Source organism: Rhizobium sp. CECT 9324 (assembly GCF_918741265.1).
In the GTDB taxonomy this organism is placed as follows: domain Bacteria; phylum Pseudomonadota; class Alphaproteobacteria; order Rhizobiales; family Rhizobiaceae; genus Allorhizobium.
This window is the reverse complement of the sequence record NZ_CAKKMZ010000002.1, coordinates 426,859-484,529: the sequence shown is the minus strand read 5'-3', so window position 1 is coordinate 484,529 and position 57,671 is coordinate 426,859. Positions and strand designations below refer to the sequence as shown.

The 57,671-nt window shown below is 58.5% G+C and carries 49 protein-coding genes (1 of these 49 running past the window's edge); 24 read left to right on the top strand and 25 right to left on the bottom strand.

Annotated features, from left to right (window positions below; all coding sequences use genetic code 11):
• The 15 genes from LQ231_RS22200 to glnT form a co-directional block, all read left to right on the top strand.
• Window positions 1-451: the final stretch of a peroxidase family protein gene (locus LQ231_RS22200; RefSeq protein ID WP_230174017.1), read on the top strand. 8,969 nt of this gene lie to the left of the window's left edge; the window shows 451 of its 9,420 coding nt (coding positions 8,970-9,420); its start codon lies off the left edge, out of view; it ends in the stop codon at window positions 449-451.
• A gap of 70 nt (window positions 452-521) precedes the next feature.
• On the top strand, window positions 522-2,243 hold the full coding sequence (locus LQ231_RS22195; protein ID WP_230174015.1) for a type I secretion system permease/ATPase: 1,722 nt from the start codon (window positions 522-524) through the stop codon (window positions 2,241-2,243).
• Between the two features lie 25 nt (window positions 2,244-2,268).
• Window positions 2,269-4,698 carry a cadherin-like domain-containing protein gene (locus LQ231_RS22190; protein WP_230174012.1) on the top strand — a complete coding sequence of 810 codons (2,430 nt, stop codon included), beginning with the start codon at window positions 2,269-2,271 and terminating at the stop codon, window positions 4,696-4,698.
• A 39-nt stretch (window positions 4,699-4,737) separates the two neighbouring features.
• Window positions 4,738-6,042 carry an HlyD family type I secretion periplasmic adaptor subunit gene (locus LQ231_RS22185; protein ID WP_230174010.1) on the top strand — a complete coding sequence of 435 codons (1,305 nt, stop codon included), beginning with the start codon at window positions 4,738-4,740 and terminating at the stop codon, window positions 6,040-6,042.
• Between the two features lie 248 nt (window positions 6,043-6,290).
• Window positions 6,291-7,211, top strand: coding sequence for a metalloregulator ArsR/SmtB family transcription factor (locus tag LQ231_RS22180; RefSeq protein ID WP_230174007.1), 921 nt, complete (start codon window positions 6,291-6,293; stop codon window positions 7,209-7,211).
• 113 nt (window positions 7,212-7,324) lie between these two features.
• Window positions 7,325-8,833 carry an alpha-N-arabinofuranosidase gene (locus LQ231_RS22175; protein ID WP_230174005.1) on the top strand — a complete coding sequence of 503 codons (1,509 nt, stop codon included), beginning with the start codon at window positions 7,325-7,327 and terminating at the stop codon, window positions 8,831-8,833.
• Window positions 8,834-8,859: 26 nt separating this feature from the next.
• Window positions 8,860-9,981 carry a sn-glycerol-3-phosphate ABC transporter ATP-binding protein UgpC gene (gene ugpC, locus LQ231_RS22170; RefSeq protein ID WP_230174003.1) on the top strand — a complete coding sequence of 374 codons (1,122 nt, stop codon included), beginning with the start codon at window positions 8,860-8,862 and terminating at the stop codon, window positions 9,979-9,981.
• Window position 9,982: 1 nt separating this feature from the next.
• On the top strand, window positions 9,983-10,864 hold the full coding sequence (locus LQ231_RS22165) for a sugar ABC transporter permease (protein ID WP_230174001.1): 882 nt from the start codon (window positions 9,983-9,985) through the stop codon (window positions 10,862-10,864).
• Entirely contained in the window at window positions 10,861-11,712 is an 852-nt protein-coding gene (locus LQ231_RS22160; RefSeq protein WP_230173999.1) for a carbohydrate ABC transporter permease, read from the top strand. The genes LQ231_RS22165 and LQ231_RS22160 overlap by 4 nt, the downstream gene beginning before the upstream one ends.
• A gap of 83 nt (window positions 11,713-11,795) precedes the next feature.
• On the top strand, window positions 11,796-13,106 hold the full coding sequence (locus LQ231_RS22155) for an extracellular solute-binding protein (RefSeq protein ID WP_230173997.1): 1,311 nt from the start codon (window positions 11,796-11,798) through the stop codon (window positions 13,104-13,106).
• A 293-nt stretch (window positions 13,107-13,399) separates the two neighbouring features.
• Entirely contained in the window at window positions 13,400-14,059 is a 660-nt protein-coding gene (locus LQ231_RS22150; RefSeq protein WP_230173993.1) for an XRE family transcriptional regulator, read from the top strand.
• A gap of 87 nt (window positions 14,060-14,146) precedes the next feature.
• The gene (locus tag LQ231_RS22145) at window positions 14,147-15,052 is read left to right on the top strand and encodes a glutamine amidotransferase family protein (protein ID WP_230173991.1); all 906 of its coding nucleotides are present in this window, start codon (window positions 14,147-14,149) and stop codon (window positions 15,050-15,052) included.
• A gap of 53 nt (window positions 15,053-15,105) precedes the next feature.
• A complete protein-coding gene (locus tag LQ231_RS22140) occupies window positions 15,106-15,792 on the top strand; it encodes a GXGXG domain-containing protein (protein WP_230173989.1) in 687 nt (228 codons plus the stop codon).
• Between the two features lie 14 nt (window positions 15,793-15,806).
• Complete coding sequence (locus LQ231_RS22135; protein WP_230173987.1) at window positions 15,807-17,135, top strand: FMN-binding glutamate synthase family protein; 1,329 nt, start codon at window positions 15,807-15,809, stop codon at window positions 17,133-17,135.
• 86 nt (window positions 17,136-17,221) lie between these two features.
• Window positions 17,222-18,529, top strand: a complete 1,308-nt coding sequence (glnT, locus tag LQ231_RS22130; RefSeq protein ID WP_230173985.1) for a type III glutamate--ammonia ligase — start codon at window positions 17,222-17,224, stop codon at window positions 18,527-18,529.
• Between the two features lie 75 nt (window positions 18,530-18,604).
• Here the strand turns inward: glnT and LQ231_RS22125 are convergent, their stop codons facing one another.
• From LQ231_RS22125 to LQ231_RS22100, 6 genes are all read right to left on the bottom strand, one after another.
• The gene (locus LQ231_RS22125; RefSeq protein WP_230175018.1) at window positions 18,605-19,645 is read right to left on the bottom strand and encodes a dipeptidase; all 1,041 of its coding nucleotides are present in this window, start codon (window positions 19,643-19,645) and stop codon (window positions 18,605-18,607) included.
• A gap of 317 nt (window positions 19,646-19,962) precedes the next feature.
• Window positions 19,963-21,084: a helix-turn-helix domain-containing protein gene (locus LQ231_RS22120; protein WP_230173983.1), complete on the bottom strand. Its 1,122-nt coding sequence runs from the start codon at window positions 21,082-21,084 to the stop codon at window positions 19,963-19,965.
• A gap of 270 nt (window positions 21,085-21,354) precedes the next feature.
• Window positions 21,355-21,852 (bottom strand): DUF1269 domain-containing protein, encoded by a 498-nt coding sequence (locus LQ231_RS22115; RefSeq protein WP_230173981.1) that lies wholly within the window; start codon window positions 21,850-21,852, stop codon window positions 21,355-21,357.
• 239 nt (window positions 21,853-22,091) lie between these two features.
• Window positions 22,092-25,187: an efflux RND transporter permease subunit gene (locus LQ231_RS22110; RefSeq protein WP_230173979.1), complete on the bottom strand. Its 3,096-nt coding sequence runs from the start codon at window positions 25,185-25,187 to the stop codon at window positions 22,092-22,094.
• Window positions 25,184-26,290, bottom strand: a complete 1,107-nt coding sequence (locus LQ231_RS22105; RefSeq protein ID WP_230173977.1) for an efflux RND transporter periplasmic adaptor subunit — start codon at window positions 26,288-26,290, stop codon at window positions 25,184-25,186. The genes LQ231_RS22110 and LQ231_RS22105 overlap by 4 nt, the downstream gene beginning before the upstream one ends.
• A gap of 319 nt (window positions 26,291-26,609) precedes the next feature.
• Complete coding sequence (locus tag LQ231_RS22100; protein ID WP_230173975.1) at window positions 26,610-26,948, bottom strand: hypothetical protein; 339 nt, start codon at window positions 26,946-26,948, stop codon at window positions 26,610-26,612.
• Between LQ231_RS22100 and LQ231_RS22095 the strand changes: the two genes are divergently transcribed.
• The gene (locus LQ231_RS22095) at window positions 26,923-28,059 is read left to right on the top strand and encodes an alpha/beta fold hydrolase (RefSeq protein ID WP_230173974.1); all 1,137 of its coding nucleotides are present in this window, start codon (window positions 26,923-26,925) and stop codon (window positions 28,057-28,059) included. The genes LQ231_RS22100 and LQ231_RS22095 overlap by 26 nt on opposite strands.
• Before the next feature lie 37 nt (window positions 28,060-28,096).
• Here the strand turns inward: LQ231_RS22095 and LQ231_RS22090 are convergent, their stop codons facing one another.
• From LQ231_RS22090 to LQ231_RS22060, 7 genes are read right to left on the bottom strand one after another with little or no spacing between them, the layout of a single operon-like run.
• Window positions 28,097-31,195, bottom strand: a complete 3,099-nt coding sequence (locus tag LQ231_RS22090) for a proton-conducting transporter membrane subunit (protein WP_230173973.1) — start codon at window positions 31,193-31,195, stop codon at window positions 28,097-28,099.
• Window positions 31,189-31,560: a sodium:proton antiporter gene (locus LQ231_RS22085; RefSeq protein WP_230173972.1), complete on the bottom strand. Its 372-nt coding sequence runs from the start codon at window positions 31,558-31,560 to the stop codon at window positions 31,189-31,191. The genes LQ231_RS22090 and LQ231_RS22085 overlap by 7 nt, the downstream gene beginning before the upstream one ends.
• Before the next feature lie 20 nt (window positions 31,561-31,580).
• The gene (mbhE, locus tag LQ231_RS22080; RefSeq protein ID WP_230173971.1) at window positions 31,581-32,276 is read right to left on the bottom strand and encodes a hydrogen gas-evolving membrane-bound hydrogenase subunit E; all 696 of its coding nucleotides are present in this window, start codon (window positions 32,274-32,276) and stop codon (window positions 31,581-31,583) included.
• Window positions 32,273-32,620 (bottom strand): monovalent cation/H(+) antiporter subunit G, encoded by a 348-nt coding sequence (mnhG, locus tag LQ231_RS22075; RefSeq protein ID WP_113140027.1) that lies wholly within the window; start codon window positions 32,618-32,620, stop codon window positions 32,273-32,275. The genes mbhE and mnhG overlap by 4 nt, the downstream gene beginning before the upstream one ends.
• Window positions 32,621-32,623: 3 nt before the next feature.
• Window positions 32,624-32,866, bottom strand: a complete 243-nt coding sequence (locus LQ231_RS22070; RefSeq protein WP_230175016.1) for a hydrogenase subunit MbhD domain-containing protein — start codon at window positions 32,864-32,866, stop codon at window positions 32,624-32,626.
• A gap of 5 nt (window positions 32,867-32,871) precedes the next feature.
• The gene (locus tag LQ231_RS22065) at window positions 32,872-33,132 is read right to left on the bottom strand and encodes a monovalent cation/H+ antiporter complex subunit F (protein ID WP_113140026.1); all 261 of its coding nucleotides are present in this window, start codon (window positions 33,130-33,132) and stop codon (window positions 32,872-32,874) included.
• Window positions 33,125-33,655 carry a Na+/H+ antiporter subunit E gene (locus LQ231_RS22060; RefSeq protein ID WP_230173970.1) on the bottom strand — a complete coding sequence of 177 codons (531 nt, stop codon included), beginning with the start codon at window positions 33,653-33,655 and terminating at the stop codon, window positions 33,125-33,127. Before LQ231_RS22060 ends, LQ231_RS22065 begins: the two co-directional genes overlap by 8 nt.
• Window positions 33,656-34,086: 431 nt before the next feature.
• Between LQ231_RS22060 and LQ231_RS22055 the strand changes: the two genes are divergently transcribed.
• Window positions 34,087-35,811, top strand: coding sequence for a hypothetical protein (locus LQ231_RS22055; protein WP_230173969.1), 1,725 nt, complete (start codon window positions 34,087-34,089; stop codon window positions 35,809-35,811).
• A 177-nt stretch (window positions 35,812-35,988) separates the two neighbouring features.
• Here the strand turns inward: LQ231_RS22055 and LQ231_RS22050 are convergent, their stop codons facing one another.
• The 4 genes from LQ231_RS22050 to LQ231_RS22035 form a co-directional block, all read right to left on the bottom strand.
• Window positions 35,989-37,824: an SLC13 family permease gene (locus tag LQ231_RS22050; protein WP_230173968.1), complete on the bottom strand. Its 1,836-nt coding sequence runs from the start codon at window positions 37,822-37,824 to the stop codon at window positions 35,989-35,991.
• A gap of 216 nt (window positions 37,825-38,040) precedes the next feature.
• A complete protein-coding gene (locus LQ231_RS22045; protein WP_230173967.1) occupies window positions 38,041-39,243 on the bottom strand; it encodes a M20/M25/M40 family metallo-hydrolase in 1,203 nt (400 codons plus the stop codon).
• A 48-nt stretch (window positions 39,244-39,291) separates the two neighbouring features.
• Window positions 39,292-40,833, bottom strand: coding sequence for an AbgT family transporter (locus tag LQ231_RS22040; protein WP_230173966.1), 1,542 nt, complete (start codon window positions 40,831-40,833; stop codon window positions 39,292-39,294).
• Between the two features lie 384 nt (window positions 40,834-41,217).
• Window positions 41,218-41,475 (bottom strand): YMGG-like glycine zipper-containing protein, encoded by a 258-nt coding sequence (locus tag LQ231_RS22035; protein ID WP_113140020.1) that lies wholly within the window; start codon window positions 41,473-41,475, stop codon window positions 41,218-41,220.
• Between the two features lie 551 nt (window positions 41,476-42,026).
• Between LQ231_RS22035 and LQ231_RS22030 the strand changes: the two genes are divergently transcribed.
• On the top strand, window positions 42,027-43,022 hold the full coding sequence (locus LQ231_RS22030) for a substrate-binding domain-containing protein (RefSeq protein WP_230173964.1): 996 nt from the start codon (window positions 42,027-42,029) through the stop codon (window positions 43,020-43,022).
• Between the two features lie 62 nt (window positions 43,023-43,084).
• Here the strand turns inward: LQ231_RS22030 and LQ231_RS22025 are convergent, their stop codons facing one another.
• From LQ231_RS22025 to LQ231_RS22005, 5 genes are read right to left on the bottom strand one after another with little or no spacing between them, the layout of a single operon-like run.
• The gene (locus tag LQ231_RS22025) at window positions 43,085-44,350 is read right to left on the bottom strand and encodes an ABC transporter substrate-binding protein (RefSeq protein ID WP_230173962.1); all 1,266 of its coding nucleotides are present in this window, start codon (window positions 44,348-44,350) and stop codon (window positions 43,085-43,087) included.
• Window positions 44,351-44,374: 24 nt separating this feature from the next.
• Window positions 44,375-45,211 carry a carbohydrate ABC transporter permease gene (locus LQ231_RS22020; protein WP_230173960.1) on the bottom strand — a complete coding sequence of 279 codons (837 nt, stop codon included), beginning with the start codon at window positions 45,209-45,211 and terminating at the stop codon, window positions 44,375-44,377.
• A complete protein-coding gene (locus LQ231_RS22015) occupies window positions 45,208-46,146 on the bottom strand; it encodes a sugar ABC transporter permease (RefSeq protein ID WP_230173958.1) in 939 nt (312 codons plus the stop codon). Before LQ231_RS22015 ends, LQ231_RS22020 begins: the two co-directional genes overlap by 4 nt.
• Window positions 46,139-47,308 (bottom strand): ABC transporter ATP-binding protein, encoded by a 1,170-nt coding sequence (locus tag LQ231_RS22010; RefSeq protein ID WP_230173956.1) that lies wholly within the window; start codon window positions 47,306-47,308, stop codon window positions 46,139-46,141. The genes LQ231_RS22015 and LQ231_RS22010 overlap by 8 nt, the downstream gene beginning before the upstream one ends.
• Complete coding sequence (locus tag LQ231_RS22005; protein ID WP_230173954.1) at window positions 47,305-48,141, bottom strand: metallophosphoesterase; 837 nt, start codon at window positions 48,139-48,141, stop codon at window positions 47,305-47,307. Before LQ231_RS22005 ends, LQ231_RS22010 begins: the two co-directional genes overlap by 4 nt.
• A gap of 380 nt (window positions 48,142-48,521) precedes the next feature.
• Here LQ231_RS22005 and LQ231_RS22000 point away from each other — a divergent pair, with 380 nt between their 5' ends.
• Window positions 48,522-49,772 carry a D-amino acid dehydrogenase gene (locus tag LQ231_RS22000; RefSeq protein WP_230173952.1) on the top strand — a complete coding sequence of 417 codons (1,251 nt, stop codon included), beginning with the start codon at window positions 48,522-48,524 and terminating at the stop codon, window positions 49,770-49,772.
• Window positions 49,773-50,295: 523 nt separating this feature from the next.
• Here the strand turns inward: LQ231_RS22000 and LQ231_RS21995 are convergent.
• The 3 genes from LQ231_RS21995 to LQ231_RS21985 form a co-directional block, all read right to left on the bottom strand.
• Window positions 50,296-50,442, bottom strand: a complete 147-nt coding sequence (locus LQ231_RS21995) for a DUF1127 domain-containing protein (RefSeq protein WP_113140012.1) — start codon at window positions 50,440-50,442, stop codon at window positions 50,296-50,298.
• A gap of 146 nt (window positions 50,443-50,588) precedes the next feature.
• Window positions 50,589-51,575 (bottom strand): 3'-5' exonuclease, encoded by a 987-nt coding sequence (locus LQ231_RS21990; protein ID WP_230173950.1) that lies wholly within the window; start codon window positions 51,573-51,575, stop codon window positions 50,589-50,591.
• 137 nt (window positions 51,576-51,712) lie between these two features.
• Window positions 51,713-52,360 (bottom strand): alpha/beta family hydrolase, encoded by a 648-nt coding sequence (locus LQ231_RS21985; protein ID WP_230173949.1) that lies wholly within the window; start codon window positions 52,358-52,360, stop codon window positions 51,713-51,715.
• A gap of 158 nt (window positions 52,361-52,518) precedes the next feature.
• Here LQ231_RS21985 and LQ231_RS21980 point away from each other — a divergent pair, with 158 nt between their 5' ends.
• From LQ231_RS21980 to LQ231_RS21960, 5 genes are all read left to right on the top strand, one after another.
• A complete protein-coding gene (locus tag LQ231_RS21980) occupies window positions 52,519-52,869 on the top strand; it encodes a hypothetical protein (protein ID WP_356637626.1) in 351 nt (116 codons plus the stop codon).
• 171 nt (window positions 52,870-53,040) lie between these two features.
• A complete protein-coding gene (locus LQ231_RS21975) occupies window positions 53,041-53,691 on the top strand; it encodes a TetR/AcrR family transcriptional regulator (protein WP_230173947.1) in 651 nt (216 codons plus the stop codon).
• 262 nt (window positions 53,692-53,953) lie between these two features.
• Window positions 53,954-54,949: a GlxA family transcriptional regulator gene (locus tag LQ231_RS21970; RefSeq protein WP_230173946.1), complete on the top strand. Its 996-nt coding sequence runs from the start codon at window positions 53,954-53,956 to the stop codon at window positions 54,947-54,949.
• Between the two features lie 212 nt (window positions 54,950-55,161).
• The gene (locus LQ231_RS21965) at window positions 55,162-56,604 is read left to right on the top strand and encodes an ATPase domain-containing protein (protein WP_230173945.1); all 1,443 of its coding nucleotides are present in this window, start codon (window positions 55,162-55,164) and stop codon (window positions 56,602-56,604) included.
• On the top strand, window positions 56,601-57,644 hold the full coding sequence (locus LQ231_RS21960; protein WP_230173944.1) for a sensor histidine kinase: 1,044 nt from the start codon (window positions 56,601-56,603) through the stop codon (window positions 57,642-57,644). The genes LQ231_RS21965 and LQ231_RS21960 overlap by 4 nt, the downstream gene beginning before the upstream one ends.
• Window positions 57,645-57,671: the final 27 nt, after the last annotated feature.

The following is a 57,671-nucleotide window of genomic DNA, read 5'->3' as shown; positions in this document are numbered from 1 at the left end:
TCTGACCGTCGATCTCGGCAATGGCTTCATGGGTCGTGGTTCGGTCAGCGGCGGCTCGACCGGAAGTGATACTTTCTACGGCTTCGAGAACTTCATCGGCGGGTCGGGTCATGACGTGATCACCGCATCCAGTGCCGTCAACATCATGGATGGCGGCCTTGGCGACGACGTGTTCAAGTTCAACTCGGCTGCTGCCGCCAATGGCGACACGATCTACGGCTTCCAGGCCGGCGACCGTATCGACTTTTCAGGCACAGGCACGAACCTGCACCTGACCGCAGGTACGACCATGACTGGCATCGGCGACGTCACCGTCACACACGAGCTGCGCGACGGTGAGGAATTCACCGTCATCCGCGGCAATACCCAGGGCGACGACGGAGCCGATTTCGAGCTGGCATTGCACGGGCGTCACAACCTGACATCCAACGACTTCCTGGGCGTTGCCTGACGAAGTCTTGCATGAGGCGGTGGCCCGGCCAGTGACATGGCCGGGCAGACAAGGGCGAAGGGGCAAGATCATGAGCAAACAAACAAGCTACACCATCCGCGGCATTGGCAGTCTTCTCTGGTTCGTCTTCGGACTTTCGGGGATTATCAACATTCTGGCCCTGACCGGTGCATTCTACATGATGCAGGTCTATGACCGGGCGCTGACAAGCGGCAGCGTGCCGACCCTGCTCTGGCTGTCGGCGATCGCCATCGGCCTCTATCTGTTCCAGGGGCTTTTCGATATCATTCGCTCGCAGATCCTTGTGCGTTTTGCCGCCAATATCGATGCCAAGATTGCGCCGCTGGTGCACAAGGTGGTCATCGAGATGCCGCGTTTCGGCTACGCACCGGCGGAAGCAGCAGAACGCGGCCGGGACGTCGACACCGTCCGCGGCTTTTTGAGCGGCGCCGGTCCGGTCGCGCTGTTCGACCTGCCATGGATCCCGATCTATCTGATTTTCGTCTGGTTGCTTCATCCGGTGCTCGGCATGCTGACACTCGGCGGCGCGCTCTTCCTGTCCTGCCTGACGCTCGCTGCCGAACTGCTGTCTCGCCGCCATGCGCGCGACCTGGCACGCACGGCCGTCCAGCGCAATGTCGTCGCCGACAACCACCTGCGTAACGGCGATGTGCTGTATTCGATGGGCATGACGGAACGAGCGCTCGACCGCTTCGAAGCAGCCAATGTTCGCCATATCGATGCACAGACTGCGACATCCGACATTTCCGGGACCTTTGCCGGCATCTCCAAGGTGCTGCGCATGATGCTGCAATCCGCCATTCTCGGCGTCGGCGCCTATCTGACCATCAAGGGTGACATGTCCGCCGGCTCGATCATTGCCTCGTCGATCATCACAGGAAAGGCATTGGCGCCGGTTGATCAGGCGATCGCCCAGTGGAAGGGTGTGATGGCCGCGCGGCGCAGCTGGAGCCGGATCAAGGACACACTTGGCGTCCTCAATCGTCCCGACACCCGGTTCGATCTTCCGGCACCATCCGAGACACTGACTGTCGAAAACATCACAACCGTCGCGCCGACATCCGGCACAGTGCTCTTGACCGATATCAGCTTCCAGCTGAAAGCTGGTCAAGCGCTCGCGCTGATCGGCCCCAGTGGCGGCGGCAAGACGACCCTGGTGCGTTCGATCCTCGGCATATGGCCCGCGCTTCGCGGCGCAATCCGCGTGGACGGCGCTGACCTCAAGCAGTGGCCAACAGAGTTCTTCACCAGCAATATCGGCTACCTCCCACAGGATGTTTCCCTGATGGACGGAACGATCGCCGACAACATCTCGCGTTTCGACGATGATGCCAATGCTCGCAAGATCTTCCGGGCCGCAAAGACTGCCGGCATACACGACCTGATTGTGCGCATGCCGAGCGGATACCAGACGGATATTGGCGCAGCAGGGCAAGTGCTGTCGGCGGGGCAACGTCAGCGCGTGGCGCTCGCCCGGGCCCTCTATGACGAGCCCTTCCTCGTCGTTCTTGACGAGCCGAATTCCAATCTGGACGCAGAAGGCGAACAAGCGCTCGGCGAAGCGATCCTCAAGGTTCGTGAGCGCGGCGGCATCGTCATCCTGGTCGCGCATAGACCGAGCATCCTGCAATATGTCGACATGGTCGGTGTTGTCCAAGGCGGCAGACTGGTTTCGTTCGGACCCAAGGATGATGTCGTGAAGACACCGGCCAATGTCTCGACCCCACCGCGCTATGCCATGCCCCAACCTATGTCGATCGCAGCCGAGTAGACCTAAAAGCGGAGGAGGACGAGCAATGCTGATGGATCCGTTAGACAGGCATGAAAACCCGCTCGTGCTGGAACGAGAGCAGCCAGGCGCCTCCAAAGCCCCCGCAAGACGGTTTGAAAGTCGCGAGACGGTGGACAAGCCTTTGTTCTCCCATGCGTTCTTTGCGCTCCTCGCGATCGGTGTCGGCACATATCTGGGGCGGATGCAGGAAACCATCAATCCTGCACCGAACACAGAGGAGGACACCGACAAAAGCCAAGTGGCCGCCGACCAGCAAAACGAGAAGCTGGCCATGCTGGCCGCACCGGATGCAGGAGCCCTGGCCGAAGAGCTTGCCGCATTCTGGAAGAAATTCATCGACGACTACAGACAGGCCGACGGCATGACGCCGCGACTGGTGCGACAACACTTTTTGTCCTCAGATCTCCGCCCCATCGATTACACGAGCGACGACGGATATCGTGGCCAGACCAGCCGACCATTTCGCATCGACGACAGGGCGAATAGCTTCAACTTCTCTCCGCAAGACTTTGGCAAGCTCAAATTCGGCTTCCAGATGGCCGCCCAAAACGGGGCATCACCCGCCAGCGCCGGCGTGCCCGCTGGGAGCACACCCGAGGCCCCCGGCGCCAGCAAAGGATTGGACGGGACAGGTTCTGGCAACGGCAACAGTGACGGTGGCGGTGGCGGTGGCGGTGGCGCCGACAAGCTCAATCGGGCGCCGGTTTCAACAGGGCCACTCTATCTCGGGACGGGCCTTGCCAATCTGTCGATCCTGCTCACCTGGGCCGACCTCGCACGGGCGGCAACGGACCCGGATGGTGATCGTCTTGCCCTGTCGAACATCGAGACAGCGTCCGGAACGATCCGCGCCTACGGCACAGACGCCTGGATCTTCACACCGACCCGCGACATGGTTGGCCTGGTGTCCTTCCGCTATTCGATCAGCGACGGGCTGGGTAGCGTCACTGGCAGTGCCTGGTTGACGATCAACCAGCAACCCGAGCGAGAGATCGTCGGCACCGCTGGCGATGATGTCCTGGTCGGCACGCCGTCAAAAGACATCATTCTGGCTGGCGCCGGCGACGACATCGTCTACGGCCGTGAGGCCGACGATACGATCTTCGGCGATGACGGTGACGATCTTCTGCTTGGTGGTGATGGCGCTGACGTGATCCACGGTGGACACGGTAATGACCGCATCTTCGGCGGCAGCGGCAACGATGTCATCTTGGCCGGATCGGGCAACGACATCGTCTTTGGCGAGGATGGCCAGGATTCTGTACAGGGCGGCACGGGAGATGACATCTTGTCGGGTGGCGAGGGCAACGATCGCCTCTTCGGCGATGACGACAATGATGTGCTGTCGGGAGATGCCGGCGACGATGTTCTCGATGGAGGCACCGGCCATGACACGCTCGCCGGTGGCTCGGGCCATGACGCACTTCTCGGCGCGGACGGCGACGACGTCTTCGTTGCCGGGACCGCACCGGTGCTCTCGCATGACATGGCGTCCGCGATCAACGGCAGTGACAGCGCAACATCTGCCGAAAGCGATGGCGATGACACGATCTATGGCGGGGCCGGGATCGACACCTATGATGCGTCTGCTGCCCGCGACAGCGTCACCATCAACCTTACACAACACGAGGCGACCGGCCCCGAGATTGGCATGGACCGTGTCTTCGAAGTGGAAAACGCCACCGCCGGATCCGGCGCTGACGTTCTGGTTGGCGATCGGTCCGCCAACGTTCTGGTCGGCCGTGCCGGTGACGATGACATCACCGGCGGCGGCGGCAACGACCAATTGTCTGGCGGAACAGGCGACGATCTGTTCAGGGCCGCGGGTATTGGGTCCGAGACCAATTCAGGGCATGACGGTGACGACCAGATTGACGGCGGGGACGGTTGCGACACTTATGATGCGTCTCAGGCATCCAGTTCGGTCGACATCGATCTTGGTGCCGGTGTCGCAGAAGGCGACGATATCGGAACCGATGTTCTGGTCAACGTCGAAAATGCCACAGGCGGGAGTGGCAACGACCGTTTGAGCGCAAGCAATGCCGTCAACATTTTGATCGGCAATGATGGCGATGATGTCTTCGTCTTCAGCGCCGCTTCGCATCTTTCGAACTCCGGTAGCGGTCGCGATGAGATCCATGACTTCGAGATCGGCGACAAGATTGATTTCTCCAAGCTTGGCCGAGAGCTGGAACGGCTGCATTTCGCCGACGGCGATACGCTGGTGACGGAACTCGACGACAAGGACCATAAAACCCTGATCAAGCTGTTTCGCGAAATGACCGAGGATGGCGAGGACGTCCAGGTCGTCCAGCTCATCACCGATCTCGATGACGACGATCACTACGAACTCATCGTAATCAGCCACAACCCACTGAACAGCTCAGATTTCATCCTGACCGCATCCGGCCTTCCAGACGGGCAAGTCGCTTGACGGTCACGCGCATCAACCAGAATTGAGGGGGACTATTCCATGAGCAAGTCGGACAAGAACAAACCCGAACAGATCGATGTACGCGGAAACGGGATCAGGGGCCGCCTCGTCTCAGCGACCATGCTGTCTGCTTTTCTTGTTTTCGGCATCGGCGGATGGGCGGCGCAGGCCAAGCTTGCGGGCGCAGTGATCTCTCAAGGTGAAATCGTCATCGCAGGAGAAATCAAGCAGGTTCAGCATATCGACGGCGGCACAGTCGTCGAGATCCCGGTCAAGTCGGGCGATTTCGTGAAGCGCGGCGATGTGGTCCTCAGGCTCGACGAGACCCAAGCAAAGATCGAACTCGGCATTCTCGAGACACAGATCCAGCAGCTGGGCGCCATGCGGGCGCGCCTCGTCGCAGAGCGCGACGGGTACGATACATTTGACTTCAAAGGCAAGGCACTGCCGGCTGACGTCGAGCGTGAGGAACGCAAGATGCTGCTTGAAAACCGCAAGATGCGCGAAAACCAGCGAGGACAGTTGCGCATGCAGTCAGCCCAGCTGAAAAATCAGATCAGCGGCTTGAACGAGCAACGCAAGGCCAGCGAGGCCGAACAGGAATTGTTGACGGACGAAATCGAAATTCAGAACAGTCTGATCGAAAAGGGCCTGACGAAGACATCTGAACTGCGCGACCTCAGACGGCAGATGGTCAGGGTAAAGGGTACCATCGGCGATATCGAAGCGAAGATTGCCGAAGCACTGGCTGAAACCAGTGAGTTGGAAATCAAGCTGATATCAATCGACCAGAACACCCGCTCGGAAGTCCAGAAGGAAATCCTGACAGTCGACGCCCGGCTTGCCGAGCTTGAGCAGCGGGCGATTGCCGTTGCCCATCGTCTGGAGCGATCCACCGTTCGCGCACCCGAGACCGGTTTTATCTATGATCTTCAAGCTCACACGATTGGTGGCGTGGTCGCGCCTGGGCAAGCCATCATGTCCCTGGTGCCGGAACAGGGCGAGTTGCGAGTAGACGTCAAAGTTGCGCCAACCGACATCGATCGGGTCACCACCGAACAGCAGGCCCGCATGCGTTTCATTGCCTTCAATCAACAGACAACGCCGGAAATCCGCGGAGAGGTCGAATTTGTTGCCGCCGGCACATCGGTCGACAAGGCAACAGGTCTTCCGTTCTACAAGACGACTGTTTCGTTCGCTCGCAGCGGCCTCGGCAAACTTGCCGGCAAGCTTCAGCCCGGCATGCCGGTCGAAGTCTATATTGAGACGGACGAGAGAACGGTGGTATCCTACCTGACAAAGCCAATGCAGGACCAGATCATGCGCGCTTTCCGCGAGGAATAAAACAACGCCGAGCCACAACGTCTGCCGCACATTTACAGGATCGGCCAATATGCTGGCTGATCCTGTAAAGACAAGCATCCGAGACCGTTGAAGGCCGTTCTGATCGGTCGGGCACCGCTTAATCCTGAAATTTGACAATCTCCGGCGGTCCGCGCCGGTCGCATCATTGGCATCCTATCCCACCCCGTCTCGCAACTTGATTAAATCAATTTTCTTGATACAAATCGGAAATCCAGGTGGGAGGCCCGATGAGTAGCCGTTTTTTGATGATCACGCCGGAAGACGGCAAGGACGTACTGAAGTGCCTGGCGGCACCTGCCAGACTGGCCATCCTGGAACTCCTGCATGCCCGCGGAGCGCTGAACGTCAACGACATTGCCGACATCCTGAACCTGCCCCAGTCTACGACATCGACCCATGTCAACCAGATGGAAGAAGCCGGGCTCCTCCGCACGGAAGTCCAGAAGGCGCGCAAGGGAAGTCAGAAGATCTGCCATGCGGTGCATGACGAGATCATCCTGACCTTTGCCGGGCCTGTGAAGACGGCGGACGAAGCGATCGAAGTTGCGATGCCTGTCGGCCTGTACAGCGGCTACGACGTATTTGCGCCCTGCGGCATGTGCTCGCATGAGGGCATTATCGGTTACCTCGACAGTCCGGACACATTCCTGGCGCCCGACCGGATGAAGGCCGGCTTGCTGTGGTTCACGCGGGGATATGTCGACTATCAGTTCCCCAATAATGCGAGAATCAAGGGAGCGGAGGTCAAGGAACTCGAACTGTTGCTTGAACTATCCTCTGAGGTGCCTGGCACGTCCGATAACTGGCCCTCCGACATTACGCTGTCGATCAACGGCAAAGCGATTGCGACCTGGACCTCCCCCGGCGACTTCGGCGATCATCGAGGCAAATACACTCCGGATTGGTGGAAGCTGCGCGGCAGCCAGTACGGAGTGCTGAAGAGCTTTCGCGTGACACCGGCCGGCACCTTCATCGATGGCATGCGCGTCTCCGATACCTGTCTCGGCGACCTCGGCCTGCTCGATCATCGCTCGATCAGACTTCGCATCGAAATCCCCGAGAAAGCCGAACATCCCGGCGGAATCAATATCTTCGGACGTGGCTTCGGCAACTATGACCAGGACATCTTCCTGCGCCTGAAGACCTGATCTTTGGCAAAAAGGCGTTTGGCGCACGGCTGGGTTGACGCCGATACGATCCCGTGTATCTTATCAGACATAATGATATGTATCTGATTTACGGATACACACGGGAGGAAAGAATGCGAGCAGTTGGAACCGTTCACAGCGGTTATGTCATCAGTGCAATCGACGCACGTCTTTATGGTTCGTTCGTCGAGCATCTCGGCCGTGCCGTCTATACCGGCATCTATGAGCCTGATCATCCAACTGCGGATGCCAACGGCATGCGTCAGGACGTCATCGATCTGGTGCGTGAGCTTGATGTGCCGATCGTTCGCTATCCGGGTGGAAATTTTGTTTCGGCCTATAATTGGGAGGACGGAATTGGGCCGCAGGAGAAGCGTCCGGTTCGCCTCGATCTTGCGTGGCACAGCTCTGAGTCCAACCAGGTCGGCATCCATGAGTTTGCCGACTGGGCGGAGGCTGCCGGCACCGACATGATGCTGGCTGTCAACCTTGGTTCCCGCGGCCTCGATCAGGCCCGCGCCTTTCTGGAGTATGTCAACCATCCAGGCGGCAGCTACTGGTCTGATCTACGTCGACAGAACGGTCGCGAAGAGCCTTGGGGCGTCAAGATGTGGTGCCTCGGCAACGAAATGGATGGCCCCTGGCAGATCGGACAGAAGACGGCTGACGAATACGGACGGCTGGCGTTCGAGACGGCCAAGGCCATGCGCGCCTTCGACAAGTCGATCGAGCTTGTCGTCTGCGGCTCGTCTTCGCCAAAAATGCCGACCTATCCGGAGTGGGAAGCAACGGTTCTCGATTACACCTATGACAGCGTCGACTACATCAGTCTGCATATGTATTTCGACAACCATCAGGGCGACACGGCGAACTACCTCGCCCAGAACGCCCGCCTGGACGACTACATCGCCACCATCGCCGGCGTGATCACCTATACCAAAGCCAAGAAGCGTTCGAAGAAGGATGTCTATATCAGCTTCGACGAGTGGAACGTCTGGTACCACTCGCGCGAAGACGACCGAAAGGTACTGGAGGGCAATGACGGCTGGCCGCATGCACCGGCCCTGCTGGAAGACATCTACAATTTCGAGGATGTGCTGCAGGTCGGCTGCATCCTCAACACATTTATCCGTCGGGCCGACGTGGTGAAAGTCGGTTGCCTTGCGCAGCTCGTCAATGTGATTGCGCCCATCATGACCGTTCCCGGTGGCCCTGCTTGGCGCCAGACAACCTATTACCCCTATATGTTCGCATCGCACTACGGCCGCGGCACGTCCTTGCAGCTGGCACTCGATTGCCCGGGCTATGCAACGGAATTCGCCGACACGGTCTCCTATCTCGACATCTCCGCCGTTGAGACCGAAAGCGATGGAGCGCTGACATTCTTCATCGTCAACCGCCACCTGACAGAGTTGATCGACCTCGATCTTGCGCTCGCAGGATTCGGTGAGCGACGGGTGGTCATGGACAAGGTGATTGTGGGCCACGGACTTCGTGACACCAATGGCCCCGAGAAGCAACCGGTCGAACCGAAGGATGGCTCCGGCGTCACCGTTGCGAACGACCGTGTCACGGCTTCCATCGCGCCGCTCAGCTACCGGATGATCCGGCTGGGCAGATAAGAAGCTTGCGACAGGGAGGAGGAACCATGTCCGCATCGATCGAGATCAACAATGTCACCAAGCGCTACGGCGCCCTGACCGTTCTGGACGCGATATCACTGACAATCGAGCCCGGTGAATTTGTCGTGTTTCTCGGGCCATCGGGCTGCGGGAAATCGACGCTTCTGCGCATGATCGCCGGCCTTGAAGATGTCACCGAGGGCACGATCTCGGCAGGGGGGACGCGGGTGGATACACTGCCGCCCGGCCAGCGGGGGGTGGCCATGGTGTTTCAATCCTATGCGCTCTATCCGCATATGACGGTGGCCCAAAACATGTCCTTCGGCCTTGAAAATATCAAGCTGCCTAGGGCCGAAATTGAACGCCGTGTTTCCCTTGCTGCGGAAACACTGGAGATCGGGCATCTCTTGGATCGCAAGCCGCAGAAACTCTCCGGTGGCCAACGCCAGCGCGTCGCCATCGGCCGGGCGATCGTCAAGGAGCCAAAGGCTTTCCTGTTCGACGAGCCGCTCTCCAACTTGGACGCGGCACTACGTGGGCGAACGCGCCTTGAGCTCGCCCAGTTGCACGCACGCCTTGGCTCCACGATGGTATTCGTTACCCATGACCAGGTCGAGGCGATGACGCTAGCTGACCGCATCGTCATTATGCATGACCGAAAGATCGAGCAGATTGGCACGCCGATGGAGGTTTATCAAAGACCTGCAACCCGTTTTGTCGCTGGCTTCATCGGCTCACCGACGATGAACTTCATTCCCGTGGCAAATGTCAGATACGACAATGGCGGCCTGTCGATCACGACCGCAGGCCTGGGAACATTGCAGACGAGCATCCAGGCCAATACGAGCTTTGCGGCCGATGGCGCCAGCCTTGGCATTCGCGCCGAAGACATCACCGTCCTGCCGGCCGGCGAGAGCGGCATCCCGATAACGGCCGAAGTCATTGAACGGCTCGGCGATCGTACCCTGATCTATGGCGTGCTCAACGACGGGACAAAATTGACCACCGAGGCAGACGGACGGAGCACGGCGCGCATCGGCGACGTTTTGCAGATCCGGCTGGATCAGTCCGCGCTTCACCTCTTCGACGCAAAGGGCATGGCCCATCGCTCGGATGCCGCTTCGCCCCCCCGCCCGGAGGGTGACTGACATGGCCGAAAGCTATCGCCGCAGCCAATGGGGCCATGGGCTTTTCATCCTGCCCTATCTGTCGATCTTCGCCGTGCTTCTGGTCTTCCCGCTGATCTGGGGCATGTGGCTCAGCCTGCACAAGGTCGATCTGTTCGGTCCCGGCCGTTTTGTCGGGCTTGCAAACTACGGCCGCGTCTTGGCCGATCCCGTCTTCCTGCAGGCGCTGCGCAATACACTGGTCTTTGTTCTGTTCAGTGTGCCGTCACTGGTCGCACTCGGACTGTTCCTGGCACTTGCGCTCAACCGCACCTCGCGCTCCACGTCGTTCCTGCGCGGGCTATTCTTCTCGTCGTCGGTTCTCTCGGTCACGATCGTGACCCTGATCTGGCGCTTCGTCTTCATTCCCGGCGACGGTCTGATGTCCGTGATCTTTGCACAGTTGGGGATGGAGCCGCTCAATTTCCTCTCGACCAGCGGCTGGTCACTGTTTGCCGTCGGCGTCGCAACCGTCTGGTGGTGCCTCGGTCTGCCAATGATGCTGTTCTTGGCAGCACTGCAGCAAATTCCCGTCGATCTCTACGAAGCATCGGCACTCGATAATGCCAGTCCCTGGCGCGTCTTCACGCGCATTACTCTGCCATCGATCGCCCGCACAATCATGCTGGTCACAATCATCCAAATCGTCATGCAGTTCCAGCTTTTCGGCCAAGCTCAGCTGATGACCAACGGCGGCCCGAACGGATCCTCTCGGCCGCTTGTCATGTATATTTACGAGGTCGGCTTCGTCCGTTGGGACCTTGGAAAGGGTGCCGCAGCATCGCAGTTCCTGTTTCTGATCATCCTCGTCGCCGCCATGGCACAGTATGTGGTCTCAACCCGCAAGACGGAGGCAGGCGAATGAGTGGTGACAATAAGACCTACCGACCCGATGCGCTGACCACCAACCGCATCATGCTCTGGCTTGCCGCAACCCTGTCGGTGGTGATGATGGCACCGGTCGCCTGGCTCATCGGCCTCTCGATCAAGAACAACCAGGAATTGATGCTGGGTACTGAATCCGTCTTCAGGATGCCTTACACCATCGGCAACTATCTCAACATCCTGCATACATCGCAGGTCTTTGGCTGGCTGTTGAACAGCTTCGTGGTTGCCTGCGGCCAGACGCTCGGCGTGCTTGTCCTGTCATCGCTCGCGGGCTACGCCTTCGCCAGGCTACAGTTTCCGTTCCGGCGCACGCTGTTCATCATCGTGCTCTTCGGGCTGGCCGTGCCCGAGCAGGCAGTCATTATCGCACGCCACCAGATGTTCAACTGGTTCGGCCTGCACAATTCCTATCTAGGGCTTATCCTGCCCGGCTTGTCATCGGCCTTCGGCGTCTTTCTGATGACGCAGTTCTTCCGGGCTATTCCCAAAGAAATTGACGAGGCCGCATTGTTGGACAATGCCTCGCAATTCCGAATCTTCTGGAAGGTCATGCTGCCGCTGACATTGCCTGCCCAGGCAACCCTTGGAATCTTCACCTTCCTGCACGGATGGAACGACTATTGGTGGCCGCTGATTTCCGCGACCAAGAAGGAAATGTTCACCCTCACCATCGGCATTGCATCCTCTCAGACCAATTTTGCCCAAAGCGAGGGCCTTGGATTCCTGGCCGCGCAAGCGGTGTTTGCAAGCCTTCCTGTCCTTATCGTCTACCTGCTTTTCCAGCGCCACATTGTCACCGCCGTCTCCGGCGGCGCGGTGAAATAATGCCTGATCCGACCGGGAGGAGCCGGTCGGATCAGGTTCAACCAACGGAGCCGTGCGCTCCGACACAAGGGAGAGAACCTATTATGAGACGCATTCTTTTAAGCACAGCTGCCGTGATTGCCCTGAGCTGCGGGGCGCAAGCCCAAGCCCAGACGAAAATTGAACTGCAGCGCTTCTTCGGCGCCTGCGACGCCGACTATGGTACGGTCACCGATGTGTCTGCAGCCGTTGGTGAATGCGGGATCATCACCGCCATGGTCAACAAGTTCGAGGCGGACAATCCGGATATCGACGTCAACATCACGACCGTGGAATGGCCGGGTTATGATCAGTTGAATGCACAGCTCGCATCAGGTGCTGCCCCTGATGTCGTCTCCATGCACTATTCTGCGATTTCCGACTATCAGTCCCGGGGGTTGATCGAACCAATCGACCCGGTTCTCGCAAGCCAGGGCATCACACCGGAAAGCTATACAGACGCCGCCCGCGATGGCGTTACCAAGGAAGGCCAGATGTACGGCCTGCCCTTCGACAACTGGACCATGCTCTTCCATGTTAATCTCAACCTGATGAAGGAAGCGGGCCTGGTGAATGCCGATGGTACGCCGATCCTGCCGAAATCCGCCGAAGAACTGATCGCACAGGGCAAACAGTTCAAGGAGAAGACCGGCAAGCCTTATCTCGTCCAGATCCTGGCCAACGAAACCGCCTCCTATGCGCGCGTGCTCTACACATTTCTGCAGCAGCAGAAGTCGGACTTCTTCGCCGACCCAACCGCGATCAAGCTGAACACACCCGAAGCAAAGGCAACAGTCGAACTGCTCAAGCGCATCAAGGATGAAGGTATCACCACGCTGGGCCTCGACTATGCAGCCGCAGTTTCGTCCTTTGCCAATGGGGACGGCGGCATTGCCATCAACGGTACATGGCTGATCGGTGACTATGTCGCCCAATCTGAAAAGGCCGGCACGGCACTTGCGAACGGTTACACGGTCTATCCGGTTCCGCAGCTCTTCCCGGGTCAAGACAGCACCTATGCAGACGGCCACAGCTGGGTCATGCCGAAGAAAGATCGGACACCCGAGCAAGTCGAGGCAATCGGCAAACTGTTCAAGTTCCTTTCGGACAACGACTTCCAATGGGCGCGTACCGGCCATCTACCGGCCGTCAAGGCCGTGTTTGACATGGCGGAATTCAAGGCCTTGCCACATCGCGCCAACATCGCGCGCATTGCAGAGACAGGCCGCTCGCTGCCGTCTGCCGTGCAGAGGCAGTTCCCCATCCAGGATATCATCGGCGAGGAAGTCGGCGCTGCTGTCAATGGTGACAAATCGGTCGACGAAGCGTTGGCGGGTGCAGAAAGCAGGATCAACGATCTGCTCTCCAATCTATAAGAAGCCGAATCCATATCATCGTGGGAAGCCTTCCCATGGATGGAACATCCTTGTCCGGCTCCACGCACCGAATATGGTGCGTGGAGTTTTTTTGTGCGCCATATGCCGACAACGGACGGCACACACAGAAAGCGATCTGCAAACGGGGAGCGTATGGTTGGCCGTGCCCCATTGGCTTACCGGCACACTATGTCGAGCTGCACCCAACAGAACATTTTCGCATGATGCAAAAATCGGTTAGATCAAGCAAGCGAAGGATCACATCCGCATTCAGCGTGACAGGAAAGACACCGATGGCGAAGCATTCACAGGACCCCGGCAACCCGGCAAAGCCCCGTCTCGCCCAGGATCCACACGCTGTTCGCGAACCACGCGCCAACAATCTGGAAATGGCGATCGGCCACGAGGTGCGCAGCTTTCGCAAGAAGCTCGGCATCACTGTCGCCGACATGGCCGCTGCAACCGGCATCTCAGTAGGCATGCTGTCGAAGATCGAGAATGGCAATATCTCACCATCCCTGACGACGCTCCAGGCGCTTTCAAAGGCCTTGGGCGTGCCGATGACGGCTTTCTTTCGCGGCTTCGAGGAGCCAAAGAGCGCAAGTTTCGTGAAGGCCGGCGAAGGCGTTAATCTGGAGCGGCGCGGCACCCGCGCGGGCCATCACTACAGCCTGCTCGGACATATCGAAAACAACAGTTCTGGTGTGACCGTCGAGCCCTATCTGATCACCCTCAATGCGGAATCCGACGTGTTCCCGACATTCCAGCACCCCGGGATGGAATTCCTCTATATGCTGGAGGGTGAGGTGATGTATCGCCATGGCGATAGTCTCTACCGGATGGAGCCGGGAGACAGCCTGTTTTTCGATGCAGACGCGCCGCACGGCCCCGAGGTTCTGGAAAAACTGCCAGCCTGCTATTTGTCTATCATCGCCTATCCACAACAACGATGATTGCCTGAAAGGAAGATATTATTCCTCTGGATTGATATCACTCACCGCTACTGCTACGTTTTCGCCCAAAGGATATGGGAGAAGACTATGTGCGGCATCGTTGGAATATTTTTGAAAGACAAGGCGCTTGAACCCCAACTCGGGACTCTGCTCTCGGACATGCTGATCACCATGACCGACAGAGGACCGGATTCGGCCGGTATTGCCATCTACGGCCGCGTTGCCGACGGCAAGGCCAAGGTTACGGTTCAGTCTGCAGATCCCGGTGCGGATTTTGCCGGTCTTGACCGCGATCTCATCAAGGCAGGCGTTCCTGCCGCCATTACGGTCAAGAACACCCATGCGGTGATCGAGATCGATGCTTCAGCGCTTGGCAACATTCGCACCGTTCTCGAGGATATCCGCCCCGCTGTTCGCATCATGGGATCAGGTGAAAGCATCGAGATCTTCAAGGAAACCGGCCTTCCGAAGGATGTCGTTGCCCGCTTCGAGGTGCGCGCGATGGGCGGCACGCATGGCATCGGCCACACCCGCATGGCGACCGAAAGCGCCGTCACCACGCTCGGCGCCCATCCCTTCTCGACGGGTGCGGACCAGTGCCTCGTGCATAACGGTTCGCTGTCAAACCACAACAACCTCCGCCGTGAACTGGTGCGTGAAGGTATGACCTTCGAGACACAGAACGACAGTGAAGTCGCCGCCGCCTATCTCACCGCCGAAATGGCCAAGGGCAAGGATCTCGGCCAGGCGCTAACAGGTGCGCTCGACGATCTGGACGGCTTCTTCACCTTCGTTGTCGGCACGAAGTCAGGCTTCGGCGTGCTCCGCGATCCCATCGCCTGCAAACCGGCCGTCATGGCCGAGACCGACCAGTATGTCGCCTTCGGCTCGGAATACCGCGCGCTGGTTAACCTGCCGGCCATCGAGACCGCCCGCGTCTGGGAGCCGGAACCGGCGACCGTCTACTTCTGGGATCACGACAAGGCCGCCTGATCCTTCCGCCGATGTCTCATCGAGCCGCTGTTCCCAATCGAGAAAGTCCACCCATGCCCGTCTTCGATCTGTCCCAAACGCCGTTGCGCGAACTCAACAGTGCCTTGCACAATCTCGGCACCGGCGCCAATGACACCGCTTTCGAAGTCGTCAATCCGCGCGGCAGCCATTCCGTCGCTGTCGGTATCGATGCGCTCGTCACCGTCGTGGTCAAGGGCTCCGTCGGTTACTACTGCGCAGGCATGAATGACGGCGGCACGGTCACTGTCCACGGCTCGGCCGGACCGGGTGTCGCCGAGAACATGATGTCCGGCACCGTTGTCATCGAGGGCGACGCCTCGCAATATGCCGGCGCCACCGGTCGCGGTGGGCTGCTTGTCATCAAGGGCAATGCGGCCTCGCGCTGCGGCATCTCCATGAAGGGCATCGACATCGTCGTCAAAGGCTCGATCGGCCACATGTCGGCCTTCATGGGGCAATCAGGCCACCTCGTCGTCTGCGGCGATGCCGGCGAAGCGCTCGGCGATAGTCTTTATGAGGCAAAACTCTTCGTGCGCGGCACGGTCAAAAGCCTCGGCGCCGACTGTATCGAAAAGCAGATGAAGCCGAAGCATCTCGCAAAGCTCGCCGAACTTCTCGAACAGGCCGGCATCACCGATGTGAAGCCGGAAGAGTTCAAGCGCTACGGCTCGGCCCGCAAGCTCTACAATTTCAATATCGACAACGCTGACGCGTACTGAGGCGAGGAAAAGCCATGAGCTATCACAACCCCTTCACCCCGCCGCGCAAGTCCGCCACCTTTGACGATTACACGCTGGCCGAAATCCGCCGCGCGGCCGCGACCGGCATCTATGACATCAGAGGCGCCGGCACCAAACGCAAGGTGCCGCATTTTGACGACCTGCTCTTCCTCGGTGCCTCGATCTCGCGTTATCCGCTCGAAGGCTATCGCGAGAAATGCGATACCTCGGTGGTCCTCGGCACGCGCTTTGCCAAGAAGCCGATCTACTTGAAGACCCCGATCACCATTGCCGGCATGTCCTTCGGCGCTCTCTCCGGCAATGCCAAGGAAGCGCTCGGCCGTGGCGCAACGATCGCCGGCACCTCCACCACCACCGGCGACGGCGGCATGACCGATGAGGAGCGCGGCCACAGCCAGACCCTCGTCTACCAGTACCTGCCCTCCCGCTACGGCATGAACCCGAAAGACCTGCGCCGCGCTGACGCGATCGAGGTCGTGGTCGGCCAGGGTGCCAAGCCCGGCGGCGGAGGCATGCTGCTCGGCCAGAAGATTTCCGATCGTGTGGCCAATATGCGCAACCTGCCCAAGGGCATCGACCAGCGCTCCGCCTGCCGCCACCCCGACTGGACCGGCCCGGATGATCTGGAGATCAAGATCCTCGAACTGCGCGAGATCACCGACTGGGAAAAACCAATCTATGTGAAGGTCGGCGGCGCCCGCCCCTATTATGACACGGCACTCGCCGTGAAGGCCGGCGCCGATGTCGTGGTGCTCGACGGCATGCAGGGCGGCACGGCCGCCACCCAGGACGTCTTCATCGAGAATGTCGGCATGCCGACGCTCGCCTGTATCAGGCCCGCCGTCCAGGCGCTGCAGGATCTCGGCATGCATCGCAAGGTGCAGCTGATCATCTCCGGCGGCATCCGCTCCGGCGCCGATGTGGCTAAGGCGCTGGCGCTCGGTGCCGATGCCGTTGCCATCGGCACGGCAGCACTGGTGGCAATTGGCGACAACGACCCGAAATGGGAAGAGGAATACAGACAACTCGGCACCACGGCCGGCGCCTATGACGACTGGCATGAGGGCAAGGACCCGGCCGGCATCACCACCCAGGATCCGGAACTCGCCGCGCGTCTCGATCCGGTCGCCGCCGGCCGCCGGCTTGCCAACTATCTCAAGGTCATGACGCTGGAAGCCCAGACGATCGCGCGCGCCTGCGGCAAGAACAAGCTCACCAATCTCGAGCCGGAAGATCTCTGCGCGCTCACTATGGAGGCAGCCGCCATGGCACAAGTGCCACTCGCCGGCACCAGCTGGTACCCCGGCAAGGGCGCCTTCTAAAACCAGAATGGCCGTATCCGACTCCCACGGATGCGGCCATTTCCTTTCAACCAATGTGTCTCAATCCATAAAAACAGGGGAACGACGTGACACAGGATCTTGCAAGCTTCGCCGCCGAGCGCGGCATCAAATATTTCATGATCAGCTATACCGACCTCTTTGGCGCCCAGCGCGCCAAGCTGGTGCCGGCAGAAGCGATCGCCGACATGCAGAAGGATGGCGCCGGCTTTGCCGGATTCGCCACCTGGCTCGACCTGACGCCGGCCCACCCCGACCTCTTCGCCATTCCGGACCCCTCCTCCGTCATCCAGCTGCCCTGGAAGAAGGACGTGGCCTGGGTCGCGGCCGACTGCATAATGGAAGGCAAGCCCGTCGAACAGGCGCCGCGCGTTATGCTGAAACGGTTGGTCTCGGAAGCTGCCGGGATGGGTCTGCGGGTCAAGACCGGCGTCGAGCCGGAGTTTTTCCTGATTTCGGCCGATGGCGGCAGGATCTCGGATGAATTCGATACGGCCGAAAAGCCCTGCTACGACCAGCAGGCGCTGATGCGCCGCTATGACGTGATCGCCGAAATCTGCGACTACATGCTCGAACTCGGCTGGAGGCCCTACCAGAACGACCATGAGGACGCGAACGGCCAGTTCGAGATGAACTGGGAATATGACGACGCTCTGAAGACGGCCGACAAACACTCCTTCTTCAAGTTCATGGTCAAATCCGTCGCCGAGAAACACGGGCTTCGTGCCACCTTCATGCCCAAGCCGTTCAAGGGACTGACAGGCAACGGTTGCCATGCCCATATTTCCGTCTGGGATCTCGACGGCAGGGTCAACAGCTTTGCCGATACGGGAATGCCGTTTGGCCTTTCCGCCAAAGGCAGGAACTTCCTCGGCGGCATCATGCAACATGCCTCAGCACTGGCCGCGATCACCAACCCGACGGTCAATTCCTACAAGCGCATCAACGCGCCACGCACCGTCTCGGGCGCCACATGGGCACCGAACACCGTCACCTGGACCGGCAATAACCGTACGCACATGGTGCGTGTACCCGGCCCCGGCCGCTTCGAACTTCGCCTGCCCGACGGTGCAGTCAATCCCTATCTGCTACAGGCAATCATCATAGCGGCCGGACTGGATGGCCTGAGAAACGATGCCGATCCAGGAAACCATCATGACATAGACATGTATCGCGACGGCCATACGATAAAGGACGCACCGAGGCTCCCTCTCAATCTGCTGGACGCGCTTCGTCAATATGAAGCCGACAAGGCGCTTCAGGAAGCACTCGGCAGGGAATTCTCCTCTGCCTATCTGAAACTGAAGCATGACGAGTGGGACAGCCACTGCGCACAATTCACATCTTGGGAACGCCAGACCACGCTCGATATCTAGACCACCGGTCTGTAATGAAATTTAAAGATCCCGGAAAAATCCGGGACCTCGTCTATAAAAGGCGGTAAAGGCGGCCTACGCCCCCCATGTGCGCTCGAGCAGCGACAGCCAGTTGCCATGGGCAATCTTGGCCAGCTCAACGTCATCATAACCGGCCGAACGCAAGGCCCCAAGTAAGCTTGGCAGTCCCGTGGCGTCGCCGATCTTGTTGGAGATCAGCGTACCGTCGAAATCCGAACCGAACCCGACGTGATCAATTCCGACACGCTCAACAAGGTAGTCGACATGACGCACCATTGTCGAGAGATCCATATCTGTATCGGGCTTGCCCTCCGGATGCAGAAACTTGACACCAAAATTCAAGCCGATCAGTCCGCCAGTGTCTCGGATTGCGTCGAGCTGACTATCCGTCGCGTTACGACTGTGCGGGCAGATGGCAAAGGCATTCGAATGCGAGGCGACCAGCGGTGCATCCGAGATTTTCGCAATGTCCCAGAAACCTGCATCATTCATATGAGAGAGGTCGACCATAATCTTCAGCCGGTTGCATAGTCGAATGAGATCGCGCCCAGCCTCAGACAAACCCGGCCCGATATCGGGGTCGTGACCGAAGCGAAATGGAACTCCATGGGCGAAGATGTTCGGGCGGCTCCAGACGGGACCGAGCGTGCGCAGTCCGGCCGCATGCAACACATGGATCAGATCCAGATCCGGCCCGGCAGCTTCGATCCCTTCGATGTGGAAGACGGCAGCAAAGCTTTGCTTGTCCATGGCCGAACGAATGTCCGCCACCGATGTGCAAACGCTGAAGGCACCGTCCGACTGCGCAGCAATCCGGCGGAGCAATGCCGCCTGGGTGATCGTCTGTTCCAGTGCCGACAGACGTTCGACGCGCGGCAGATCGCCATTCGCATCGGCGCCCCAACTCGGCGATGGCACGTACACGGCGCAGAGACCGCCCGCGAGACCGCCTTCGCGCGCCTTTGGCATATCAACCTGCATGCGGTCACTGCCCCTCAGCACGCGTGCCTCTGCGCCGTTACGTCCCTCATGCATCAGCCGTGAAAGGATATCGTTATGCCCATCAAATACCGGAATCTTGGCCAGTTCATTCATCCTGCCTGCCACCACCATAACTGCCTCCGCCACGCTGTGGCCTCGGAGATTTCTTCATCCGGCGCGACAGAATCCGCGTTCTTCTGTCATACCCGCGAGCGCGTGGTGTACGATGCCGGGCAAAGGGGTTGCAAGGCCGACACGCAATTTGGCTAAGCCCGCCGCGTTCTTGAGGTGGAAAGAAAACGCCCCAGACGCCAGAGAGCGCATGCAGTCGCCGTTCCAGCCAGTTCCTTGTTGCTAGGAAATGGGAATGATAGGCAACAGCTGTGATCGTGACCTATGTGTCATTCAATCATCGCCTTCTACCCCTGCAATCAGCGCAGGAGCACACCTAACCTGCCCACAGCCGGGCAGTCGTGGCGGCGCCTGTCTTGGGGGCACGGCAAGCTCCCTTTTCCTCCCCGACGGGCGTCGCTTGGACTGTAGCCAAAGGCCCGCTTGAACGCCCGGCTGAATTCAGCGCCGTCGGAAAAGCCGTGCTTCTCGGCGATTTCAAGGATCAGGCGCTGATCGTCCGGGTTCGTCAGGGATGAATGCGCCCCGAGCAGACGGCGATGCTGAATGTAGTGCATCACGCCACCGAAGGGTTCGAAGAGGTTATAGAGCCGCGTCCGCGATATACCGAGTTCGCGGCGTACAGCTTCGCTCGCCAGATCAGGATCAAACAGCCTTTTTTGAACAAATTGCCGCGCCTTTTCCAAAAGCACGGTCGAAATCGGTTCATCGGCAGCGGCGATGTTGTCAGCCGACGGGGAGACACAGGCAAGTACCATCGCATGCGTGGCGGTGATCAGCCCGGGTATCTCGGCTTTGGTCAGCATAGGAAGACGGTTCGCCAATCCGACGAGATAGTCTGAAAAAAGATGGCCCATCCCAGTGTCCAGCTTCGACAGTTCGGCGGCGCTGAGCGCAACGGCTGTTTCGTGAGAGAAATCGCGTGGCACAAACAGCATCAGCATCTCGCTTGTCGAGACATCCCCGGCATAGCTGCGGCCAAGTGCGTGAATTTGCACTTCACCGGGACCGGCGGAAAAGGTCCTTCGTGCACAGTCTGTCCTGATCCGGCCAGATTTCAGCAAGGTGATCGTCCAATGGTCAAGCGGTTCACGCCGAACGTGCCCCGGCAGGCTGGTGAAACCAAGTGCGTCGGTACTGATCTGGGCAAACAAAAGGTTCCCCAGATCCCAGAGCGTCTGCTGACCGCGGAAAGTCTCGCGAGCGTTGTCCGTTCCCGTCAGTTCGAGCATGGGGGCAAAACTGTCGCGCCACACCACGAATTGGGCAGACCGTTCGAAATCCAAGGTAGAGAGTTCGAACGCTTGCACCGGTGAAGACCTGTCCCGGAAAGCCTGCTCTTCACACCCGCCACCAAGCGGAGAAGGGGTCAACGACCCAGCCTGCTCCGCGAGCGGCACGTTGGCTTGGTGGAATCTCATGACGCCGCCTGCCTAGTCGAGACAAAAGACGCTATGCATTTGCGATGCCATGAGACAGCATCCACCGCCACGCCACCCGCAGACATCAGGAGAACGGTTTTCACTGCGGTCGAAAAGGACCAAAGTTTCATTCGACATCTCCCGGAACGACGAAATTTTGCAGAGGCAAACCAACTCGACAGTTATTGATGATCGGATGCGGCTGGCGGATATGGTTCAACCTCAAGCGATCAGGTTCGCTTTGACAGGATTGAGCGGCTCAAAAGCAGGTTACTCGGTTGCTGCGGCCGCTTTCAGGGCATCGCGCAAGACCTGTTCCTTGCTTTCATCCAGCGACGTCTTGAGCACCTCGCCGCCATAGTGCGACAGCTCCTTGACGACCTTATCGGCTGTCATTTCCCGCGCCAGAATGAATAGCGCCGCGTTCCCGGGTTGCAGTTTGTCCGCCAACGCTTTCATGAAGGCGTCATTGATGCCGACATCGCTCAAGGCTCCACCAAGGGCGCCGGAGGCTGCCCCGACGGCAATGCCCAACAGTGGATTGAGAAAGAGTACGCCGATCAACAAGCCCCAGAAGCTGCCCGAAACGGCACCCGCCGCGGTCGTGTTAACCAGTTGATTGAGCTTCACCTTGCCATTGTCCGCCTTGACCGCAATCACGGCATCGCTGAGCTGAATGAGATACTCTTTCTGCAGTTCAAATAGACGCAGCCGCACCTCTTCCGCCTTTGCTTCGGTCGGATACACAATTGCGATCAAATCAGCCATGAAAGCCCCCACTCAACACATCATTTATGCACGTGACAAACAACGCAAATACTACCGGCAAATGCACGGAAGGATTTAGCCAGGAATCCCGCAACTATGCATTGCGTCTACATTTGAGATTTCGGACTGGCTCAAATCGGTCCCCCCGTACTTTGGCAGCCATACAGCCGTAGACGCAGTCCGCTACAAAAACCGGGTTTTCTCGGCAGACCGAGTGTCGGGCAAATGACAACGTTCAATCAACCCTGGGCGCCGACTGCCGCAGTCAACGGATGGGGTTCCTCTGGCTTTTCCATGTTTGCTTCTGCAGGGATGCGGAACCACAGCACATAGAGCGCCGGCAGGAACACCAGTGTCAGTGCGGCCGCCACGACGAGCCCGCCTATGACCGTGAAGGCAAGCGGTGACCAGAACGGATCGCGGATGATCGGCAACATGCCGAGGATCGTCGAGCCCGCGGTCAGAAACACCGGTCTCAGGCGTTGCGCCGTGACGTCGATCACCCCCTGCCACGAAGGCCCTTGCTCCTCCATGCGGATATCGATCTGGTCAATCAACACCACGGAGTTGCGGGTGATCATGCCGATCAGTGCGATCATACCCAACACGGCAATGAAGCCGACAGGTGTATTGGTGATCAGCATGATCAAGACGACACCAATCAGCCCCAAGGGGACGACACTGACCACAAGCAGGAGGCGCTGGACACTTTGTAGCTGGAACATCAGCACAATCAGGATGATGATGCCCATCAAGGGCAACATTTCCAGAACAGACGAAAGCCCCTCCTCGGCGCCCTCGACCGCGCCCCCGACCTCTATGACATAGTTTGGATTGGCAATGCGCAGTTCGGCAATCTTGTCCGCAGCGGCTTCAACGACAGCAGCCGCCATGACGCCTTCGGCGACATCCGCCTGTACCGTAATCGTGGTCGAACTATCGCGCCGCCAGACGACCGGTTGCGTGGTCTGGTACTCGATCGTTGCAATGCTTGAAAGCGGTATCGTGTGGTTGGGGCCTACGGGTATTTGCAGTTGCCGAAGCGTGTTGACATCAACGCGCTCCTCCGCATTGGCCCTTGCGACGACATTGACCAAATAGATCGAGTCCCTGACCTGGGTAATCGGCACACCGGAGGCGGTGGCGAACAGTGTCTGAGCGATCACCGCTGAGTTCAGGCCCACAAGGCGTGCGCGGTCCTGATCGACATTGACAACGACCTTTCGAACCGGCTCATTCCAGTCAAGGTTTGGCTCCACCACGCCGGGCACCTGCGCGATTGCGTCGGCCACCTGCCAGGCAACATTGCGTACGCCGGGTATATCCGTTCCACTCACACGGTATTGGATCGGCCAACCGACCGGCGGGCCCATTTCCAATGGCGAAACGCGAACGATAATGTCGGGGAATTTTTCGTCCAGCTCGGTTTGCAGGCGTTTTTGCAGCGCGTCGCGCGCCTCAACGCTCTTAGCGATCACCACGGCCTGCGCGCGCGATGGTGCTGGCGCCTGTAGATCCATCGACAGATAGAAGCGCACCGGATCTGAACCGATATAGAAACTCCAGTCTGCGACATCCTCGTCGGCGGAGAGCACCTCCTCGACTTTGGCCACTTCCGCAGCAGTCGCAGCCTGCGATGCGTTCTGCGGCAGGGTCAGTTGAAGGATGAGCTCAGGTCGATCGGATGCAGGAAAGAACTGCCTGTTCATCGCCTGAGACCCGAGCAGAGCGAGCACGAACATCGCAACCGTCCCAACAATGACGAGGACACGCATGCGCATGCAGGTATGAAGGAAGTTCTTGAAGCCACGAATGACAGGACCATCCTCTTTCGCGCCCGTCGCGGCACCGGATTTGAGTACAGCGAGACCGACCACCGGGGTCAGCAAAACCGCGACAAGCCAGGAAACGATGAGCGAAAAGCCGATCACGAAAAACAGCGATCGCGCGTATTCGCCCGAAGAACTACTGGCAAACCCAACAGGAATGAAACCTGCAATCGTCACCAGCGTGCCGGCGAGCATCGGAAACGCAGTCGTCTTATAGGCGTGCGACGCGGCCTTGATCCGGTCATAGCCCTCTTCCAGCTTGGCCATCATGGTCTCGACAGTCACCATCGTGTCGTCGATCATCAAGGTCAGCGCTATGATCAGCGCTCCGAGAGACACGCGCTGCAGCGCGATCCCTGTTATGTCCATGAACAGGAACGTCAGAGCCAGCACAAGCGGAATGGAAACCGCAACGGCCAGACCGGCACGGACACCGAGGGCGAGGAAGCTGACCCCAAGCACGATGACGACAGCCTGACCCAACGAAGTTGTAAATCCGCGAATTGCGTTCTCGACAACCGCCGGCTGACTGGCGACATGCGACAGGGTGATTCCGATCGGCAAATCATTCTCGAACAGGCGCATTGTCGCATCAATATTCTCACCGAGCTGCAGGATGTCGCCACCTGATGCCATGGAGATCGCGATCCCGATCGCCGGTTTGCCCTTGACGCGGAAGCGCGGCTGCGGGGGATCAACAGTGCCACGGACGATGCTCGCAATATCACCCAGCCGCACAAACCCGGAGGCAGTTGGAATGTTCAGCTTTCGAATATCATTTTCGTCGACGAGGCTGCCGGACACCTGGAGAATGGTTCGATCCTGATCCGTGGTCATCAGGCCGGATGGCAGGACGGCATTCTGCGCCTGGATCGTGTTGATCACCGTTGAGGCGCTGAGTCCGAGGCTCGCCAGCCGCTCGGTCGAGAACTCGATGTAAATCGTCTCGTCTTGAGTACCGATCAGTTGGATCTTGCCGATATTTTCTAACTTGAGCAGTCGATTGCGCGCTTCATAGGCCCAGTCTCGTACCTCGCGATCACTGAAACCTTCAGACGTCAGACTGTAGATGATGCCAAACGTGTCTCCAAAATCATCATTGAAGAAAGGTCCGCGCACGCCTGCGGGAAGCGTGGCCTGCATGTCGCCAACCTTTTTGCGCGCCTGATACCAGCTTTCGCCCACCTGGTCCGGCGGCGTCGCATCGTCCAGCGTGACGTAGATCACCGACTGGCCAGCCGTTGTCAGACTGCGCAGGTTATCGAGATTAGGCACCTCTTCAAGCGTGCGCTCAAGACGGTCTGTAATCTGGTCGGCAGTCTGCTCGATCGTCCCGCCCGGCCAGGCGGCTGAAACGATCATCGTCTTGAAGGTAAATTCCGGATCCTCATCGCGGCCCAGATTGATGTAGGAAATGACCCCGGCTATGGCACTAAGGACCACGAGGAAGACGATAAGGCTCTGGCGCCGGATCGCCCATTCAGACAGATTGAAACCCTCGTTCATTTCACGCTTCCTTCCAACAGGCGAACCGCCATGCCAGGACGAAGCTGCTGGACACCGGCGATCACCACCTGATCTCCGCTGGCCAGGCCTTTGGTGACCAGAAAGTCTTGCGTATCGAAGCGATGGACCTCAACCGGCACCAGCTTGGTCGTGCTGGAGGCAGCATCGACAAGCCAGACCGCCGTCTCATTGTTTTGGTTGAACAGCGCGGTCATCGGCAGTCTTGCCGCCGGCGCGCCAGCGATACGGATCGTGCCACGGACGGCACTGCCAAAACGGAAGTCTTCCGGCGCGGCGTCCAGTCCAACGCGGACGGTGAAATTGCGGGTGATCGGATTGGCCGTCGGCGAAATCTCACGAACCGCTCCCGTTGCCGTGCTGGTCGGGTTGCTAAGCAGTTGCACATCCACGCGCGCCTGGCCTCCGGTGGTCTGGATCGTTGCCTCGGGCACTTCAAAAACGGCATCGCGTGTGCCAAGCTGAGCGACACGAACGACCATCTGGCCACCGCCGACAACCTGGCCGACCTCCGCACCTGTCGCTGTCACAACCCCGGCCGCATTGGCCTTCAAGACGCGATTGTCGAGATTTGTCTGGGCGATACGCAAACCGGCTTTTGCCGCGTCAACGCCAGCTTGGGCCATACTGGCCTGGGCGATTGCATTGTCGAGCGACTGTCGGGTCGCGGTTCTTGGATAGAGCTGTTGCTGGCGGGCACGGGCAATTTCGGCGTTCTGGGATTGCGCCTCGGCCGAGAACAAATTGGCCTCCGCCTTGCGCAACGCATCCTGCGCATCTTCAGCATCAAGCCTCGCCAGCACGGTTCCGGGCTCGACAAGGTCTCCGACTTCAACGTCACGTTCGCGAATTTCGCCCCCCTGCCGGAAACTGAAGCTGGTTTCGACAACCGGCCTGATTTCGCCCACCAGCGAACCGAATGTATCCTCGGGACTGAACGAGACAGCGATCGTCTTGACCGGGCGCGGAGGCAGTTCCGCTCCCTCGTCTTCCCCTTGGCAGCCAACCAGGAGCAAGGTTGTCGCAACCATCGCTACTGGACGGCAAAACACTCTGATGGTTGACGCTGCAAGACGCTTTTTCATGAAAGAATTCCCCATATGCTTTTATGCAACGGCATGGCCGTCACGTTTGGGTCGTTGGTTCAAGACGTTTGGATAGGTTTACGAACGTGTCTCCGGCAGCAGCCAAAATACGAGTGGGACCACCGTCGTGCGGCGTGCGGTCCAAAGATATGGAAAGGCGTGGTCCCTGCAGAACAAGATGATGTGCCGCCAAAAGGCTTCGGTGACGAACCGGGGCAAAAAACGGCATGGGCATCCATCTCGTCTCCACAGCATATTGAACAACGCAAGCGCCTGAACTTTGTATGGAAACCAAAGGCATGCCGCTCCCGTTCAACGCTCAACACATCCAGGCGGTTGTTTGCACAACAGAAAACAATGACCCAGTCCGGCCACTATAGTGCTGATCAAGACGTGAAGTGATCAGCATAGAATCCCGCAAACAGGCGTAGCGTACAGATTTAAGCACCCAGGAAATCGATGATTTTCCGCGGATGAATTGACGGTCCGCATATCCCCGTGACCGCCAAAGCACACCTGCGTGTGTGTCGATCGTCGAGTCGACAAAAAACATAGGGCAGCTGTTGTCTACTTGCGCCTTTGCTGTTTTTGATTTTTCAGCTTCTGCGAAATCACAAGACGGATGCTGTTGAATGCGTTTGTTTGCCTTGCTGATCATTCTGATTTCATTGACAGGCTGTGGCGGTCCGCGCGCGGTGCTGGGTCTCGATGCGCCGGCGGGACTAGGGGCGAGCTCGACCGAAACAATCTATTTGGCGACAACCCGCGCGCGCTCGGACGATGTTCGGCTACCCTATTCCGCTGGCAGGTCGATGGCGCTCAACTTTGCCAGGTTCGAGATCGGCATTCCCGAAAACCACGTCGCTGGTCAGGTTGAAAAGACCGGTCGCACGCCAGACCCAGCGCGCCACTTTACCGCTCGGGCCTATCAGCCGATCGATGGGCGCAAACAGTTCATTTCCCAACTCAATGCAGCGCTCGCGACACGCGCGCCAGAAGACCGGGAAATCTTCATCTTCGTGCACGGCTACAACAATAATTTTGCCGACAGCATCTTTCGCAATGCCCAAATCGTGCATGACTACAATATCAATGCAGTGGCTCTTCACTATGCCTGGCCATCCGGCGGCGCCCTGCCGCTTTATGTCTTCGACCGAGACAGTGCTCTTGTCGGCCGGGCTGGACTTGCCGAAACGATCGAAATTGCAGCCAAGACCAGAGCGAACAGGGTGATACTGGTCGGTCATTCCATGGGCGCTTATGTGGTGACGGAGGCCTTGCGCGATCTTGCCGTTACTGGCCGCCGCAGCAGCCTCGATCGACTGGGCGGCGTCGTACTCGCCGCTCCCGACATTGATGTCGATGTATTCCAAAGCCAGGTGCGCGATATAGGCACCCTGCCCAAACCCTTCACCATCGTCGTGTCTAGGCGGGATAGAGCCCTTGGCATCTCCCGGCGTCTCACCGGCGGCCATCCGCGTGTTGGCAGTGGCTCGGATATCGCCATGCTGCAAGACAAGGAAATCGGCGTGATCGATGCCTCGGACATCGATGGCGGTCGACACAATGTCTTTGCCAGTTCACAGACGCTGATGGACGTGGTGAACAATAGCGATCTGATGCGCAATCTGCTTCGCGACGACCAGATGGGGGCGCCGCCGACGGTGATCGCCGACAGCGCCACGGTGGTCGAAGGTGCGGCATCGCTGGTGATCTTCCTGCCGGCCCGGATCCTTGGCGGCATGGCAAATGCCGTTACCGCCCGCTAGGCGACGTGGCAGAACATGATTTCGCGTCAGCCAGGGCTTAGCCGAAACCAAAAGCACCAAGCAGGTACAAAGCAATGACATAGTAGAGCACATGCAGCGCGTATAGCTGGCCGTCGCCTGTGTAGATCTTGCGCGCGATACCTCCCGCCCCCAGAGCAAGCCCTGCAATGCCGTCCCAGAAGGCATTCGCTAGCGGGGTGACAAGAGGCGTAAATACCGCGCGGTAGAAGGCATAAAAACGAGACACGCCCGCCGCACCAGAACGGCCACGGGCGATCCAGTATAGCAACAAGAACACCAGGAAAAACACCACCGTGGCACTTACGGTCACGGTCATTACCGGCATCGGGTTCCAGTAGGCATAGATGCTCTCAATCGACATGCCATTCCAGACCAGGGTGGACGCAAACAGCGGATCCACTGCCTTCGACACCGGCTCCATGACCAGCTTGGGAAAGAACGACAGCACCAGAATTCCGGCAATCAGCAGGAATTGCGGTAGCAGCAATGCCAAGGGAGCCTCCCGAATGCTTCGGCCATCCCCAATGGATGGCGCCCAGAACAGCGTATGAAACAGACGAAACATATAGAGAAAACCCAGGAACGTCGCTACCGCAGCAGCGATGGCCAGCCCCGTCCAGCCCTTCTCCACCATAGCGCTGATCAGCAGCCATTTGCCACCGAAACCGGCAAGCGGCGGAAGCCCTGACATGGAGATCAGGGCGATGCTCATGGTGGCGAACGTGAAGGGCATTTCCCCTGCAAGCCCGCCGGTCTCAGCCAGTCGCCTCGTCCCGGTTCTGAGCACAATCCCAGCGACGGCCAGGAACAGGATGCCTTTGACCATCAAATGATTGGTCACGAGATAGAATGCCGTTACCCATCCAAGATGGCTCATCAGTGCAATTGCCGTGATGATATAGCCGATCTGGCTCATGCTGGAATATCCCAGCATACGCTTCATATCGTCCTGTTGAAGCGCCATGATCGCGCCGGCAATAGTGGTTGCCATTCCAATCCAGCCCATCACATGTGCCATCTCCAACCCGACTTCGGAACGGATGGCGAGATAGGTGGTCATGAAGAGGCCGAAAACAGCAACTTTGCTGATAACTGCCGACAGCATTGCCGACAGGTCGTCATCCGCCTCTGCATAGGCGCCGGGCAACCAGACGTGAACACCGACAGCACCGGCCTTGATCAGGAAACCGCCCGCCAGAAGGACGAAGGCCGGCGCGGCAGACGGACCTGCTGTGGCGAAAGCGGAAAGAGCGGTCGTTCCATTGGCACTCGTGGCAATTCCAAATCCGGCAAGTAGGCAGAAGGCCGAGACCAGCGAAAACAGCAGGAATTGCAATGCATAAGGATGAGCACCACGCCCGAGCGTGATGAGGAAATAGGATGATAGCGTGATGATTTCCCAATGGAAGAAGAATTCGAGACTCGTCGAAGATGTCAGCAGGCTGGCGATCGACAACAGCAGGATGGTCATCATCGGATAAAACCCGGGGCGTCTGTCTGGCCGGTAGGCGCTTGACGCCGCGATAATCAATCCACCACTGAGGAGCACCGCAGCGAACAAGGCGTTAATGTCGGCAAGATCATGGGCAGTCCAGAGCGCTCCGACGAACACCAACAACAGCATCGACAGGCACTTTAACCGGCCTGCAAGCCCATCGAGTGCATAGAGACAAGCCCCGAAACACAGTGGTAGCACGAGTGGCAGGGAAATAGCCCCGGAAAAGCTAGCTGCCGCATGACCACTTGCGGCGAGTAGCACCACGCAGCCAAGCACCGGAAGCAATTTTCCAAAGCCCGGCATGGCCAGAACGCTATCCGTCCGACCCGTCACGGGCCGCATGGCCTGCTTGAACCACTGGAACATATAAGCAGCCTCGAGCAGAGACCCGGCAAGGATAACTGCGATCCAGATGTAGCGCTCACCCTTGGCGACCTGCATGATAAGTTCCCATTTTGCCCAAAAACCGGGAAATGGCGGCAGGCCAGAAATCGCCACGAGAAGTGCTGCGAAAACAGTGAGGATCAAAGGTCGTCCAGCGATGTCGGACCAGTCACTGGTATCCTTTCGCGCGACGACACCCGCCAGCCAGAACAAGCCAGCCTTGGCGAAAAGATGGTTGATGAACAGACCTCCGACAACGAGTGGCAGTGTCTCCCGCGCCCCAAGCTGCTGCGTCAGCGAAAGGGCGAGGGTCAACAGACCCATCTGCGCAATCGAGGAATAGCCGAGCATTCTCTGAACATTGGTCTGCCTCAAGCCGACCAGATTGGAGAAGAGGAATGTGACCCCGCCGGACAGCGCAAGAATGCCGAGATGGTTTTCAAACAGCGGCAGCAGCTTGAACAGCGCAAAAAACACACCTGCGGACACGCCTCCCGACACAAGCGCGGCCACGCCACTGTGGGCGCTCTCGTAAACGTCGAGACCCCAGCCATTGGCCGGAAACGGTTTCAGCTCAACCACCAGACAGGCGAGCACCAAGACGAGCGCAGTTGCACCGATCGGACCTGCGATCAGCACACGGCTGGCGATCATGTCATCAATGTTGAGCGTGCCGGTGACATGGTACAGGAGGGCCGACCCCAACAGGAAGAATGAGGACGCGATCACGGTTGCCATGATGTATTTGAAGCTCGCGGCAAGAGCCACAGGCGTCCGATCAAACCCCATGAGGCCATAGGTGCCGATTGAAACGATCTCGAGAAAGACAAAGAGATTGAACAGGTCGCGGGTCATCACCATACCGTTGATGCCCATGGTCAGGATCAGATACAGCAAGAGGGCCGCGTAGCTCGCGCGCAGCCGGTCCCACATGTGCCAAGCTCCCAAAAGAGCCGCGACATTGACGCACAACGAGAAGAAGCCCTCGGCAAGGCCGAAACGCAGGTTGATCGACAAGGGAGGCAAACTTCCGGCTGTCAACACTTCGATCGTCGGTGCGCCGTTGTAGAGCCTCCAGAAGCAAGTCGCGGAAATCACTGTCATTGTCACGAGAGCCGCGACGAAAGCAATCGCTGGCAGAGGTCTCCCGATCTTGTGCAACAGCGGCATGAGAAAACCGCCGCCAAGACCGAGGAGAAAGATGTTCAGCGGTTGCAGGACACCGTCTACCATTTCTGCTCCGTCAGCGCGTCTATCGAAAGGGTATTCGTGGCCTGGTAGAGCGCGATGGCGAAAGACAGCATGATTGCCGTCACCGAAAATCCGATCACGATGGCCGTGACAACGAGAGCCGAAGGGATCGGGTCCACGGAACGGGCTGCTGCATCAGCAATGGAGAGAGCCTCATCGACAATCGGAGCTGTACCGCCCGTTATGTAGCCTGTCGCCACCATGACAATGTGCAGCCCCGTATCGACAAGGGAAAAGCCGATGATGATGCGCAGTATGTTTCGGTGCTTGAGAATGCCCCAGAAACCGATCAGCACCAGTGCAAATCCCGTTGCAAGAAGTATCTGTGATATCGGCAATCCCATCATGGCACCTTGTCTTGTGACGCTTAGCTACGGAAACGGTCGATGATGACACTGAGTTCAGCGCCGACCTTGACGCCGAGCAGCGCTGAGATGACCGGGATGGCACCGGCGCTGACGAATGCTCCGAACGCGCCGCGCGGAAGGATGCTGCTGTCTAGAAAACCTCCGGCAAGCACGATCCCGAGAATGCCGATCATCACGTAGACGACACCCGCCAGAGATTCCGTGATGCTGAGGATGGTGTGATTGATACGCGCGCGCGGATAAGCGAGCATGAACAGCATCGCGCCCGAGGCCACGACCGCACCACCCTGAAACCCACCACCAGCAGAAAGATGGCCGTTCATGATGACGTAGGCGCCGAACAGGAATATCAGTGGAAGCACAACCTCCGCCCCGTTGCGCACAAGTTCGCTCGGCGGACGCGGCTCACCTTGAGATATCCCCTTTGCAGCCGGCGTATCATCCTTGGCACCCAGAAGCACACCGACACTTGCCGCCACCATGAACAGCACGGCGACCTCGCCGAGCGTGTCAAAACCACGGAATGAAATCAGAATGCCAGTCACGACATTTGGTGCGCCGAGAACCTGTGGCACATCCGTCAGGTAGCGAATTGCAAGCGCGGAGGGAACCTGGCGCTCCTCATAGGCGCCGATCATTCCGGCGAAGACAAATCCGAAAGCCACGAGCACCAGCAGGCTGAAAAAGCGGCTCATGTCTCCTCGCTCCTGCCTGCAAGCACGTCCTGCTCGTTACGCAATGCGTCAACAATCGTGCCCGGGGCCATAGGCGTGCGGATCGCATAGGCCGCTCGCGACAATGCGTGCGATGACAGTGGATTGGTCATGAGAATGAAGTAGGCAACGATCAGAAGTTTCAGCGTCCAATCCGGATGATAAATGCCAAGACCGGCAAGGACCAGTATATTGCCGAGGGTCGATGCCTTGGTACCGGCCTGGATGCGTGTGAAGGTGTCGGGCATGCGCAGGAGACCGAGACCTGCAGAGAACAGGAAAAACGCACCGATGAGGATCAGGATGCTGCCGATCAACTCAGCCATGCGTCACTCCCTTCCGCCATTGGTCTTGCGAATGGCATAGAGAAAAATCAACGTCGCAAGACCGGACCCGATGGCGGCCTCCGCCATCGCTACATCGGGGGCAGCCAGAAGTAAGTAGGAAACCGCAGCAAACAGGCTGGCAAGCCCCGCACTGATCATCGCGGCCATCAGGCTCTCGAGCAGAACAGCCAGAACCCCACTGACGAGGATGCTACCGCAGACCAAGAGGATCAACAGTTCAAGCATTTTGCTCACGGCCCCTTTTCGAGGAAGCGGGCAATGGCGAGAACAGCCAGAAAGCTCAACAGCCCGTAGACCAGAGCAACATCAATGTAGACGAAACGCCCAGAAATATGCGCATAGAGCGCAATCATCGCGATCGACACAACCGTCAACATGTCGATGGCAACGACCCGGTCTACGGACGTTCTGCCGATAATCAGGCGCAGTACACCGAACACGATACTGAAGAAAATCAGGATGACTGCAATTTGCAGAATGATGTCAGCCAAACACCACCTCCAGATGTTTTTCAAAAGCCCCAGCTATCATTCCTGTCGCCGCCTCGGGATCTGTCGTCTTGACGTCGAGCCAGTGAATGAACATGGCGTCGTCGCTGATGTCCATGACCAGCGAGCCGGGGGTAAGGGCAATCGAATTGGCGAGTGCCAACCGCCCGATTGGTGACCTCAGCCGTATATTGATCTTCACGATGCCGGGACGGATATCGATGCGCGGCGCATAGACATAACGCATCATATTGATGTTCGCCTTGACCATCTCGACGAAGAAAGCCCCCGTATAGGCGAGAAAGTGGTAGAGCTTGCGAGGGGTAAACCCGATGCGCCAGACATCGCTTCGCCAGACGAAGATCGCAGACAGGGCAAATGAAAAGACCGCACCGACAAGAACGACGGAAAACTCCGACGTGGCATTGATCACGAGCCATACGGCAAACAGGAAGCCCCAGAGGAAAACAAACCCTTGCGCCCACGCCACGCCGCTCGAATGGTCTTTTTGCTGCAGTTTGGACATCGCGCAACCTTCAATAAGCGAACGGAGACGTGGTCAGAACCGTCGACAAGGGAACCGCTAGATCTTGCGCTTATGCCAACCCGGATGGATCCCATGCATTCGGCTGGAGCTTAACACCACGCGGCTCTGGCTGTGATCGGCATGGAATCCGAAAACTATGCGCTACGTCCGATATGTCATTGCTCCGTCACGCTTTTTCGCCCTACATCAGCCGCGAGCATCATTAGTTCTTGACCCTCGTTCAAAACGAAGAAATCTATCAATCATGCGGCGGCGCGACACAGAGCCTCAGGCTTCAAACCGTGTCAGCACATGGGAGTTTCTGATCGAGACACGCTGCAGGCAGAACTTGACGACAGGGCTTCGCCATGTCGCAGAAGGAGAGTTCGCTTGATCGATGCGGCCAAGGACATCAGACGGATACAGCTCTCATGAACGGCAATCCTCCATTCATCCCCCCTCACGTTGGTGTTCTATCCAGCCTCGACAGCTTTCGTCCATTCACTGGAGCCGAAGCAAAGGTCGTCGCCTATCTAAGCTCAGGCAACTTCGATCGATTGGGTGACGGGCTTTTGCCGGAGCTTGAAGATGACACACGCAACATGCGTGCAGAACTCTTGCGTTTCCTCATTCTGGGAGACAACAGCTACCGTTCGCACGAAAAGGGTGTGCGGGTCAGTGGAGCCTGGATAACCGGCATACTTGACTTGGAAGGCTGTCGTATCCCACGCGATATCGGCCTGAAGGATTGCCGCTTCGAGGCATCTCCGGTCCTGCAGTCAGCGATCATCGACAATCTCTTTCTTGACGGATCCCACCTCCCCGGCCTGCAGGCGGATCGGTTGGAAGCCCGCGGTTGTATTTCCGTGCGCGGCGCGATCGTGACCGGAGAGATCCGGATCTCCGGCGCGCGGATCGGCGGAAGTTTCGAGGCAGATGGCGTTTCGATCGCATCACCTGAGGGCATAGCGATCGAGGCCAGCGGCCTGGAGGCAAGAGGCGGGATACTCATGCGCGGCGCCGACATAAAGGGCGGTCTGAACCTTTCCGGGGTGCGGCTGGGCGGCGACGTCAACGCGGTCGGTGGCCAGATCACTCGGCCGGGCGAAATTGCGCTCAACGGTGACGGGATTGTCGCGGGCGGTGATCTTGCGCTGCGCGGGGCAAAGATTATGGGCGAAACGCGCCTGCTTGGCGCGCGCTTCGTCGGTGACATCGATTGTACGGGCGCAGCCCTGTCACAGCCTGGCGGCCATGCACTCAGGCTCAATCGCGCAACTGTCGAAGGTGCGTTTTTTCTGCGTCAGGGCGCCGCAATCAACGGCACGCTTGATCTGACAGCCACGACAATCGGCGCAATCGATGACGACCACGAAAGTTGGCCAAAGACCGGCGACTTGCTCCTCAACCGATGCCAATACGGCGCCTTCATCGGCGGACCGGTTGATGCTGTGAACCGGCTCGATTGGCTTTCGCGGCAATCGCCAGATCGCTGGAGGGCGGATTTCTGGCCACAGCCTTACGAGCAACTTGCCATGGTTCTGGGTGCGATGGGGCATGATGAGGACGCGCGCGCAGTCCTCATTGAAAAGGAGCGGCTGCAACGTCGGGCGCGGCGGGCACGTGCAAGAAATCCTGCCTTGCGTATCGCACTGGCAATCACCGACGGCATTTTGGCCATCACGGTACGGTACGGTCGCCAACCCCTGCTCGCGTTGATTTGGCTCGTGATGTTCTGGGCCATTGGTGCCGTGGTGTTTGATATCGCCGAAGGTCAGGGCGCGATTAAGCCAAACAGTCCCGTCGTGCTGCGTTCGACCGAGTGGACGATGTGTGGCCTTGATCAAAGTTCAAACCGCTATATGCCATCAAGTTCGCAAGTGCTTGCAGGGCGAGCGATGGCCGAGGAAAATCAGCTCACCTGTTTCCTTCGGCAGCCAGAGGCATCGAGCTATCCAGAGTTCAACGCGCCGATGTATTCTCTGGATGTGCTTTTGCCGGTTCTGTCAATCGAGCAGAAGGAATTCTGGCGGCCGGATCCCACCAAGCCCAAAGGGGCATTCACGCTGAACTATTTCTTTTTCCAGTCCATCGTCGGCTGGGCGCTCAGCCTCTTGGCTGTCGCCGGGTTTTCCGGGCTCGTCAAATCAAAATAGCCCTTCGGTTGGCATCGAACAAACAGAACAGCGAACTGCAGTCGACGTCCATTTGCACATTCTCGATATCGATTGGCAGCCTCAGTTCAAGCACCACGTCTGCTCACCCTGGCAAAATACAGCGCGCTGCCAAACAAGACGGGCCCTCGTCAACTCACGATGAAGGAAGCGCGGGATTCAAAATCGCCAGATCAGCGGCACGATGAACACGGAAACCACGAAGAACCAGATCAACAATGGCAGACCGAGCTTCCAGTAGTCACTGAAATTATATCCACCAGGTCCCATCACCATCAGATTTGTTGGCGTTGCGATCGGTGTCAAGAAAGATGCCGCCGCGGCAACGGCCGTGCTCATCAGCACGGGGCGTGGGGAAATGCCCATTGCTGTCGCAGCAGCGACACCAATCGGGATGACAATCAATGCCGTCGCCGTGTTGCTGATCAACTGGCCCATGATTGCGGTCAGCAGAAACAAGCCGGCGAGCAGCGCCATGGGTCCGGCATCGCCGACAAGGGTTACCAGATGTTCGGCCATCAGCTGGGCTGCGCCGGTTTCGACCATGGCCGTGGACAAGGGCATCATCGCACCGACAAGGATGACCGTCGTCCAGCCTATGGCGCGGTAGGATTGTTCGACGCTCATGATGCCAGTCAGAATGATGGCGCCGGCAGCCAGCAAGCCGGCGACAGCTGGCGGCACTATGCCTGTTGCCAGAAGCAGGACCATCGCGAACAGAATGACAACAGCCTGGCGTGCGCCGGGGCCCATCGGTACGGCCTGACGGCGCACCAGCTCAGGCGAGTTGACGACGAGAACGTCGGGATCATCCAGATGCACGTCGAGCGCTTTCCAAGTTCCTTGCAACAACATCGTATCGCCTGAGCGCAGCACCACGCCACCAGCATCGCGTGTCACGCTGCCGGCCTCCGCCTGATCACCGGCACGCTGCACCGCAAGGATGATCAGGTCGCCGCTGTCGGTCACCATTCCAGGAAACACAGTCTCGCCGATCAGGCCGGAGCGCGGTGGGATGACGACTTCTGCCAGACCCGAACTGCGATTGAACAAAGTCTCCTCGCCCTGACCTGTCGCCTTGTCATCTCGAAATGCCATATGCTTTTGGGCTGCAAAAGCGGCCGCAAGTTCTCCATCGCCTCGGACCACAATGTGATCCCCTTCGGCGATAAGCGCGCGCCGCAGCGGGCCGGATGTCTCTCCCTCCTGAAGAGCAACAAGTTGCAGCCCCGGATGCTCCGCCATGCTGAGTTCGGATGCGGCCATCCCGACAAAGGGTGAACTCGCCCGAACCCGCAATTGATAAATCCCGCTCGCAAGCCCGTATTGCTCAACCAGTGTCTTGGCATGCCGGCTGAAGTCAGCCGGCATGGTCGCGCCATTGCGCTCGGGAAGCAGCTTTGCGCCGAACACGATAATGATGGCCATCGTCCCGATCAGCAATGGCACGCCGACAAGCGCGAATTCGAAGAAACCGAACCCTCCCACACCCGCGTCGATCCCGGCTTCCGACACGAGCACGTTCACCGGCGTTCCGGTCAATGCCAGCAAAGATCCGGCATGCGCCGCGAAGACCAAAGGCATAAGCAGTTGAGATGAATTGCGCCGAAGGCGAACGGCAATGACGACGACGACCGGCAACAGGGCAGCAACCGCCCCATTAACGCTGATCAGGGCCGTCAGCAATGCAACAAGCGCCATTGTCAACAGCAGGAGCCGCGTCCTGCTTTCTTCCCCCGCCCCGCGGATCAACAGCTGTCCCGCCCATGCCGTGACACCGGTCACTTCAAGGCCGGAGCTGACCACGAACAGCGAGGCGATAAAGATGACGGCCGGATCACCAAATCCGCCCAGCGCCTGACCCAGCGTCAACACGCCGCTGGCCCACAGGGACAGGGCCGTCAACATGGCTATCACGACAACCGGCAGCTTGTTCCAGACAAACAGTACGACGGCTGAGGCTATGATTACGGCTATATAGGCTATCGGGCTCAATCGCTCTGCTCCTCACTTGGACCTGCTCAGGCCATTCAAGACGTCCAACAGCGGATAAATTTTGCTTACCAGATACCCGCCCCGTCCGGCTCCTGCCGCAGAACCGTCTCCTGACCCTCACCCCGGACCGCGGCAAGGTACGTTCCATTGAAGATATCGCGGAGACGGTACGCGACGTTTCGGCGCTAGAAAGGTGTCCGGGTCTCGCTTACACCTTTAGTCTTCAAGCGTTGCCAGAAGCACGCCGAGGCGGCAGCCTTTCTCGAACTCTGGGAGGTTGACATATTCTTTGATCGTATGGATTTCGGCCTGACCGGCACCAATCGTGATTGTCGGAACACCATGTTTGTCGAGCCAGTTGGCATCCAGGCCGCCATTGGAAAAGATATAGACCGGTTCTATCCCCAGTATCTGCATCGCCTTGGCCGCACGTTTGACAATCGGCGTATTTTTGCCGAGTTCGAAGGGCGGGTAGGACGCCTTGTGCGTAAAGTTCACCTTGGCGGTATCGCCCTCATGATCCGTCACTTCGCTCTGCGCTTTGGCAAATGCCTGCTTGTAGCCTTCAGCAATTTTCAGAGCAAAGCTGGATTCGGGGCTGCGCGCCTCGCCCTTGATGAATGCATAGTCGGTAACGACATTGGTCGCATCACCGGCAGAGGTATTGTCCTTGCCACCGAATATGCCGACATTGCTCGTGCCGCGGCCGTCTGATTTGACGATTTTGCCGAACCAGCCCTCCTTGCGGGCATCGGCCAGCGCAACAGCGCCGACCATCGTTGCCGAGATTCCCTTGTCCGGCGCCACCCCGGCATGCGAGGCGCGACCGATAATTTCCACTTCCCAGTTTTCCTGCCCCACAGCCCCGATGATCAGATCAGAGGCAGACTGGCCGTCGACATTGATACACATGACCGCACCGTTGAGATCGGCTGGGTTCAGTTCACGCGCGCCATGCAGGCCGCTCTCCTCGCGCACCGTAAACAGTAGCGTGATCGGCGGATGGGGCAGCTTGTTCTTCAGAAGCGTTTCAGCAACGACGACAAGAACTGCGACCCCAGTGCGGGCATCGCCCCCAAGGGCCGTCGTCCCGTCAGAGACGATGCGATCTCCCTCACGCCTCGGCTTGGCGCCAGCGCATAGCGGCACCGTGTCAAGATGCGTCGAGAACAACAGACGCGGGCCTGGCCGCGTTCCCGGCAGATCAACGATAAGATTGCCCGTTTCGGTGGGCAGCGGAATGCGACTGTTGGCATCGTCGAAGCGGATTGCCGATTCCGGGACGCCCACGGCTTTCAGTGCTTCGCAAACGGCAGCGGCAATATTCGCCTCCTGCCCGGTTACGCCCTCGACAGACAGAAAACGCATCAAATGGTCTTCTGCGGCAGCGACATTAAGCGGAATTTGGGTGCTACTCATGGTGTCCCTCCGGATTCTACGATTTTGATTGGTGTCTGATACCGGCCATCACAAGCCCCAGGGCAAACCGAGCGCTTGCCAGATCGCAAAGAGCGCCGTCCACAGAACGAACATCCACACGACATAGGGCAGCATGAGAGATACGAGCGTTCCGACGCCCGCAGACTTGTCGTATTTCTGGGCAAACCCGACGACGAGGGCGAAATAGGCGTTGAGAGGTGTGATCGCATTCATCGGTGAATCGCCGACGCGATAAGCCGCAAGCACGGCCTCCGGTTCAACGCCAAGCTTCATCAGAAGCGGCACGAAGACCGGTGCGAAGATTGCCCATTTTGCGATCGCCCCTGTCAGAAGCAGGTCGATGATCGCCACCACGACGATGAAGCCTAGCAACAATGGCAATGCACCGATATTGGCGGCTTGAAGCGTGCCCGCCAAGCTGAGCGCCATCACAGTGCCGATATTGGTATAGGTGAAATAGGCCACGAACTGGCTGAGCACGAAGAACAGGAAGATCGTACCGCCCATGTTCTTGATCGATTTTTCGATCGCGGCAATGACCTCGGTCAAAGTCCGCAAGGTTCCCGCCCCTACGCCGAAGGCCCAGCCTGTTGTCAGAAAGACCAGCATGATCAACGCGATCAGGCCGTTCATGAACGGCGAATTGCCAATCAGTTCGCCGGTATCGGGGTTCCGCAAAGGCGCACCGGATGGCAGCGTCAGCAGCAGAAAGACCACAACAAGGGCAATCAGCGCATAGAGTGCATATCGCAATCCGTGCGTTTCCTGTTCCGTCAGAACGGCGCCCTGACTGACCGCTGCCCCATCCGCAGGCTTGTATTCGCCCAGGCGGGGGGCAATCATCTTATCGGTGATGAAGGCTATCACCACCGTGAGAAAAGCGACGGAGGCGATGGAGAACCAGAGATTGGATGCCAACCCGATCGAAGCGTTTGGATCGACCAGCCTTGCTGCATCATTGGTAAACTCGACAAGAACCGCATCCAGCGGTTTGATCAGCATGTTAACGGTGAAGGCGCCCGCGACTGCGGCAAAGCCCAGTGCCAGTCCCGCAAGTGGATGTCGGCCAACGGCCAGGTAAGCTACACCTGCCAACGGGATCAACACCAGGTAACCAGCATCGGCAGCAATACTGGCAAGGATGCCAACGAAAGCGAGGATGTAAGTGAGCGCCCAGCGCGGTGCGACGATCACCAGCTTGCGGATCAGGGCCGTGACCAGACCGGATTCTTCAGCGACACCCGCCCCAATCATGGCCGCGATCATCAAGCCCACCGCGGTAAAACTCATGAAGTTGGGAACGAGAGAGGCATACATGAAGCGTATACCCTCGATGCTCAGCAAGCTACGGATGGCCGTGGAGGCCGTTTCCAATTCATGCGTTTCCGGATTAATCTGCTCATAGGTCACCGCCGTGCCAAACAACCCAAGAATGGCCGACAGAACGATTACGATGCCAATCAGGATGAGAAAGATGACCACGGGGTGGGGAACCATGTTCCCGACCTTTTCGACACCATCGAGGAATCTCTGCATCGTGGTCTTTGATGCGGCACTGGCGTTGGCCATGTCTTGTCTCCCGTTGAGCCCAAGGATATCGCCAGATCGATCGCCCGAAGGTCGAATTGGCGCATTTGATAAACGGTGGTCAGAATCGAAATATGTCGCTCGCCTTGCGCATCACCGGTGCTGATCAAGGCATTGGGAAAAGCCGTGGCTGGGATCAGCGGACACCCAAATCACAACCACCTTGTAGCGCTGGTGTCGACTAGCGCGCTTATCCCCTTGCAGGCGGCATCCTCAGTGTCTCTCTCGCCGAATGCATGCAGAATACCTCAGCCATAGATTACCGCAGGCATGCCGGACTTGCCTTGACGCCCACCATCCCGGGGCATCATGCTCGGCAAAACGAAACGGGTCAGCATCTACGTTTTACGGCAGACCTTTCAGCAATCAGCGTGGGCATGGGGCGGTGTAGCGGCGGCCGTTCCGGTCCCGGTAGTAACACTGCCCTGGCTGGCCGGCGACATTACCGATCAGGGCACCAGAAACACCACCGATGGCAGCACCGACAGCTGCACCGCGCACGTCGTTGGTGATTGCGCCACCAATGACAGCACCGGATGCCGCGCCAATGCCAGCGCCCCGTTCCGTTGCAGTGCAACCTGCGAGGGATAGGCAGATCAAGGAAAATACGAGCATTTTCTTCATTTTACTCTCCTTCGTCATGTTTCAGGCTCTGGCGCTAGCAAGTGAAGCCGCAACTGCGGCTAAATCGAATATAGTGCGACAAATTTGTCTGTGATCAGCTCAGAATCCCAAAACTAGGCTTCGGGTTCAAAACTTGTCGGCGAAACTAAACAATGATTTCAATGATCAGAACTGAGCTTCCGGCAGGAAGGACAACGCGATATTCGAGATGAAATCTCGCTTTAGGATGCGGAAATATTTAGAACTGCGAAGCCTGCACCGCAAGGTTTTGTATCCGCCGGGGGCTTGGTAGAAAGCCCACGATGCCCATCACAACCGATATCCGGCGCGCCCGCGCTTGATGATTTCCGCAAATTGTCACTTAAGACCGCCGGTTCCGTTCGTGCGCAACCTGTCGCAGCGGTTCCGTCAGTCGCCTGATCGATCGCCCACTCCATGAAATTACCGTGGCTGCGTCAAACGATTGTCACGCAAGTCCGCTAGCAGACATGCCACAATGCACCTGCCGAAGCCGATCGGGCTGCTCGATGCCATGATCAAGACGAGGCCACATGGCGACCCTTGAGGAAATTGCGCAGAAAGCCGGCTGCTCGACGGCAACCGTTTGTCGTGTGCTCAACCGAAGCGGCCACACCAGTGAGAACATGGTCCGGCGCGTGCGCAAGGCGGCGTCCGATCTCGGCTATCATCGCATCGAGGGGCCGATGCCAGCCGGCCGGAAGCGGCCAGTGATCGGCGTCCTGATCCCCAGCCTGACCAATCCTGTCTTCGCTGCATCCTTGTCGGGCATTCAGAACAGGATGCGGATCTCCGGACATGGTGTCCTGATCGCCCAATCCGACTACGATCCAGCCCGCGAGGCTGACGCAATCGCTTCGTTGCTCGCAGAAAAGCCAACCGGGCTGATTCTGACCGTCTGCGACATGATGAAGAGCCAAGACCAGATAACCCCTTTCTTGCCGCCGACCGTTCTCTTGAACAATTTGCCGACCTCGCGCTTTCAGGCTGCAGTCACAACCGACAACCGGGCGGCCTCGATCGAGATCACCCAATATCTGATCGACCATGGGCATCAGAGGATCCTGTTTGTATCGGGACGTTTTGAAAGTTCCGATCGTGCGCGGCTGCGTTATGAGGGCTACGGCGCTGCGATGACAAGCGCCTGCTTGCCGATACATGATGCCTTGCAGATCCCTTTTGTGACCGGAAACGACGAGCTGGACCTCAGCGAGACACTCCAAAGACACCGTCCGACTGCCATCATAGCCTCGAACGATCTTCTCGCCCTTGGTGTCATCCATGCTCTACGCCGCGAAGGCTTGGCGGTTCCCGCCGATGTTTCGGTCGCCGGTTTCGATGGCATCGCTATCGGCCGCCTGGTCGATCCACCGCTGACGACGATCGAAATGGCCGACGCCAGCATGGGCACCACCGCAGCCTCACTGCTGCTCGATATTGCCGAGAACGCCGCGGAACCTCGTCATCTCAGCATGGGTTACAAGTTGAAACCCGGCGGCACAGTCCGACGGATCGACCCTTCATTCTGAGACGGCAAAGCGCGCCGCTCGAAGAAGCGGCGCGTCGATGTTTTTGGTTACAAACAGAGGGGTCAGCTGCGCGGCAGCAGGCCTTCGACTTCGGCGGCTGCGTCGTCCAGCGCTTCCTTCGGCTCGGCCGACTGCTCGACCACGCGCGACAAGTTCTCAACGATGGTCTGGGTCACCTTCACACCGTTCGAACCCGGGAAAGCATACCAGGGCTGCATCAGCGGCATCTGCTCGAGGCCAGCGCGAAACAGCGAGTTTTCCTTGTAGAAATTACCGAGGTATTCCGCCGACGTTGCGGCCAATTCATTGTTCGGCACATAGCCAGTGCCCGGCACGACAACCGAGGCGCCGTATGGTCCCGAAGCGAACTTGATGAACTTCCAGGCAGCGTCCTGCTTTTCAGCATCGCGGGTCAACATGACGGCCGCGTTGCCACCGGTCGGCAGCTTACCATTGACCGGGTCGATCAGCGGAATATGAGCGGTGCGCAGGTCGAACTTGTCGCCGACATTCTTGATGGTGTTGCGAAGAGCGCCCGTGGTCTGGAAGGCAAAGCCGACCTTGCCGGCAACAAAGGCCTGTTCGCCAGCCTGCTTGGTGAAGACCGGAAGGCCGCCTTCCTTGACCATGCGATCGACCAGTTCAAACGCCTTCAGGCCTTCGGCACCGTTAAAGGCAACGGCAGTCTCTTCGTCGTTGAGCATCTTGCCACCGGCACCGAACAGCAGCGCGGAGAACATCCAGTCGTCACCCTGCCAGCGGAAGTCGATACCTTCATTGCCATCGCCGAGTGCCTTGATCTTGGAGGAGAGTGCAATCACCTCGTCCCAGGTCTTCGGAGCGACATCCGGATTGCCGCCGGCTTTGCGAACCAGATCGGCATTGTAATACATGATCGGATTGGAGGTCGCGAATGCGAGACCAACCTGCTTGCCCTTGACCTGGGCGAGCTTCAGGATGTTGTCGGAAAAGCCCTGCTCGGCCATGTTGCCGTCCTTGGCCATGAATGGACCGAGGTCGACCGGGATATCGCGCTCGTTGACCATGCGCAGACGGTTCAGACCGATGAAGGTGACATCCGGCATTTCTGCCGTGCCAGCCTGACGCATGATGGTCTGGATGCCTTCTTCATAGGTTGCCGACGGGTTGGCGAAGGTGATCTTGATATCGGGGTTTTCTTCCATGAACTTCTTCGAGATCGTGTCCATCACGTCCTTGAAGAAGCCGGGCATCGGATAGTGGATGTTGAGCACCGTTTCGGCATGCGCCGGAACGAAGGTCGCCATCGTGACCGCGACTGCGGTCATCGCTTTCTTGAAAAGAGTCATTGCAGATCTCCTGGGTTGGACCGATCAGCCTTTCAGACCGGTCATGGTGATACCCTCGACGAAGCGCTTCTGCGCGAGCAGGAAGGCAAGAACGAGAGGAAGGGTGATGATGAGCGTGGCCGCCATCAGCGCGCCGTAGTCGTCGCCGGCCTCAGCCGCACGGAAGTAGAGAAGGCCGAGCGGCGGGGTGGCATAGGACTGGTTGGTGACGACGATCAGCGGCCAGAACAGATCGTTCCAATGGGCGACGACCGAGAAGATCGAAAAGGCGGTGATTGCCGGCCAGGCATTCGGCACGATTATCCGCGCAACGATGCCTGTCTCCGACATGCCGTCGAGCCGTGCCGCATGGATCAGGTCGTCAGGAATGCCGCGGAAGAACTGCAGGAACAGGAAGATCGCAAACACCGAGATCGAGAATGGCGCGACCAGTGCGAAATAGCTGTTGAGCGCAGACATCCGGTCAAAGGCGACATAGAGCGGCAGGGCCGTTGCATGGATCGGGACGAGGAGGCCAAGCATTACCAGCGCCATCATCAAACGCGCGGCGGCAAAGGAGAGCTTGGCCATGGCATAGGCACAAGGGATTGCCACGACGACCTGGACAATCAGGATCAGTGCACAAACGACAAAGCCGTTCAGAAGCAGTCCCGCCATGGATACCCGGCCGAAGGCCTTGGCGAAGTTCTCCGCATAGGACCAGGTCTGGGGGATCAGCGAGAGCGAGGAGGAGAAGATCTCGCTCTGTGCCTTGCCGGCGGTCGAAATCATGAAAATGTAGGGCGCCAGAAACAGGATGGCGCCAAAGGACAGGGCCGCGAGGCGCAGGATGCGGCCGGCGGAGAGGGGAGCCTGTGTCATGCGTAGTGCACTTTCCGGTCCATGACGCGGTACTGGAGGAACATCAGCGATACGAGGATGGCGAGGAAGATTACGGTCATCGCCGAGGCATAGCCGACACGCAGGAAGACGAAGCCTTCCTGGTAGATGGTGAACAGCAGGACTTCGGATGCCTTGTTCGGGCCGCCTTCGGTCAGCGTCTTCACCGTCTCGAACACCTTTACCGCGTTGATGATGCTGATTGTCGTGACGAAGAGGGTCGTCGGGCCAAGCATCGGCCAAGTCACCAGCCAGAACCTCGAGAAAGCCGAGCGGGCGCCGTCGACTTCGGCCGCCTGATAGAGCTCACGCGGGATGGCGGAAAGGCCGGCAAGGAACAGGACCATGTTGAATCCGGTCGATTGCCAAATGCCGATGATCGACAGGCTGGTCATCACGGTTTTCGACGCGCCAAGCCAGTTCGGACCCTGGATGCCGATCATGTCGAGCATAGCGTTGATCGGCCCGATGGTCGGATGGAAGAGATATTGCCACACGGTGGCCATGGCGACGAGCAGCGACGCGACCGGCAGGAAATAGGCCGTGCGAAACAGGCTCTTACCCCAACCTTCGGATTCGATCAGCAACGCGATGCCAAGCCCGAGCGCCATCGAAGCCGGCGCAACGATCGCCGCATAGACCGTGGTGTTCCACAGCGACTTCCGGAAGGTGCGGTCGTTCAACAGCTCTGCATAGTTCTCGAAGCCGACGAAGTTGAAACTGCCATAGCCAAGCTCGAAATCGGTAAAACCGAGGACGATCACCGCAATGGTCGGCAAGATGATGAAGCAGAAGATCAACAGCAGTGCCGGTGCCGAAAGCGCCATGGCAATGCGGGCTTCCCGGCGCTGCGCCAGTCGAGCACCCGTCCGGGTAAGCGAGGGCGTGCCACCGTGATCCGAAACAAGACTAGCCATGAACGGCCTCCGATCGCAAAGCCGACACCATGGCGACGCTGGCCGGCAGGCGTTCACCCTGTTCGTCGAAGAGCAGGATTGCATCCGGGTCGAGCTTGAGATCGATTGGCTGGCCAGACTTGAGCCCGATCGCGTCCGCAGGCGCGATCTTCGCCACAACGACTGCATCCATCGCTGCCAGTTTGGTAAAGACCACCACTTCGGAGCCGAGGAATTCCAATCGCTCGACCCGCGCCGGCACCCCTCCCCCGCCGGCTTCGCCAAGCCTGACGAATTCGGGGCGAAACGCGATGGACAGTGCTGCTCCCGGCTTGAGATCCTTGCGTGTGGCAAGCCGGATGTGGCCGACATGGACGAGACCTTCGTCGTCAATGACGGTCGGCAGCACGTTGATGCGCGGCTGGCCGAGGAACTTCGCCACTTCGAGATGTGAGGGATCGTCGTAGATGGTGCGCGGGCTGTCGAGCTGCAGTAGCCGGCCACCGATCATGACGGCAACACGGTCGGCCATCGACAGGGCTTCCGACTGGTCATGCGTGACATACAATGTCGGCACGCCGGCCTTGCGATGCAGCTCAACGATCTCGCCGCGGGCATGGACGCGCAGGTTGGCATCAAGATTGGAGAGCGGCTCGTCCATCAGAAAGACATTCGGCTGTCTGACCATGGCGCGGGCAAGCGCCACGCGCTGGCGCTGGCCACCAGACATCTGGCCCGGCTTGCGGTCGAGCAGGTGGTCGATCTTGAGAGAACCCGCCATGGCGCGAACGTCGCGCTGGATATCGGCGCGGATCTGGCGCTGGTCAGACAGTAGGGCTCCGATCAGCGGCAACCGGCCCGCCGTCGACAATCGGCGCATCGCAAGCGGCACGGCAATGTTCTGGCCTGCGGTCAGATGTGGGTAGAGCGCGTAGGACTGGAAGACCATTGCAACGTTGCGATCACCCGCGGCCTTCGCCGAGACGTCTTCACCGCCGATGACGATCTCGCCATGGTCCGCATGATCGAGGCCGGCGACGATGCGCAGCAGCGTGCTCTTGCCGCAGCCGGACGGACCGACAAGGGCAATAAACTCGCCAGCATCAGCCTCAAGGCTGACGCCTTTCAGGATGCTGTTGCCACCGAAGGACTTGTTGATGTCGTGGAGGTTGAAGACGGTCATTGGGCTGCCTCCACGACAACCTTGGTCGCGTGGCGCGGATAAACCTCATCGATGACATGATCGAGGATGTGCGCCGTGGCGCCGTCGACCGCAACGATCTCGCTCGTTACGCCGTCAGCCAAGTGATGCACGACACCACCCACCAGCCTCTCGCCCGGCATTTCACGCTCAAGCGTGTCGATGATGAAAGATGTCGGCGGCGCCCAGACAAGTTTGGTGCCGGCGATCGCGCCATGCCAAGCCCAGTGCAGATGGCCGCTGGCATACAGCGCAACATCATGAGCCGCGAACAATTCGAGCAGCCTCTGGCGGTCGCCGGGACCCGCGCCCCAATAACCGGTATCGCCCTCTGCCGGATCATCGACGAACAATGGCTTGTGGCCGAAGATTGCCACCCGCCGTCCATCGCGATTTTCCAGCCTATCTACGAGCCAGTCGAACTGGACCACCTCTTCCGCATGGCCGGAGCCGATCAGCAGGCTGTTCAGGCCCATCAGGCGCCAGTTGCCAAGATCCTTGGCGAAACGGTCCGGCCCTGCCAGCCGGCGCCAGCGCTCGAGGCGCAAGTCATCGATCGGCTGCAGCGAACCAGGCATATGTCCGACGTCGTGATTGCCAGGAACCAGCAAAACCGGAACATCAAGCTCCTGAAGCAGCGCGATGGAGAAAACGATGTCTTCGTCCTGATCGGCACCATCTATTGTCAGGTCCCCGGTATGTACCACGAGATCGGGTTTCACAGTCTCGATCCAGCGACGGACAGGCTCCCAATTGCCGTTGAAATGCGGCTTGGACGGACTGAAATGCGTATCGCTGATCTGGACGATTTTCATAAGCTGCACCTTTTGAGATACGGGACCGAAGCACGGGGCCTTGTACGAAAGCCCATACCGAGGGCCAGGCTGTCGGCGATGTCTTTACGGGCTCTGCATGTCAGGCGCTTGACGGTGCTTTTCAGCGTTCTTCCATTTTCGTCATCAAATTGTCAGGAACGGATCTGCGGCCGGCCCGGGTCAACTTCCCGAGCGTTCCCCAAAGCTCGTGGACCGTATTCGTTTACCTCCGCCGGAATTCTCAAGGTGGCTCATCCCTGGCCTGGTCGTTATTCGCCGGTCAAATCGTTTTGCTTGATCGATGTTTTAGGCCACGACAAGGCTCGCCTTGCGCTCATATCGGCGCTATTGCTGAACTTTGTTTCGCCCGTGGAGACCACATGAAAGTCATCGTCCTCGGCGCCGGCATCATCGGCGTGACTTCTGCCTATCAGCTGGCGAAAGCCGGACATGACGTCACCGTCATCGATCGGCAGCCAGGCCCCGCCCTTGAGACCAGCTTTGCCAATGCCGGCGAGGTGTCATTCGGCTATTGTTCGCCATGGGCCGCACCCGGCATCCCGATGAAAGCGATGAAATGGCTTCTCATGGAACATGCACCGCTGATCCTTCGTCCGAAAATCGACGCCGCCATGTTGTCGTGGATGATCAAGATGTTGTCGAACTGCACGGCAAACCGATATGCGATCAACAAAAGCCGCATGTTGCGACTGGCCGACTACAGCCGCCTGTCACTTGCCGCACTGCGTGACGAAACGCGTATCAGCTATGACGAGCGCATGCAGGGCACGCTCCAGCTGTTTCGCACACAGCAACAGCTCGACGCCTCGGCCAAGGACGTCAAAGCCCTGGCTGCGGACGGCGTCCCGTATGAAGTGGTCGATCGCGATGGTTGCGTCCGCGTTGAACCGGCACTTGCACACGTACGCGACAGGATCGTCGGTGGGTTGATGACACCGAAGGACGAAACGGGTGATTGTTTCAAATTCACCAACGCACTGGCCGCAATCGCTGAAGCGCTGGGCGTCCGTTTTGCGTATGGCCACCACATCAAGGGTCTGGACGCCGATGGTGCGCAGATTCGAACCGTTGTCACCGACAAGGGGAATTTCACCGCTGATGCCGTCGTCGTGGCTCTGGGCAGCTACTCCCCTCTCATCCTGAAGCCGCTCGGTATTTCCCTACCCGTCTACCCGGTCAAGGGATATTCGCTGACCATTCCGATCACCGATGCATCACGCGCGCCGGAATCCACCGTCATGGACGAGACCTACAAGATCGCCATCACGCGCCTGGGCGAACGCATTCGTGTCGGCGGCATGGCCGAAATCTCCGGCTATACCAATGATCTCGGCCATGCGCGGAGGCGCACGCTGGAACACTCGGTCAGCGACCTGTTTCCCGGTGGCGATATGTCGAAGGCAACCTTCTGGTCCGGTCTGCGCCCGATGACACCGGACGGCACGCCAGTGATCGGCGCGACCAGGGTCAAGGGCCTGTTTCTCAATACCGGCCATGGCACACTCGGATGGACGATGAGCTCCGGCTCTGCACGGGTCATCGCCGACCTCGTCAGTGGTCGCTCGCCGGACATCGACGCTACGGATCTCGCGATCAGTCGCTACGGCTGAATTCAGAATGTGGGCCACTGTTTGCGTTGCAGACGCTAGGAGGGCGAAAGCGCTACCAGCTATTCGGTTGCATATTGCCAAACCCACGATGCCGTCCGGCGGAGCAGGCCGCCTCCTCGAAGTATGCCCAAACGAAAAAGCCTGCCGCGGGAGGAGGTGCGGCAGGCTTTTCGAATTGATGAACAGCGACTGGGAGGAGGAGTGCCGCTGTTCCTACAGGCGCCCCTGGGAGGAGGAGTGGGTCGCCTGAAACACGAAGCTTTGCGGGAGGAGGTGCATCGCTTCGTTGAAAACCAACATACAGCATCGCCGTGCTTATAAAATACGCTTTGTTGCACTGCAGCCATGCAAAAATGATGGCACTGAAAACGAGAGGATCGCTGGGCGGAAATGCCTGCAACAAGCCAGCAGCGGTCAGCCAGAGCAGACGCACACCCAATGCGAGAAAAGAGAAATCGCCAACGCAAAGACGCCCGCGTCTAAAGCGGGCGTCGTGGACATCACATCAGAAAAGCGGCAGCCATCAGCGAGCGGCAGTTCCGCGGGCAATATTGTGGATGTCGGCACGATTGATGCCGAGGTCAGCCAGTTCGCGGCTCGACATGCGGCCAAGTTCGGCAACTGTCTGACGATACTTGCGCCAGTTGTTAAAGGAGCGGGCGACGTTCATGATGATCCCCTTTCGTGAGGTCTCTTAGACGCCAGCAACCTTTGCTTCAGTTCCAACGTCGTTTCGATAGCCAAGATATGGAGATCGCCCTGCCCTTTTAAAAGTGACGCGCTCGCAAGGCAGCCATGCAAATGGCGCAGATATGCTCAACCTCGAAACCGATCGAATGCGGTCAAGCGCTTCATTGGAGGATCGGCATCTGGATAACGATAGATCTCGGTCCGGAGAAAATGAAGTTCGTCATCAAGAAACTCTTCCGCAACTTCGATCCACCAGGACTTAGGCCGCCCATCTGTCCCGTCGGACCAGCGATAGCCGCGTGCCTTGAGATGATCCTTCATGTCGAAGGGGCTACCTTCGGCATAGATCCGAATACGCGATCGTTGGCTGGTCTGGTAAAGCTCGGCAAAGGCCGGCGGCAAGATCTTCGTCTGACGAGACAAGACCTCCAGCAAGGCAAAGCAGTCATCGATTGCCCGATGGCCTTCATGAAAGTATCCAGACTGATTGATCAGATAGCCGAGCTTTGTTCCTTCATAGCCGCGTGCCGACCAGTCGACCTCTGCATTCGAACAGGCCCAGGCCTTGGCGGCGAACATCGGCGAAAACGCCTCACAGAAAGGACGGTCGAAACCTGCATTGTGGGCGATGACCAGATCGGCCGGATCGATCAGGGCCTGCAATGCCGCCATATCGATCGACTGCCCTGCCACCATGTCGTCATCGATACCGGTGAGCTTTGTGATCTCGGATGGAATGGGCGTCCTGGGTTGCCGCAGGCCACCATAGATGCCCGTGACATCCCCGATGCGGCCGCAGTCATCGAAGGTAAATGCAACAACGCCAATCTCGATGATTTCGTCCTTGCGCGCATTCAGACCAGTTGTCTCTGTATCGAGAATAACGCCGCTCAACGGATATTCGGGGCGGACAACCGATGCAACCGGCCGCGGTTCCAGCTTCTTCAGCAGGCGATAGCGGCCGGTTTCAGAGAGATGTCGAACCATTGCCTCTTCGCTCATCGGAAGAACCGACGGCTGATGCTTGTTGAGAACGGAGCGGCTGGCACCACTTTGCTTGGAGCGCTGGCCGACATCTGCCTGATGCGAAAACATATCGAATTGATTCGTCATTGCCTATTGTATGTGCCGAGGCCGTTCCGATGTCACGACGGCGATCATGCAGATCCACTGCAACGTGAGCAAGGAACCCGGCGATGGATCCGCGGTTGAAAGGCCTTCGTAGGCCGACGGCATACGTCCCTGGTGACCTAGTGACGACTTAGCGCAATTCTGCCCGCCCAAATCGAGGCCGCCTTCGCCAGCGTCTCCATATGACCCGCGGCTGAGAATCCGGAAACACTTTTACGCGGCCTCAAGTCATGATCGCCATCCTCAAGCCAGAGCATCTCGATGTTTGGCGACAGGTCGTAGCACGCCACCTCTTCACGCGTTCCGAAGAGATCCCGACTGCCTTGGGCAATCAGTGTCGGCGTTTTCAGCGACGCAAGATGAGCCGTACGCAATTGTTCAGCTTTGCCGATCGGGTGAAAGGGATATCCCAGACAAAGCAGACCGGTGGCGAGACCAGCGTCAAACACTTCGTCGGCCAGCATGCTCGCCACCCTGCCGCCCATGGATTTGCCGCCAATGATCAGCGACCCACTCGGCTCCAGCGTCTCGATTGCATGACGATATTCCGGAATGAGCTTTTCGGCGCGCGGAGGCGGCGGGCGAGCATTCGACGTTCTCCTTGCCGCCATATAGGCAAATTCGAAGCGCGCCACCCTCAAGCTGACCGCGGACAGCGCGTTTGCCATCGCATTCATCGATACGGAATCCATCGGTGCGCCTGCCCCATGGGCCAGCAAGATCGTGACTTCGGCTGAAACAGGGCCATCAAACAGAAAATTCGTCATTCACCACCCGTAAGGTTTGCATGCGCGTCGTTTCGGACCGGCGCCGCGACATTCAATTCATACCGCGAAGCCAGAACAAAAATGTACCTATAAGTACCGTATTTAAGGACTTGGTAACCATTGCACCTTAGAACGAGTTTATTCCATCAAAGAAAGCTATTCTCATGGTCAGTGCAATTTCAAGTTCTGCCACCAGCATAATGACCTCATCGTCTTCTTCATCGAGCTCGGCAGATGACCTTTCATCGCTCGAAGCGCAACTGGCGGAAAAACAGGCCTCCCTGTCAGAAACGACAGACGAAGAAGAAAAGGCCACTCTCGAGAAGGCAATTGCAACCTTGCAGTCCAAGATTGCAAAAATCAGCGCGACCGAAAGCAGCGCCACCCAGACGGCAAAGCCAACACAAACCGAAGACGCTCCAAAGGAGTTGTCCGGCGAGAACGAACGGATCGGCACCAACAATTTCGACGAGGCTGCAGAATTCGGTGATCGCACGGCTTATGTGTGACTGATTGCGGGTTCTGGAGCGATCGGACGAGGCGCTCCAGCTACTCGAGAGATTGGCATCCGCTACCAAAAAACACGGAAAACCAGACTTGGGTCCCGCGACAATTCCGGACCATTGAGTACTGTTAATTTTCCGGCTGGATGATCGTCACTCTGATGCTATGACAGGCGTATGAGCGACTCCGAAACAACCACAGGACAGCCCCTCACAAAGCGGAAACGGGGCAGACCGAAAACACATTCCGACATTGACCGACGCTCGATCATTATAGACACGGCGCGCAAGACATTTGTGGAACTCGGCTTTTCCGGAACGACGACGGATATAGTTGCGGCACGATGCAGGATCTCAAAGCAGACCCTCTATCGTCTCTTTCCTTCCAAATCGGATCTGTTTCTCGCCGTCGTCGCCGCGCACCGGCAGATGATGCTCGATCTTCCCCGCCCTTCTGAAGAAGATGCGCCGGTTGATGTCGTGCTGCAAAAAATCTTCATGATCGACATCGACGAAGAAGCAGACAATGAGCGTCATGCCTTCATCCATATCGTCATTCGCGAAGGTGCGCAGTTTCCGGAGATCGCCGAGGTGTTGCGGCGTGACGGCCTGGAACATTCCCGCCGGAATCTTGCCGATTGGCTGGCGGCGGAGGCCCGACGTGGAAAGCTGGTGATTGAGGACCCATTGGGTTGCGCCCGGATCCTGATGGATATGCTGTTTGGAGCAATGGGTCCCCAGCGTGGTGACTTCAAAACCAGATTGGACCGCAGGCGCCATCTCGTTCTATGTATTGATCTTTTTGTCCGCGGCACTAAGCCATCATAAGGGCTGTGTGCCAGACCAGACGCGGATGTTTCATTGGCGCTGCCGATAAAGCCATATACCGCTATCAGCTGCGGTCTTGAAACCTCTCACCCGCGGGCAAAATCGCTCGGAGCACAACGGCTCGGTGCCACGCAAGGACGGCCAGCGGCGCCTAGCCGATCCAAGGATCAAAGATCGCACCCCGTCCAGCCGCGTGTTGAAGCAGATCGGGATGGCGCGTATAGAGTGGCGCGGACAGTGACTTCAGGCAGGATTGATCGACGTGACTATAAAGCCCTCCGATACGAACGCGCCTGTCGACCGCTTGAAGATCGGCTTCGTCCTGGCCAAGTCCTTTACCCTTTCTGCTTTTTCGCTATTCGTCGACACGCTGAGGCTTGCGAGCGATGAATTCGACAGATCGGGCCGCGTCCTTGCAGACTGGGAGGTCCTCGGCAGCACCCGTCATCTGATCATGTCCAGTTGCGGCGTCAAAGTGGCGCCGACGTCTGACTTTGTCGAGCCGAGCCAGTTTCACTACATTGTCGTGGTCGGCGGCCTCTTGAACAGCGACACCCCGATCGACCAGGATACTGTGAATTTCCTCAAAGCTGCAGCCGCCAAGAATGTCCGGCTGATCGGCGTTTGCACCGGCTCGTTCATCCTCGCCGAGATCGGCCTGATGAAACAGCACCAGACTTGTGTCAGCTGGCTGCATTACCAGACATTTCGCGACCGTTTCCCCGACCATCAGGTTCGCTCCGACAGGATCTTCAATCTCGATCGGACGCGAGGTTCATGCGCCGGCGGCAGCAGTGCTGCCGACATGGCAGCCTCAATCGTCCAGCGTCATATCGGCCATGACGCTGCGCGCAATGCGCTTGAGGTTCTCCAGATCGAACGGGCGCGGACCGCGCTTGAGATCCAACCCCGCAGACCACTCTCGATCGAGTCGGAAGATCCGCGCATTCGGGCCGTGCTGATCATGATGGACCGTCACATCGAGGGGACGATTACGATACCCGAACTCGCACGGTCGGTCGGCCTGTCGAGAAGACAGCTCGAACGGCTGTTCCTCAGCGAAACCCGCAGTACACCGGCGCTGGTCTATCGCAGGGTCCGCCTGGAGCGCGCCAAGCAGGTGCTCCTTCAATCGAAAGCGCCGCTGATCGAAATCGCGCTGGACACTGGGTTTGAAAATGCATCTCATTTTTCGCGCGCCTTCAAACAGACATTTGGGCAGACGCCGACCCAACTGCGCGCTTCCATGGCGGACTAGCTGCCCCGTCAGGTTCGTCTGCCGGTGAGCCCATAGCCTCCCTCACGTGGGAAGCGTGCAACGCGGCGAAGAACCGTTTGGCACTCAGGTTCCTCGGCCGGACGGCTCAGCCTTGTTGATGTTCCCCTCGGACCCATATAACACCTCGATTATCTCTTTTCGGGACCGACGGTCTCATCAGATTGTGAAGAGTGGCGTAGCGGAAGAAGAACATGGCCAAACGAAAAAAGCCGTCGGTTGTCAGCACAGGTATTGCGGGCCTTGACGAAATTCTGCGCGGTGGCCTTCCCGCATCCAATCTCTATATGCTGCAGGGCGCGCCCGGCTCGGGTAAAACGACAGCCGCACTGCAATTTCTGCGCGCCGGCGTGGAGGCTGGTGAAAGCTGTATTTATGTAACGCTGTCGCAAACGGCCACAGAGCTGGAATCCATTGCTGCGTCTCACGGCTGGACGCTTGACGGGATCCGTGTAGAGGAACTCTCGACGTCCGGAACAGTCAACGAGGCCGACGACCAAACTATATTCCTGACTGCCGATCTTCGCCTCGACGAGACCCGCAAGGCGATCGAGGCCGCGATCGAAAAATACAAACCGCGTCGCCTGGTCTACGACTCTCTTCTCGAAATCCGGCTGATTACCGGCGACTCACCACGGTTTCGGCGGGAGTTGATCGGCTTCAAGTCGTTCCTGGCGAAGCAAGATGTCGTTGCCCTGCTCCTGGATACGCAGTCCGCAGGCTATGACAGCACCGGGGAAGAAGTCGAAGGTCTGGCCCACGGCGTTATCCGCTTCGATAAATCGCTGGAGGAATATGGTGGCGTCAGACGCCGTGTCGACGTCTCGAAGATGCGCGGCGTTCCAGTTGCCGATGGCTACCACGACATGGCTATTCGCGAGGGTGAAGGCGTTGTGGTGTTCCCGCGCATCATGCCAAGCACGGCTGCGGAAACCGCGAAACCGAAACTGATAAAGTCCGGCGTTGAAGCGCTCGATGATATGTTCGGAGGCGGCCAGGAAGCCGGGACCACTACTTTGGTGATCGGACAGTCCGGAACGGGCAAGTCGACCATGTCATCGCTCTACGCCGCGGCAGCACTTGCACGGGGAGAAAATGTAGCCCTTTTTCTGTTCGAGGAGCGGTTGGAAACCTTCTTCCGTCGTTCAGAGGGATTGGGAATGGAGCTCAGGCAGTACCACAAGGACGGCAAGCTGATCCTCCGAGATTTCAATCCCAACGAAATATCGCCGGGCGAATTCGGGCAAATCGTTCAAAATGCAGTTACGCAAGACAAGGCGCGGGTCGTCGTCATCGACAGTCTCACCGGCTACCTGAACTCGTTGCCGCATCGGGAAAAAGCGGTCCGGGATATCCAGTCACTGCTGAAATATCTTGCCCGATCCGGCGTGCTGACCATGCTGATCGTTGCGCAGCATGGTCTGATTGGTCAGAACGTCAGCATCGATGTCGATGTCAGCTTCCTCGGCGACACAGTGTTGCTGCTGCGCATTGTCGAGCATGAGGGTCGATTGAGGCGCAATATCACCGTCGTCAAGAAACGTCATGGCCCGCACGACCTCAATGTGCAAGAATTGCTGATTGAAAGCGGCAGTGTCAGCGTGGTCGCTTACAACCCGCTGCCGGATCAGAGATGAATGCCGGCACGATAGACAGCGAACTGGACTGGGTGCTCGTGCTGGCGCCCTTTCGCAAGGACGCCGATTATGTCGCTACTTTCCTGCGGGAGCAGAAGGTCGCGGTGAAGGCCGTCAGGATGGACGAGGATCTTGTTCCTTATCTTGCCCTGTCTCCCGGGCTGATCACAATCACCCATGAGGCTCTTAATCCGGACGTTGTCGCCCGGATTGCGGAACATCTCGCCGTTCAGGCAGACTGGTCGGAGGTGCCGATCATCATCCTGCTGGAGCGCAGCGCGCCAATTGCGAGAATTCGCAATGAACTGGAGCGTTCCTGGCCCGGGTCCCGGCTGCTGTTCCACACACGCCCCCTCAGCCCGCTGGAACTCGTGAATGCCATTCATTCGAACCTGCTGGTACGTTTGCGCCAACGCCAAGTGCGCGATTCAATCGAGCGGGAACGGGAGTTAAGGCTTGAACTTAATCACCGGGTCAAAAACATTCTCGCCAGTGTCACATCGATTTTCCAGATGACCCGACGCGGCGCCGACACTGTAGACAACCTGGCTAGCGACTTCACCGGCCGCCTGCAGGCGCTTTCCAACGTCCATTCTGCCGTATTCGAGGCTGGTGGCGAAGAAGTCTCACTGTCCGACGTCATTCAACTGACGATTTCCCCCTACAGCAAGGGCGGCGTCAGCCGCATCGAAGTCAATGGCCCGGAGCTGATCGTCAGCAGAGAGGCAGGAACCACAATTGCGTTGTGTTTGCATGAGCTCATCACAAATGCGATCAAATACGGATCCTTGTCAGAACCGGAGGGCACTGTGCGGATCAGCTGGTCGATCTTGCCAACGGACGGGCCGGATTTTTCCTTGAACTGGATCGAGGCTGACGGACCGCCCGTGCGAGAACCGTCGCGACAGGGCTACGGCACGCGATATATTCGTTCAGCCTTCATCTCCTTGTTCGGATCACCGCCTGAAATCGTCTTTGCTCCAGAGGGTTTCCGCTGTGGTGCCAACGGTCCGCTTTCCCGGATCACACCGGAGGCGTAGTGCGCCGTACAGCCGCTGTCACGTTAA

Excerpts from the sequence above, each read along its gene's own strand:
- LQ231_RS21975 (WP_230173947.1), top strand. The coding sequence starts at position 53,041 with ATGAGCGACTCCGAAACAACCACAGGACAGCCCCTCACAAAGCGGAAA.
- LQ231_RS22180 (WP_230174007.1), top strand. The coding sequence starts at position 6,291 with ATGAGTAGCCGTTTTTTGATGATCACGCCGGAAGACGGCAAGGACGTA.
- LQ231_RS21990 (WP_230173950.1), bottom strand. The coding sequence starts at position 51,575 with ATGACGAATCAATTCGATATGTTTTCGCATCAGGCAGATGTCGGCCAG.
- LQ231_RS22140 (WP_230173989.1), top strand. The coding sequence starts at position 15,106 with ATGCCCGTCTTCGATCTGTCCCAAACGCCGTTGCGCGAACTCAACAGT.
- LQ231_RS22155 (WP_230173997.1), top strand. The coding sequence starts at position 11,796 with ATGAGACGCATTCTTTTAAGCACAGCTGCCGTGATTGCCCTGAGCTGC.
- LQ231_RS22040 (WP_230173966.1), bottom strand. The coding sequence starts at position 40,833 with ATGGCCAACGCCAGTGCCGCATCAAAGACCACGATGCAGAGATTCCTC.
- LQ231_RS22060 (WP_230173970.1), bottom strand. The coding sequence starts at position 33,655 with ATGTCCAAACTGCAGCAAAAAGACCATTCGAGCGGCGTGGCGTGGGCG.
- LQ231_RS22185 (WP_230174010.1), top strand. The coding sequence starts at position 4,738 with ATGAGCAAGTCGGACAAGAACAAACCCGAACAGATCGATGTACGCGGA.
- LQ231_RS22110 (WP_230173979.1), bottom strand. The coding sequence starts at position 25,187 with ATGAACGAGGGTTTCAATCTGTCTGAATGGGCGATCCGGCGCCAGAGC.
- LQ231_RS22025 (WP_230173962.1), bottom strand. The coding sequence starts at position 44,350 with ATGACTCTTTTCAAGAAAGCGATGACCGCAGTCGCGGTCACGATGGCG.
- LQ231_RS22145 (WP_230173991.1), top strand. The coding sequence starts at position 14,147 with ATGTGCGGCATCGTTGGAATATTTTTGAAAGACAAGGCGCTTGAACCC.
- LQ231_RS22005 (WP_230173954.1), bottom strand. The coding sequence starts at position 48,141 with ATGAAAATCGTCCAGATCAGCGATACGCATTTCAGTCCGTCCAAGCCG.
- LQ231_RS22030 (WP_230173964.1), top strand. The coding sequence starts at position 42,027 with ATGGCGACCCTTGAGGAAATTGCGCAGAAAGCCGGCTGCTCGACGGCA.
- ugpC (WP_230174003.1), top strand. The coding sequence starts at position 8,860 with ATGTCCGCATCGATCGAGATCAACAATGTCACCAAGCGCTACGGCGCC.
- LQ231_RS22135 (WP_230173987.1), top strand. The coding sequence starts at position 15,807 with ATGAGCTATCACAACCCCTTCACCCCGCCGCGCAAGTCCGCCACCTTT.
- LQ231_RS22095 (WP_230173974.1), top strand. The coding sequence starts at position 26,923 with ATGCGTTTGTTTGCCTTGCTGATCATTCTGATTTCATTGACAGGCTGT.
- LQ231_RS22105 (WP_230173977.1), bottom strand. The coding sequence starts at position 26,290 with ATGAAAAAGCGTCTTGCAGCGTCAACCATCAGAGTGTTTTGCCGTCCA.
- LQ231_RS22055 (WP_230173969.1), top strand. The coding sequence starts at position 34,087 with ATGAACGGCAATCCTCCATTCATCCCCCCTCACGTTGGTGTTCTATCC.
- LQ231_RS22100 (WP_230173975.1), bottom strand. The coding sequence starts at position 26,948 with ATGATCAGCAAGGCAAACAAACGCATTCAACAGCATCCGTCTTGTGAT.
- LQ231_RS21995 (WP_113140012.1), bottom strand. The coding sequence starts at position 50,442 with ATGAACGTCGCCCGCTCCTTTAACAACTGGCGCAAGTATCGTCAGACA.
- LQ231_RS22035 (WP_113140020.1), bottom strand. The coding sequence starts at position 41,475 with ATGAAGAAAATGCTCGTATTTTCCTTGATCTGCCTATCCCTCGCAGGT.
- LQ231_RS22070 (WP_230175016.1), bottom strand. The coding sequence starts at position 32,866 with ATGCTTGAACTGTTGATCCTCTTGGTCTGCGGTAGCATCCTCGTCAGT.
- LQ231_RS22010 (WP_230173956.1), bottom strand. The coding sequence starts at position 47,308 with ATGACCGTCTTCAACCTCCACGACATCAACAAGTCCTTCGGTGGCAAC.
- LQ231_RS22195 (WP_230174015.1), top strand. The coding sequence starts at position 522 with ATGAGCAAACAAACAAGCTACACCATCCGCGGCATTGGCAGTCTTCTC.
- LQ231_RS22045 (WP_230173967.1), bottom strand. The coding sequence starts at position 39,243 with ATGAGTAGCACCCAAATTCCGCTTAATGTCGCTGCCGCAGAAGACCAT.
- LQ231_RS22115 (WP_230173981.1), bottom strand. The coding sequence starts at position 21,852 with ATGGCTGATTTGATCGCAATTGTGTATCCGACCGAAGCAAAGGCGGAA.
- LQ231_RS22090 (WP_230173973.1), bottom strand. The coding sequence starts at position 31,195 with ATGGTAGACGGTGTCCTGCAACCGCTGAACATCTTTCTCCTCGGTCTT.
- LQ231_RS21965 (WP_230173945.1), top strand. The coding sequence starts at position 55,162 with ATGGCCAAACGAAAAAAGCCGTCGGTTGTCAGCACAGGTATTGCGGGC.
- LQ231_RS22165 (WP_230174001.1), top strand. The coding sequence starts at position 9,983 with ATGGCCGAAAGCTATCGCCGCAGCCAATGGGGCCATGGGCTTTTCATC.
- LQ231_RS22120 (WP_230173983.1), bottom strand. The coding sequence starts at position 21,084 with ATGAGATTCCACCAAGCCAACGTGCCGCTCGCGGAGCAGGCTGGGTCG.
- LQ231_RS22190 (WP_230174012.1), top strand. The coding sequence starts at position 2,269 with ATGCTGATGGATCCGTTAGACAGGCATGAAAACCCGCTCGTGCTGGAA.
- LQ231_RS22175 (WP_230174005.1), top strand. The coding sequence starts at position 7,325 with ATGCGAGCAGTTGGAACCGTTCACAGCGGTTATGTCATCAGTGCAATC.
- mnhG (WP_113140027.1), bottom strand. The coding sequence starts at position 32,620 with ATGGCTGAGTTGATCGGCAGCATCCTGATCCTCATCGGTGCGTTTTTC.
- LQ231_RS22020 (WP_230173960.1), bottom strand. The coding sequence starts at position 45,211 with ATGACACAGGCTCCCCTCTCCGCCGGCCGCATCCTGCGCCTCGCGGCC.
- LQ231_RS22085 (WP_230173972.1), bottom strand. The coding sequence starts at position 31,560 with ATGATGGGATTGCCGATATCACAGATACTTCTTGCAACGGGATTTGCA.
- LQ231_RS21985 (WP_230173949.1), bottom strand. The coding sequence starts at position 52,360 with ATGACGAATTTTCTGTTTGATGGCCCTGTTTCAGCCGAAGTCACGATC.
- LQ231_RS21960 (WP_230173944.1), top strand. The coding sequence starts at position 56,601 with ATGAATGCCGGCACGATAGACAGCGAACTGGACTGGGTGCTCGTGCTG.
- LQ231_RS22125 (WP_230175018.1), bottom strand. The coding sequence starts at position 19,645 with ATGAATGAACTGGCCAAGATTCCGGTATTTGATGGGCATAACGATATC.
- mbhE (WP_230173971.1), bottom strand. The coding sequence starts at position 32,276 with ATGAGCCGCTTTTTCAGCCTGCTGGTGCTCGTGGCTTTCGGATTTGTC.
- LQ231_RS22000 (WP_230173952.1), top strand. The coding sequence starts at position 48,522 with ATGAAAGTCATCGTCCTCGGCGCCGGCATCATCGGCGTGACTTCTGCC.
- LQ231_RS22150 (WP_230173993.1), top strand. The coding sequence starts at position 13,400 with ATGGCGAAGCATTCACAGGACCCCGGCAACCCGGCAAAGCCCCGTCTC.
- LQ231_RS22160 (WP_230173999.1), top strand. The coding sequence starts at position 10,861 with ATGAGTGGTGACAATAAGACCTACCGACCCGATGCGCTGACCACCAAC.
- LQ231_RS22015 (WP_230173958.1), bottom strand. The coding sequence starts at position 46,146 with ATGGCTAGTCTTGTTTCGGATCACGGTGGCACGCCCTCGCTTACCCGG.